This window comes from Capnocytophaga sp. H4358 (genome assembly GCF_002302515.1).
Lineage (GTDB): Bacteria > Bacteroidota > Bacteroidia > Flavobacteriales > Flavobacteriaceae > Capnocytophaga > Capnocytophaga canis.
This window is the reverse complement of sequence record NZ_CP022380.1, coordinates 575,515-633,185: the sequence shown is the minus strand read 5'-3', so window position 1 is coordinate 633,185 and position 57,671 is coordinate 575,515. Positions and strand designations below refer to the sequence as shown.

Below are 57,671 nucleotides of genomic sequence, written 5' to 3'. Positions count from 1 at the left end.
AATATGGGACTTATCACCAATAACGAGCGTTATAATCAGGTGATTGATGTGTGGACATCTACTAATGCTCAGTTAACAGAATTGGCTATGAAGCGAATCAGTAGTGATCAACAAGGGTTCAATTCTGTATATATGATGTTGGATTCAGGAGCGAGGGGTTCAAAAGAGCAGATTCGTCAGTTGACAGGTATGCGTGGATTGATGGCAAAACCTAAAAAGTCGACTGTAGGAGGAGGTGAGATTATCGAAAACCCAATCTTGTCGAACTTTAAAGAGGGATTATCAATCTTAGAATACTTTATTTCAACGCACGGAGCTCGTAAAGGTCTTGCCGATACGGCTTTGAAAACAGCGGATGCTGGTTACTTGACCCGTCGTCTGGTGGATGTATCGCAAGATGTAATTATTAATACAGATGATTGTGGTACATTACGAGGAGTCGAAGTTCGTGCTTTGAAGAAAAACGAAGAGGTTGTAGAAACTTTAGGAGAGCGTATTTTAGGACGTGTTTCATTGCACGATGTTTACAATCCATTAACCGAAGAATTGCTTGTTAAAGCAGGAGATGAAATTACTGAAAAAGCTGTAGCTAAGATTACAGAAGCTCCAATTGAAATGGTGGAAGTACGTTCAGCACTTACGTGTGAAGCAAAACATGGAATTTGTGCAAAATGCTACGGACGAAACCTTTCAACAGGTAAAATGGTACAAACGGGAGAGGCTGTTGGAGTTGTTGCTGCACAATCTATCGGTGAGCCAGGTACACAGCTTACGCTTCGAACATTCCACGCAGGGGGTACAGCAGGAAACATCTCTGAGGAGAGCAAGTTAGAAGCTCGTTTCGATGGAGTCGTTGAAATTGATGATTTGCGAACAGTGAAAGGACAAGATTATGAAGGAAATCCAGTGAACGTTGTCATTTCACGTACTTCGGAGTTGAAAGTGGTTGAACCAAAGTCAGGTTTGGTACTACATACTCATAATATTCCATATGGGGCACACATTTTTGTTAAAGACAAGCAAGAAGTTAATAAAGGCGATGTTCTTTGCCAGTGGGATCCATATAATGCCGTGATTATCTCAGAGTTTTCAGGGAAAATTGCTTATGAAGGTATCGAACAAGGGGTCACTTACCAAATCGAAATTGATGAGCAAACAGGATTCCAAGAAAAAGTGATTGTTGAATCAAGAAATAAACGCTTGATTCCAACGTTATTAATTCAAGATAAAGACGGAGAGACCTTCCGTTCCTACACTTTGCCAGTTGGAGCACACTTGATGGTGGACGATGGAAGTAAGATTAAAGAAGGTAAGGTATTGGTGAAAATCCCACGTAGATCAGCAAAATCGGGTGATATTACCGGAGGTTTACCACGTGTTACTGAATTGTTCGAGGCACGTAATCCTTCCAATCCAGCAATCGTTTCGGAAATTGACGGGGTAGTTTCTTTCGGAAAAATAAAACGAGGTAACCGAGAAATTGTTATTGAATCCAAAACAGGTGAAGTTCGCAAATATTTGGTGAAGTTGTCTAACCAAATTTTGGTACAAGAGAATGACTTTGTACGTGCGGGTATGCCTCTTTCTGATGGTTCTGTAACTCCTGATGATATTTTGAATATTAAAGGACCTTCTGCCGTTCAGCAGTATTTAGTAAATGAAGTTCAAGAGGTATATCGTTTGCAAGGGGTGAAAATCAACGATAAACATTTTGAGGTGATTGTACGTCAGATGATGCGTAAGGTTGAAATTCAAGATCCAGGTGACACTCTATTCCTAGAAGGACAATTAGTTCACAAAGATGATTTCATTGAGGAGAACGACAAATTATTCGGACAGAAAATAGTTGAAGATGCGGGAGATTCTGAAAACCTTAAGGCAGGACAAATCGTTTCTTTACGTCAGTTGCGTGATGAAAATTCCTTGCTAAAACGAGCTGATAAAAATTTAGTAGAGGCTCGTGATGTGATTCCCGCAACGGCAACGCCTGTACTACAGGGAATTACAAGAGCTTCGCTACAAACAAAATCGTTCATTTCAGCAGCATCATTCCAAGAAACAACTAAAGTCTTGAATGAAGCAGCAGTAAACGGAAAAGTGGATTTCCTTGACGGATTGAAAGAGAATGTAATCGTTGGGCATAGAATTCCAGCGGGTACAGGTCTGAAACGTTACGAGAAAATTATCGTAGGTTCAAAAGCAGAGGAAGAAGTGGTTGTTGAAAAGAAAAAATCAAGATAGGACAATGAGTAGCATAAACGAAAATGCAGAAAATCAGTTGAGTATTGAATTGGATGAAAAGGTAGCTGATGGGGTTTACTCAAACTTGGCGGTCATCAATCATTCATCGACTGAATTTGTTGTGGATTTTATCAATGTGATGCCAGGAATGCCAAAAGCACGGGTGAAAAGCCGTATTATATTGACTCCACAACATGCCAAACGTTTGTTAAACGCTTTGTCAGAAAATATCCAACGTTTTGAGCAATCACATGGTTCAATTCACGAGAATGAACATCATCCTGTACCTCTTTTCGGATTGAAAGGGGAAGCATAGATAAAATGTAAATAGGCTATTCAAAGAGTATTGGATAGCCTATTTTATTTTTACCACATAGCCTTAAATATGAAGATTGAAGTTTATCTGTTACAGACTAATCCCCCATAAAAAGATTTTGCTACTTTTTAAGGGGGATTATTTAGTATTAGTGCTACTTATCTGATACTAAGTAACTTGATACAAGCCAATGGTTTTGTTGGTCTCCAGTATTGGCGGTAGCAGGAATTACAATTTCGATAGTATGTTTTCCTTTTTTGAGCGTACCAAGTGATACGTTCTCAGGAACTACTGCTGAGCCAGGGCACCAATTGGAGCGTGATAAATCGGATGAAGCTAATCGTTCTTCAACGGCTTTCTTTACGCGTTCGTAGTTTTCGTTATATGCAAAAGCAGTGTCCTTGCGCGTCCATACACCTGATGAAGGATTGAATCTTCTAAAAGCAGCACAATCATCACGCCAAGGAATGAAGTCAATCACTTTTTTACTATTAAAAAAAACAGAATTTTTAATTTTGATGAACTCATCTCCACCGCTATGTCCTCCATGTCCAGTAGTGATGTAGTATAATTCAGCATTTTTTACATCTTTTTTAAGGGTTATGTCATGTTTTAGCGTAGTTTTAGCAAATAAATCGGGAATTTTTTGTCCATTTACATAGTAAATAGTGTTCACCAACGGAGTAACCACTTTTTTTGGTCGTGGTCTACCAGAGTAAGTTAGCGAAACATCTGCCAAATATCCTTTGTCAGTCCACGTGTCGATCCAAATGCCGATGTAAAAAGTGCCCGTTAGGAGAGATTCTAACTGAGAAACGTCCTGTTGCCAAACAACTTTATCTTCCCATTTTGGTACAGATACAGGGCGACCATATTTCATGTTTGGATATTTTTGCTCATCGCTGAAATGTCCCACTCCGAAAGGAGTCATAAATCGGAGAATTTCTACTGGCAGGTCATACGATGAAACTGCTTTGATTCCGTGGTAGTTATTGTCAGTTCCACTTTCATTAGGCAATTGTTTCGAACCCTGAGCCACGTTGATAACGTTAATCAAGTCTTCATTTTTAAAGACGAAACAAGAACCTGATTTGTCCCAAGGATCACCGTTGGAACGAATGGTTATTTCTACAGAAACATCAGTTCCTTTACGATATTCAGGGATGTGTATTTTTTTTACCAGTAAACGTCCGCTTTGCAAACGAATAACATCTGCAGGGGCTTCCCCTTTCTCTGAAAAATTAACCAAGGCATTCTCAAAGACTTTTACAGTCTTTGCATTTTGCCCGAATGAATAAATACTCGAAAATAAAAATAAAGCTACTAATATTTGTTTCATATATCCGTTGTTTTAAATTCTAAAACTACAAAAAATCAATTTACCAAAACTATTTACTTTACGACCACTGTTTTGATATTTGCAAACTCATACATTCCAAAGGAAGAGAGTTCCCTGCCGTAACCAGATTTTTTAATACCTCCGAAAGGTAAATTCGGATCACTAATGAGCATTTCGTTGATGTACACAGCTCCTTCTTCAAATCGATAAGCCTGTGATTTTACGAACTCTGTATTCTTTGAAAAAATAGATACACCTAATCCAAATTCAGACTGATTGCTAAGTTCTACAGCTTCGTCAAAAGTACTGAACGTGGTGATAGCTGCCACAGGTCCAAAAGTTTCTTCTTTAAAAATTGCCATTGATGGAGTCACCTCAGTGATAATTGTAGGTTCATAGAACGCACCTTTACGGTTTCCTCCACAGATAAGTTTTGCTCCTTCTTGAATACTCTCTGTGACCATTTTCTCTAATTCTATAGCCAAATCTTCACGTGCCATTGCTCCAATTTGCGTTGTTGGATCAAATTTATCTCCCGTTTTCAGCGCTTGAATCTTGCTCCTATATTGATTTATAAAAGTTTCAGCGATATTTTTGTCTACCAAAAAACGTTTGGCGGCAATGCAACTCTGTCCTGTATTTTGCATACGAGCCATTACAGCTACCGATGTAGCTAACTCTAAATCAGCATCTTTACACACAATAAAAGCCGCACTTCCGCCCAATTCCAAGACTGATTTTTTGAGATGTTTTCCCGCGTTTTCGGCTACAGCTTTTCCTGCATTTTCGCTTCCTGTGAGTGATACACCCTTAATGTGTGGATGAGCGATAATATCGGCTACGTATCTGCTGTCTAAGAATAAGTTTTTATACAACGGAAAATCAATTTTGTCTGAATTGAAAATCGTTTCCAGTAAATTTGCCGATTTCGGTACATTCGAAGCGTGTTTAATAACAAACAAATTCCCTAAAATCATATTTGGAATTACAAAACGAAACACTTGCCAAAACGGAAAATTCCAAGGCATTACCCCCAATAGAACTCCTATCGGTTCAAAATTTACCCGACTTTCCGACCACTGTGTTTTTACCAATCTTGGAGCAATAAAATTTTCTGCATTGGTGATGTAATAATCACACAAATAGGCACACTTATTTACCTCAGCAATGGCTTGAGTGATTGGTTTGTTCATGTCTTCAGTAATGGCATGTGCGTATAACGATGTGTTGGAGAGCAATTTATCTCGTATTTCCTGAACGATTGTTAGGCGCTTTTTTAAATCAAACTCTTTCCACCGTTTGTAAGATGACTGTAAAGTCTCGATTCTTGAAAAAGCGTTTTCCAAAGTTGTGTGTGTCATTACAAATTTATTTTGTATATTCTTTAATAATTTATTGATTTTCAGTTAATTTATTTTCAAAAGTTAATTCTATGACATAGTCAGGAGCGGTTGGCACCTTCGGAAATTTAAGCCAAATTCCGTCTTTATCCTGCGAGAACTGTATATTTTTTTTGCTATCGAATTCTATTGCTTTTTTTAGTTTATTTCCTGCGTATGGCAAAAATAAAGCTTTATCTTTCCAATCAAGTACGTGAACGTAGAGCGTTTTGTTTCGTTGGGTGGTTACTCCCCAATCGCGTGGTGTTATAACGCCTCCTCGTGTACCCTGAATGGTAGGAGCATATTTTTTCATCCATTCTCCCATTTCTTTAAGACGTTGCACAGCCACAGCAGGGAGCATTCCATCGGGTTGAGGTCCAACATTCATTAGTAAATTTGCATTTTTACCTGCGGCTTTTACCAAATATTGAATGAGTGTTTCAGTCGATTTGTAATTCTGATCGATGATTTTGTATCCCCACATTCCATTCATAGTTTCGCAGGTTTCGAGTGGTAATTTACTGATATCTTGTCCTGAAAGTCCTGCCTTATTTTCTCCGGGGAGGTCTCGTTCAAATATTTGTATGTCTTCACCAGCAAAAGGTACCAGATGATGGTTATTACCGATTAAACAAGCTGGTTGTAGGCTATGGATGAGTTGATATTGCTCATGCAAATTCCAAGTTTCAGGTGTCATACCGTCAGGATAGATGTCTTTATCCCACATTCCATCAAACCAAATGGCTCCAATCTCACCATAATTAGTGAGTAGTTCTGTTAGTTGGTTATTCATAAATTTATGGTAATCTTCCCATTTCCCGTGTGTGGTTCTACCTGTACCTTTACCCGTTCTTCCCAGAGGATAATAGTCGTTGCGTCTCCAATCCAAATGAGAGTAGTACAAATGCAATCGGATTCCTTGCTTTTTACATTCATCGGCAATTTCTTTGATGATGTCGCGTTTGAAAGGTGTGGCTTTCACTATGTTATAGTCACAATATTTTGTGTTGAACATGGAGAACCCATCGTGGTGTCGAGTAGTGATCGTAATATATTTAGCTCCAGAGGCTTTAATCGCTGAGACCCATTCTGCAGCGTTGAACTTAGCAGGGTAAAATCCACCTGCAAGTTTTTCGTATTCTTGCCAATGTAAGTTTTTGTTGTGCATAACCCACTCACCGTCAGCAAGCATTGAGTAAAGCCCCCAATGGATAAATATGCCGAATTTATCGTCCTGAAAATTGCTTCGAGCCTTTAAATTTTCGGCCAATGGTTTGTAATTCGGCTGTGTCCAAACAGACAGGCTACCCATTATTAATGCAACTAAAAGGATATTTTTTGTTTTCATAATATATTTATAATTAGTTGGTTATAAAATTTAATCGTCTAAAAGGTTTTCATCACCATTTGATTTGTTTTTCATATAGGAATACATCAAATATGCTAAGATTACAAGCACCACGAAAGGAAGCATATTCCCGATGAAAATCCCGATGCCGTATTGTTCATCAGGGGCTTCAGCTAGTTTTTGTTTTATGATGTCGATATTATCTTGTTGTTGTAATAGTAATGGTATTCTCATTGATTTTTAAATTTAGAGAGCATTGATTTGGTTTGTTCAGAAAGGACTAATTTCCCAGATATTTCAGCATTTTTCGGTAACTCTTCGAGCCAATGTTCGGTGTGTTGCCATGTGATTCGTTTCATTTCGGTAAGTGCCATAGGATTTGCCTGTAGTAAACGATCTAAGAAGTGACCTAAAGCTTCGTCCATTTCTTTGATATTTTCAAACACTCGTGCGTAAAGTCCTTTTTGTTGAGCCCAGTAGGCATTTTTCCATTGGTCAGGAGCCATAAAAAGCTCATTCAAAGTAGCCTGTCCTGTTTTTCGTAAAATTACGGGAGCAATAACAAAAGGCCCTATCCCAAGTGAAAGTTCTGAAAGTTTGATAGTTGCGGCTTCCGTGGCGAACACATAGTCCATAGCAGCCACAAGCCCGACTCCTCCGCCAACGGTTTTTCCTTGCACCCGACCTATAATCAATTTTTTACATCGGCGTATGGCTAAAAATACGTTTGCGAATCCGTTGAAAAATCGAGTGCCTTCGGTTTCATTATCAATGGTCAAAAGTTCGTCAAAAGAAGCTCCAGCACAAAAAGCTTTGTCACCTTCGCTTTTGACTACAATCAGACTGACATCTTTGTTTTCAGATAATAAATCAAATTCTTTAGCCAAGCGTTCTAATAACTCAAGCGGAAGAGAATTCGCATGAGGATGTCCAAATTCGATGGTTGCTACGCGATTTTCTATTTTAGTGTATAACGAACCGTTTATTCTATTAGTTCCCATAATTTTAATTTTCCCCAAAAGTAAAAAAAAATATCGAAAATAGATTATTTATCCAAAAAAATATTTTACCTTTGCCCCAAAGGGGATGTAGCTCAGTTGGCTAGAGCGTTTGGCTGGCAGCCAAAAGGTCGTGGGTTCGAGCCCCATCTTCTCCACAACAAGCGTTGAAAATCAAGAAAATGTACTAATTAAGGACTAATGCTGGGGCTACTCGGTTTTAGTCTTTGTTTTTTTCTAAAATAAGCAATTAACCTGAATAGGAAAGCGGGAATATCTTAGGCTATTCTCGGATAGTAAAAATATTCAATTATAATCATGAGTAAACTGAAAAAACTATTCAAACATACGTTCGTCTATGGACTGGCTACCGTACTGCCACGTGTTTTAACTCTTCTGTTGACAAATTTTTATACACATAAACTTGAAAAACAAGATTTTGGTATTTATTCGGGGTTGTTCGTATATTTGATTTTAGGGAATGTGTTGCTTTCTTATGGGATGGAAACCGCTTTTTTCCGTTTTGTGAATAAGGAAACCGATAAAAAGAAAGTACAATCTACGGCGCTTACCTCAGTAACAGTTAGTTCTTTTCTGTTTTTAGTAGGAGCTATCCTTTTGCAAAATCATATTGCCGAGTGGTTGAATTACAAGGTAGAGTATATCCGATTGGCGATCTACATATTGGTATTGGATGCGTTGGTTGTAATTCCGTTTGCGTGGCTTCGCAATGAGGGGAAATCGGTGATTTATGCTTTGATTAAGATTGGAAATGTAGTGGTAAATTTACTACTTAATCTGTATTTTTTCTTGGTGTTAAGCAATCATATTGATAAAACAGATGAAGGGGTTGTTTTTATTTTTATGTCTAATTTCATAGCGAGTTTACTTACTTTTTTGGTGCTTCTTCCTCTTTATTTCCGAATTAAATTCAGTTTTTCTGTTGCTTTATGGAAACAGATGATGCGTTATGGCTTCCCTGTACTCATTGCGGGAATCGCTTTTGCTGTAAATGAAGGTTTTGACCGTGTTTTTTTGCGGATGCTTCTTCCCGTTGATACTGCTGATGCTACTATCGGAGTTTATTCCGCGTGTTACAAGATGGGGATGTTTATGACACTTTTTGTAACAGCGTACAAATTAGGTGTTGAACCTTTCTTTTTCAGTAACGCACAAGACAAAAATGCACCAAAGACCTACGCTTTGGTAACGGAATATTTTATTCTCTTTGGAGCTTTCATATTGTTATTTATTACTGTTTTTATAGATGTATTAAAGTATATAATTGTATCAAATTCAGAGTATTGGGAGGCTTTGTGGATAGTTCCTGTCATTTTGTTGGCAAATCTTTGTTTGGGGATTTATCACAGTCTTTCGGTGTGGTACAAGGTCACTGATAGAACCAATTTCGGAGCATATGTATCTGTTTTAGGGATGTTTATTACCGTGATTGTTAATTTCCTGTTGATTCCTTTAATAAGTTACAAAGGTTCGGCATTAGCTACCCTTGCTACCTATTTTGTTATGATGTCGGTATCTTTTTGGGTTGGACAAAAAAAATATCCAATACCCTATAATATTAAAAAAATAGGAGTATATTTGGGATTTAGCATAATGTCTTCATTTATAGTATTCTATGTTTTTGATAAAAACATTTATATAGGGATTGTCTTTTTATTGCTTTATGTTCTATTAGTTGTAAAACAGGAAAAACAGCTAATTAGGCATTTAAAGCGTTGATTTTGTTTTTTAGGTTAGAAAGATGTACATTTGTGACTAAAATATGTTAAAGTAAATATAGGCACCTTTTTATGGAAACACATCCGTTGCGAGCAGCTATTCATTCGGTTGAATCTTTTGGAAATATTGATGGGCCAGGCATACGCTATGTTGTTTTTTTTCAGGGGTGTATGTTGCGTTGTAAGTATTGTCACAATCCTGACACTTGGGAATTGCATAATGACGATGCAAAGATGATGACCACGGATGAATTGGTTAGCGATATTGTTAAGTATAAAACTTTCTTTCAAGCTAGTGGAGGAGGAGTGACTCTCAGTGGTGGTGAGCCTTTATTGCAGTTAGATTTTGTTTTAGAACTTTTTACAAAATTAAAGTCGTTAGGAATAAGTACTTGCGTAGATACCTGTGGTGGGTTTTATGCTAATACCCCGATTATCAATGAAAAAATTCTTAAGTTAATATCTCTTACCGATTTGTTTTTGGTTGACATCAAACATATTGATGATACACAACACCAACGTCTTACCAAACGACATAATAAAAATATTATCACTTTCATTGATTTTTTAAGCCAAAATGGAGCTAAAATGTGGGTTCGCCATGTGTTGGTACCTCAATGGACCGATGATGATGTATACTTGCAAAAACTTCGCGATTATATCGACACTTTACAAGGAGTAGAGCGTGTTGAGGTTCTTCCCTACCACGATATGGCTAAATTCAAATACGATGAATTGGGAATTGATTATCCGTTGAAGGATATTGAGCGTCCGTCGAAAGAGCGCATTGAAAATGCTATTAAAATTTTAGGCGCCAGGTATGATTTGGATTGATTTTCTGCCCACAATTCATCATTCCCACATATCGGATATTTTTCTTCATAGCTAATAAACGTTTTCCTCTAAATTTATATTGAAATCCCAAACAATCTGTTAACTAAAATTTGCATATATTTTTATACTAGGTTGATCAATTTTATATAGGGTTCAAGAATTTTTACGGAGGAAAAACATTTGTATTTTTTAAAAGTGCTGATTTTCAGATAAATGTAATGTTTAAAAAATCACATTAAAATCTTTTTGTTATATTTATGCAGAAAAATAGTTAAAAAAGTTTTTTGTTAACATAAATTTCTTTATTTTTGTAGAGAAGATATTTTAATTACTTAACCAAAAACATGTACAATATGAAAAGAAAGTTTTTAGTAACATTTGTGCTAACGATGGTTTTTTGTTTCCATTGGTTGTATGCACAAAATCGTACGGTTAGTGGTGTAGTTACCGATGAATCAGGGATTCCACTTTCAGGGGTGAGCGTTTTAGTTAAAGGAACAACCCGAGGAGTGTCCACCGATTTTGATGGTAAGTACAACATTCAAGCTCAAGCAGAAGAAATCCTTATTTTCAGTTCCATGGGATTTGTTACGCAAGAGAAAAAAGCTAACGTGACCAAACTCAATGTTATGTTGAAAGAAGACGCTGAAGAGTTGGAAGAGGTTGTTGTAACGGCATTAGGTATCAAACGAAGTGAAAAAGCTCTTGGATATGCTTTACAGGAAATTGACGGAACAAAGTTACTTGAGGCTCGTGATGCTAACGTAACAAATGCTCTTTCAGGGAAAGTATCTGGTTTGCAGATTGTTAAAGGAGCGGGAGGTATGGCTGGTTCTTCAAAAATTGTGTTGAGGGGGCAAAATTCACTCACAGGAGATAATCAGCCACTGATTGTTGTAGATGGTGTGCCAATAGACAATAAAGCTAGTGGAGCTGCCGATATTTGGGGAAATTCCGGAATGGATATGGGGAACGGACTTTCCGATATCAATCCGGAAGACATAGAAAGCCTTACTGTTTTGAAAGGAGCTTCGGCAGCAGCACTTTACGGTTCTCGTGCTGGAAATGGAGTTATTCTGATTACCACCAAATCAGGAAAGGAAAAGAAAGGACTTGGAATTACATTTTCAACGACTCTTGCCACTGAAGATATTTTTGTTAAACCAGCATTGCAAAATGCTTATGCACAAGGGGTTGATAATTTATACGATCCTAAAACAGCTCGAAACTGGGGGCCAAGAATTGAAGGACAGACGGTAACTAATTGGAATAACAAGCAAGTGAAATTGGAGGCGTATGACAATATGAATAATTTCTTTCGTACAGGAATTACAGCCACACAAGCTCTTTCTTTCCAGCAACAAATAAATAAAACTTCGGTATACGGTTCTGTTAACTATATGGATAATACCAGTATGGTGCCTGAAACGGATATGAATCGTACATCAATGGCATTGCGAACTACAACTAATTTAGGAGCAAGTGATCGTTGGAAAGTAGATTTTAAAATCAATTATGTGAACACTCAGGCTCATAATCGTCCAATTCAAGGTTTGAACCAGTCAAATGTATTTAAAACCTTGACCATATTCCCTCGTACATTGGATATTCGTGAATTCAATCCACCGATAGTTAACGGACAACAAGTGTGGTATGATACGCAAACATTGCCCGACGACAACCCTTGGTGGACTCTTAAGTACAATACAAACAACGACGTGCGTAATCGTTATATCAGTTTTGGAGCGGTAACCTACGAATTTACAAATTGGTTACGAGGAGAAGTAAAAGGAGGATTGGACTACTACAACACAAAAATGTATCAACGCAAACATTCGGGAAGTTTATCAGTGCCAAAAAACGGACAATATGCAGAGGCTTCCAAAGAATTTTCTGAAAAGAACCTTAGCTTTCTGTTGATTGCTGAAAAAAGTGATTTACTGAAAGATCTTAACGGAACGTTGACCTTTGGAGGAAATCTAATGTCACAGCATATTTCAGAGATGAATGCTAAATCAGGAGATTTATTGATTCCTAACATATTCTCATTGAACAATGGTAAAGAAAAACCAACTGTAACCTCATTGATTACACAGCGAAAAATGAATTCATTATACGGTTCAGCACAAATCGGATGGAAAAATAGTTTGTATTTGGACGCAACTTTTCGTAACGATTGGTCTTCAACCATGAGTAAAGTAAATCGTTCCTATTTCTATCCGTCTTTGAGTTTTTCTGGGGTGATTTCAGAATTGATAGAGTTACCTGAATGGGTAACATTTGCCAAAGTAAGAGCTTCCTATGCTGAGGTGGGGAACGATTTAGAGCCTTATATGTTGTATAACAGTTACTCAGTTGCGAAAGACTATTGGGGTGTGCCAACAATTTCAACTAATGAAATTTTGTATGACCATTCAGTGCGTAGTGAGTTAGTAAAATCATATGAAGCTGGGCTTGATTTAAGACTTTTTAACAACCGAGTGCGATTAGATGCAGCTGTATATAAGACCAATGCTATGCGTCAATTATTACGTTTACCGATGGATGAAACTAGCGGATATAAATTCAAAATAATCAACGCAGGAAATATTGAAAATAAAGGAGTTGAACTTTCGTTAGGAGTAGGTATTTTACAAAATCCTGAAGGATTAAATTGGGATACAACGGTAAACTTTTCTAAGAATGAAAATCAAATTATCGACCTTTACCCAGGGGTAGCTTCCTATGAATTGCTTACAGTTGATGAGATTATGGTACTTGCTGAAGTAGGTAAAGAATATGGAGCAATTTATGGCTCGGCTATCCGTAGGGTCAATGATGCGAACAGTCCTCACAACGGAAAGATGATTCTTACTGCGGAAGGATTGCCTCAGCGAGATGCTGTAGCATTACATTATCTTGGAAATCAGCAACCTGATTACTTGTTAGGTTTTAGCAATAGTTTCTCATGGAAAGGAATTAATTTAGACTTTCTTGTAGATGCTCGTGTAGGAGGAAAAATGTTCTCTATGACACGTAATTTGCTTACAGGCTATGGAATGGCAGCAGAAACAGCTGTTGATGGTAAGCGAGATTCATTTGTTGTAGAAGGTGTAATAGCCAATAGCTCAGGAGGATATGATGTAAACACAAAACAAGTAACACCTCAACGTTATTGGGGAGCATTGGCCCAAAACAACATCGGAATCACTGAAGCTAACATGTATGATGCTACATCGGTACGTTTAAGAACCCTGTCATTAGGGTATACGTTTGGTAAAAAATACTTGGAAAGCATTGGAATCCAAAATCTCAAGTGTTCCTTCACGGCGAATAATCTTTGGTTGATTCACACTAACATTCCAGGAATTGATCCAGAATCAGTTTCAGGAACAGGCACAAACGTAACAGCATTGGAGTTTGGAGCGCCACCTACAAGCCGTACGTTTACGTTTAATATTACTATCGGACTTTAAAACAATGTGTGTTATGAGAAAATATATATTAAAATTCGCTATTATATCTATAGTTGCACTTTCATCGTACGCTTGTTCGGACTTTGAGGAAATCAACAAAGATCCCAATGCAGCTGATCGCAATTCGGTACTGGTTGAAGGGTTGTTTAATGCTTCGGTCGCTGATGCACAGCTTAGCTGGTGGAATCGGGATATTCTTTTTCACCGTACTTGGCTTTGGGGAGCTCGGTACACGTATCGCCCTATTCACGGGCCACAGGTGTTGCAAGATCAAAATAATTACATGTCAGACTATTGGAATTCTGCTGCAAAATGGATTACCAATGTTAGCCAGGCCATTGAAATAGGAGAGGAACGCATCAGAACAGGAAAGGCAGATGCCAAAACCAATAATTATGTGCAAATGGCAAGAGTTTATCGAGCGTATTTGCTTTCAGAGATTACAGATATGTTTGGCCCCTATCCAGCTCGAAAAGGATTCAAAGGGGAAGTAGCTGAGTATGATAGTGTTGAAGATATTTACGCCTATATAGAAGAGGAACTAAAATTGGCAGTGAGCAAATTTGATGAAAGTACTGAGGCTTCAAATGATGCTTTTGATGCGTTTTACGCAGGGAAAATTGGTGCTTGGAAAAAATATGCCAATTCGTTACGGTTGCGTTGTGCAATGCGTTTTTCAAATGTAGGTACAGTGGGTAAAACTCGTTTTGAAAACATCTTACAAGAAGTAGGAAATATTTCGGGATTCATTATCAATAATGTAGATAATGCTTCCGTTGCACAATCAAGTATTGCTGACTTAGAGGATCCTGCAGGTTCTATCTTTGCCCTTAGCTATATTGGAATGGAAATTACTTCCACATTGACTAACATTTCTTTTGGATTGGGAGGAATTTCAGTTGCAGAAATGGCACAATATCCAGGAACATCTGCCTATGGTTTGCCACAAGAAGCACTAACCAATCATTTACGTTCACCTAATGAATATTTAGGAGTTTATATGCCGGATTATTTGCCAACAAAAACAAATATTCAGTCAGCAGGATATCTGTATGATTATATTCCTAAAGAAATAGATCCTCGTATTTTAGTAAATTATCATATACCTGGGCATCATGATGGATTGGTAAATTTTTATGTACAGCGTGATTTAAATGCTGAAAAGAATAATACTAATTATCAAGAAATTGAACTTCCTGCAGATTCTGGGCAAAAATTCAGTACGAAATACACTTTTTCATCATTCACTTGCGGAGAAAATGCAGGGAAAAATGATTTGATTCTGAGAGGTTTCCGTAGGAATTTAGGTCGTTTGCCGGCTATCGGTAAGCAATATCGTGGAGGAGATTTACGGCGCGTCTATTTCGGATGTTGGGAAACCTACTTTTTATTGGCAGAGGCAGCTCACTACGGATGGGAAACAGGACGTACAGCTAAGGAGTGGTATGAATTAGGTGTAAAAGCTAGTTTTGATTACCACAAAATAGGTCGCTATGCAGATGCTTATTTGGAAAGTGAAAGTTATAATCGTATCGGAACTTCGGTAAAGTTTGACCATACAACTGAAATTACTTCAAAACAGCTGACGCGAAAAATTTACCCATCAGGAACGGAAGAAACCGTGACCTATAATTATCCGAAGGGAGTACATCCAACTAATAACGATGTACTATCTAAGATTATGACACAGAAGTATATCGCTCAGAATCCTTGGCAACCGTTCGAGGCAACCAATGATTACCGCCGAACGGGATTGCCGTTTTTTGAAAATCCGTATTTGGAAGGATTATTGCCATTTATGCCATTCTACACTGATCATTCGGCTGCAGACATTAAAAATGTGTATCGCAGAGTTCGTTATCCAATCAGTTTGAAAACAAAAAACCAAGCTGGTTATGACCGAGCTTTACAATTGTTAGGAGGAGAGGATAAACCCGAAACTCCACTGATTTGGCATAAACGATAGGTATAGCGTTTCATAAGTTGGAAATCACCCCAAGTCGAAAGACATAAGGGTGATTTCTTTTTAAATACGCATAAATATCTAAAATAGAGAAACTAATAGCTAAATCATTAATTATTAATCAAATTCATAAAAAAAGACTTTTATAGATGAGAATTTACTAATTTTTTTGTTTATATGTAAAAGAAAAATAGTACTTTTGCGTTCGGAAAATTTTAAAATATTTTACGATATGGATTGGATAGTAAATCTATTTTCAAATCACGAAAGTGTGGCATATACAGTCATTGTTTACAGTTTTGTGATAGCCTTAGGGGTAGCCTTAGGGAAGGTTCGTATTTGGGGAATTTCATTCGGAATTGCTTGTGTGCTTTTCGCAGGAATTGGAGTGGCTCATTTTGGTTTTACTGTTGATGGACACATCCAGCACTTTATCAAGGAGTTTGGTCTGATTTTGTTCGTTTACACCATTGGGTTGCAGGTTGGTCCAGGTTTTTTTGCTTCTTTTCAACAAGGAGGTTTAAAACTTAATAGTTTAGCAATACTCTCAGTTCTCACATGTGTGCTGACAGTGATAGTGTTGTTTTATGCTACTGATACTAGCATGGCTGATCTTGTGGGGATTATGTCAGGAGCAGTGACTAACACACCAGGTCTGGGGGCCGCTCAACAAGCTATTGTGGACATTTTCAGAGCAGAAGGTCAATCACAAGAGACTATCAACGGAGCATTATCCAACGTTTCTAACGGATACGCAGTGGCATATCCATTTGGAGTATTAGGTATTATTTTAGTGATGATGATTCTCAAGTCAGCCCTGAAAGTGAATTTAGATGCCGAGAAACGACTGAATCAATGGAAAGTTAATAAAAACAACTCAAGTGTTGACAAAGTAGCTGTTCGTGTCGAAAATCCAGTGTTATTTGAAAAACACGTAGCAATTATAAAAGAAACTTTAGGAATGGACTTCGTTATTTCACGCGTTTATCATACAGGTAAAATACATATGGTGGATAAGGATACCATCTTAAAGCAGGGAGATATATTACTTTTGGTGGCGAATCCAAAAGATTTTGATAAATTGTCAACTCTTATAGGAAAGAAAGAAAGTATAGCTCTGTTTGAAGGAGAGGCAAATGACATTGTTTCACGCCGAATGAATGTTACTAACAAACTGGCATATTCGAAAAAATTAGGAGAGATTAACGTACGTGAACAGTATGGCGTAACCGTAAGTCGTGTATATCGTGCGGGGATTGAATTTGTTCCTACCAAAGACACTAAATTACAATTTGGGGATGCTATCACTGTGGTTGGAGATGAAGAGCATATCAAATTGGTTGAAAAAGTATTCGGAAATTCTAAAAAACGTATGCAACATCCACACATAGCGGAGCTTTTTTTTGGTATTGTTCTTGGGGTTATTTTAGGGTCTATTCCGATTGCTATTCCAGGAATGTCGTCGCCTGTGAAGCTTGGTTTGGCAGGAGGGCCACTTATTGTTGCCATTTTAATAAGCCGTTACGGAGGTCGCTTCTCGGTTACACACTATGTGTCGCATAGTGCTAATTTGATGGTTAGAGAGATTGGAATAGTATTGTTTTTAGCCAGTGTAGGCTTAGGAGCAGGGCAAAATTTCATCAAAACCCTATCAGAAGGGGCAGGTTTGCAATGGATGTTGATGGGAGTTGCTATCACTTTGGTGCCACTTATTGTGGTAGCGTTGGTAGCTCGTTTTTACTATAAATTGAACTTTTTAGAAATCTGTGGACTACTATCTGGGTCGCAAACCGATCCTCCTGCTTTGGCATTTGCCCATGACGTAACAGGATCCGATGCTCCAGCGGTTACGTATGCTGCTGTTTATCCACTCACAACCTTTATGCGAATTATGGTAGCACAGCTACTCATAGTGATGTTTTTGTAGTTAATAAATTTTTATAAATTAGACTGTCCTAAGATGTCATTTCCAATCCCCAATAACTTTGAATGAGGGGTTCCTCCTCTTCAGGGATTTGGAATAAAAGTTTTCAAAAAGAAACATACATCTTAGGGCAGTCTCTTTTATTTCCTGAAAAAATATTACTTTTGTACCATAATTTATTTAAAATGGGTATTGTATTTCGCCAATCGTTAAAGAATATTTTAACTACTTATCTGGGTTTCGGATTTGGAGCAGTAAATACCTTATTTTTATTTGTTTACTTCCTTTCGAAAGAAGAATATGGATTGGTTAGCTATATAACTTCCACAGCTACAATACTTTCTCCACTGATTGCTTTTGGAGTACACAACACTTTCATTCGATATTATTTTTCCTATACCGATTCTAAAGAATTATCGAAGTTCAATACAATGTTGTTTGTTTTACCACTTTTGATAATTTTTCCGTTAGGTTTGATAGGTGTTTTTACTTATGAGTATATGGTACAATGGCTTTCAGGTGAAAATGAGGTTGTGAGGGATTACGTCTTTTTGATTTTCATTACAGCCATTGCTATGGGCTATTTCGAGATTTTCTATTCGTGGGCAAGAGTACAACTCAAAACTGTCTTTGGAAATTTTTTGAAAGAGGTTTTTCATCGTATTTGCATTACTTTATTGTTGTTAGGTGTTTATTATAAAGTTTTTGATTTTCACGAATTTGTGTGGGGAGTGTTTGTTGCATATGCACTTCGTACTTTGCTCATGCTCATATCTTCCTTTTCCATAAAGCTACCCACATTTAGCTGGGGGCTTCCGAAAAATAAGCGAGAAATTTTTTATTACAGTCTGTTTATAGTTGTTTCGGGATCGGTAGCAAACCTACTGATGGATATTGATAAGTTTATGATTAATCAATATTTACCCATTTCTGAGATAGCAATTTACAACGTAGCTATATTTACAGCTACAGTTATTGCTATTCCTTATAGATCAATGTATCAGGTGGTTAGTCCTCTTGTAGCTAAGTTTATCAGCACTAATCAGACAGTTGGGTTGCATGAACTTTATAAAAAAAGTACTATTAACATTTATTTGGTAAGTATAATCGTTTTTGTCTTAATTATCGTCAACGCAAACCAATTTTACAATCTACTACCCGATAAAGAATACGCATTAGGAATTAAGGTTTTGGTTTTTATTTCATTAGTAAAACTTTCGGATTCTTTGGTAGGGATTAACAATGCTATCTTATTCAATTCTAAATATTATAGGACAGTCCTTTATCTTGGTATATTGTTGATTATATGTACAATAGTATTAAATATGTGGCTCATTCCATTATATGGGATTGATGGAGCTGGATTATCAACCTTATGTGCTTTTTTGATTTATAACGCTCTGAAAATCAGTTTTGTTTATCGAAAATTTCACTTGTCTCCTTTTTTTAAAGAAACTCAAAGAATAACCATATTCGGAGTTGTATCAACTTTAATTTTCTACTTTTGGGATTTTTCCATTTCACCCTTATCGAATATCGTTTTAAAATCTATAATACTTCTGATTTTCAGTTGTTTTGTTTTGATAAGATACAAACTTTCAGAAGAAGCCATAATCTTGATTAAGCAAATAAGCAGTATGAAAAATCGAAAGAGATGACAAAGCTATTTTTGAATTTCTCGCAGAATATTAATGACCTTATCGACCTCATCTTTGGTGTTATATACTGAAAAAGAGAATCGCAGTGAAGGCATTTTTAGTTGTTCTTCCGATAGAAAAGCCGATAAAACATGAGAGTTTTGTACGCTACCACTTTGACAGGCACTGCCTTTGGAACAGGCTACACCCTTCAAATCCAAAGTAAAAAGTAGGGTTACACCTTTGTCTGCTGAAAAAGGAAAGGCTACGTTTAATATAGTGTACGAGCTACTTTCCATATTTCCCGAATTACCATTGAATTTCGCTTCGGGGAAATACTTACGAACCGATTCTATAAAGTGTTTTTTGATACTTTTAATATGTTCAGTAGAGGTTGTTAAGTTTTTATATGACTCATTTAAAGCGGTTTCCATAGCTACAATGTTATGTAAATTTTCTGTACCACTTCGCATTCCTTTTTCTTGCTCACCACCGAAAATTAATCCTCGTAACGGGATGCCTTTTCGGACGTAAGCAAAACCAATTCCTTTGGTTCCGTGGAATTTATGAGCCGAAGCGGTGATAAAATCTATAGGAAAAGCCTTTAAGTCTAACGGAAAATGTCCAATTGATTGTACTGTATCAGAATGAAAATAAGCGTTGTAAGTTTTGCAGAGTTCTCCCACTTTGGTAATTGGCAACATATTCCCAATCTCATTATTCACATGCATTAAACTTACTAAAACTTTTTGATTTTCAGTTCTTTGTAGTAAATATTCTAAATCGTGTAAATCTACATCTCCTACTTCGGACAACTGAACGTACAGAATGTCGATACCGTATTCTCTTTGTAAATGCTCAACGCAATGTAATACAGCGTGGTGTTCAATTTTTGAAGTAATGATGGTTTTTACCCCCAAATCACGTACTGCACTTCTGAGAATCATGTTGTTAGCTTCTGTACCTCCAGAAGTGAAAATCAACTCAGAAGCATTTACATTTAACCATTTAGCGATGTTTTTCCGTGCGTTTTCAATGAGTGATTTTGCTGAACGTCCCAGACTGTGGGTCGATGACGGATTTCCGTAGTGTGAAGTGAGTGTTTGTTGAATCTTTTCAACTACTTCGGGAAAAGGACGGGTTGTAGAAGCGTTGTCGAAGTAAATCATTTCGGTTGATGTTTCATTCGGAAATAGAATATTTAAAAAGAGACTGTTCCAAAATCCAAGTATTCGTTTAACTAAGGATTATTATTTAACTCAAAGTTATGTGATAAAGTAGTTAAATACAAAAAAACTGACTATAAATAGATGTTTTTTATTAGTTTGATTTATTCCTTTAATCTTAACAATAAAATTCAATTCTGCAACAGTCTCATTTTATAGATTTTCTAAAAATCTAAATAGAGAAATGTTTGTAAAAAATTATTTTTTACGACCGTATTTCATGTTGTATGCCAACATTTTATAGTATAATTTTGCTGCTAAAAACGCCGTTGGTTTTGCCATAGGGCTATCCATAAGTTCTACAATGTCGAAAGCAACAACGTTACATTTCTTGAAAACTTTACGGAGTAATTTTAAGGTTGGATACCATTGTAATCCACCTGGTTCTGGGGTTCCAGTTGAAGGTGCTATGGCAGGGTCAAAAGCATCCAAGTCAATTGTAATGTATACATTTCCAGATACTTTATCTAGTACATCATCAATCCATTTTTTGTTTTTAGCGATTTCGTGAGCAAAGAAAACACGCCCTTTTGGGAGGTATTTTTTTTCTTCAGCGTCCATAGAGCGGATACCCACCTGTACGAGTTTATGTTTTTCGTTTGCTTCAAATACAGCACAAGCATGGTTCGATGTAGACCCGTGAAATTCAGGGCGTAGGTCGGTGTGAGCATCTAACTGTAAAACAGTTAATTTCTCGTACTTCTCACCTACAGCACGAATCGCTCCAATAGATACTGAATGCTCCCCCCCGAAAAGCGTAAACAATTTATCGTCGTGTTTCAGCAATTCTTTAGTTTTTTGATATACAGCTTCGGTCATTGCCTCAGGTGAACTGTTTTCTGATACTTCACCTGCCAGATATACTCCTTGCAGGAAGGGCTCAGAGTCGGTTTCAATGTCATAAAGTTCCATGTTTTCAGAGGCATTCAAGAAAAGCTCAGGCCCTTTATCGGCACCTTTTCCCCACGTGGATGTTCCATCATAAGGAACGGTTACTAACATTACCTTTGAGTTTTCAAAAGTAGCATTTTCATCGGGAATTCCAGCGTATGTTCTACACATAATATATTCTTTTTTAGATGTTTATCGTTGTTATCATATTTTGAGCAACAACTCATACAATATGTTATTGTCTAATGAAAGTTGATATGTCAAAATTTTTGGCAAACTTACGTATTTTTTTTGTTTTATATTTATCTATATGATATTTTTTATATCTTTACAAATTCAATATTAGAAACATCGAGTTATGGATAAAGAAGTACTACAAAAAATATGGAGTGAATTACCTGAAAATGAGCTTATTTCTTATTTAGGCATAGAGCCTGTTGAATTGGGGAAGGATTTTATTACTTTGAAAATGCCCGTAACTTCCAGAGTTACACAAATTGATGGTATTTTACACGGAGGAATCACCTTTGCATTAGCCGAAACCGTTGGCAGTGTGGGAGCTTACGTACTTTATCGAAAGCAAGGAGAAAGTATTCGAGGGATTGAACTAAGTGGTAATCATCTGCGGGCAGGTAAAGTAGGAGATACTATTTTTGCCAAAGCTACCTGCATTCATAATGGAGGAACTTTGCAATTATGGGATATAAAAGCCACCAATCAACATGATAAACTAATTTCTTCATTTAAATTTACTACAATAAAAATATGATTTCCTATTCAGAAATACTAAAAAAAGCTATTTTACTACAAGAATCGGAAGTTCCTTTTGTGATATTTAGACGTCCGAATGAAAAGCAAATAAATTTATACAATCAAATAGATAATCAAGTATATATATTTGAAGATTCATTCGCAAATGAAGGATTTGTCTTGGCTCCTTTTCAGAATATAACACATAAAAAAATACTTTTAAAATCCGAAGAAAAATATGTAGCAAATGTAGAGGATTTTCATTTTCAGTTTTCCGACCGAAAACTTCCCTTTGACGAAGGACAGAAGCAAAATCATATCAAATTAATCAAAAAAGCTGTCCAAACCATGCAAAACAGTGAGCTTCATAAGGTAGTTTTATCACGAAAAATAGCTGCACCTTATCATAAAAATCCTGTGGAAATATTCCAGAAAATGATAGAAAACTATCCTACGGCATTTTGCTACTTATTTTCACATCCAAAAGTGGGGGTGTGGTTGGCAGCAACACCTGAAACCTTGTTGAAATTTTCAGAAAATCAGCTGTATACTATGGCTTTAGCAGGTACACAACCTTTTAAAGAAGGAATAATTACTTGGCAACAGAAAGAACGTGAAGAACAACAAATTGTTACGGATGACATTCTTGATAAAATAAAATTCTATACAGAAAATAAAAAAGTTAGTGAACCAAAAACAGTCAGAGCGGGAGGAGTGGTTCATTTATGTACGCACATTACAGCCGACTTACAAGCCGATAAAAACCCGTTTGATGTGGTTACTCAATTACATCCTACACCTGCTGTTTGTGGGTTTCCGTTTGAGGCAGCACAACGGTTTATATTAGAAAATGAATCGTATGATCGTATTTTTTACACTGGTTATTGCGGAGTAGTTGAGCAGCAGAAATTTGATTTCTACGTAAATCTACGTTGTATGCAACTTGAAGAAAATCAGGCGTATATCTATGTAGGGGGAGGTGTTTTGAAAGAATCTATTCCCGATTCAGAATGGGACGAGACCCAAAATAAAGCACAGACAATGTTCAGGATTTTATAGAACTGTACGAAAAATCGAATTTTTATGATAGCTTCGTAGGTTTGATATTAGGCGTTTACGCCTTATTTTAGAAAGTAGCTATCCGAAATTCGATTTTTCGAACAAATGTGCGACCAGCTTAAGTTTATAGCTGGTCGCTTGTTGTTAAATCTTCATATTTCTGTTTTTGATTTAAATTTCAGAAAGGATCTTCACGAAATCATCAATGATATTGTTTCCTTTGTCTTGGTTGTACCATTTTTGTAGGTTTTCCTTAAACTCAGCATCCAATGCTCCATGTTTTGCCTTGTAATCTTCTACCATTTTTGTTGCCTCAGAAGGTCTGGAACCCCAGTGTGTTAATACGTTGTTTTCTAAATCCAGGACTACCGCTATTGGAATTGCTTTTCCTCCATTGGTTAAAAATAGATTCATCAACTCTTCATTATCATCCCTAAAAACGAGTTTTAGCATGATTTTAGGATTCAATTCTGAAATTTTGTTGATAACAGGAATGATTTGAGCCGCATCGCCACACCAAAATTCAGTTATTACTAACAAGGTTATTTGTTTGTCATAGTTTTTGAAAAACGTAGCCTTTTCTTCTGGGATTACAATTGTTTTGTCCAATCGTTTGTAGCGACTTTCGTTCACTGTGCTGTGTTTTATATACTCTTCGCTCTGGTTGGCACCACTGGTTCGCTTTTCATTGACGTATTGTTGATGTAGGCTTCGATATGTCGGATACGTAATACTGTTTAGTAAACTTTGTTCGATAATTTGTTTTGTATTCATATATACTTATTTTTTTAGAGATTCGTATTTATCAAAAAACCGAATGAGCTATTTTGTCAGTTAAGAACTATGCTTTTTACTTTTGTAAGTTTTATCTATAGAATAGATAAACATACCCATAACTCGTTTGTGAAATTATTGATTTTTAGTTTTACAACTTATAATTTTAGAACTTACTGATTTCTACAAAAATTGCGTAATAGCATAAATCAACACTCCTGCTAATCCACCAACAACTGTGCCATTAATTCTGATAAACTGTAAATCCTTGCCAACCTCTAATTCTAGCTTTCGACTGAGTTCTTTACCCTGCCAATTTCCTACAGTTCGGCTTATAAGTATCCCAACCTCATGACGGTTTTTGAGTATGAATTGATATGCTGTTTTTTGTATTTGTCGGTTGATTTTTTGCTGTAATTCTACGTCGGTATGTAGCTGTAAACTAAGTTTTTGAATATATTTATAGAAGTATTGCTTTAATGTAGAGTCGGTAGTAGGTTTTGCTAAGTCGTTATTGATATAATCTTTTAGGTATTTCCACATTTGTAAAGCGTATTTATCGATAGATTTAGAGTTAATTATTTGACTTTTAATGTTTTCTATCTTTGTTGACCATGCGGAAGATGTTTGAATATCTTTGCTAAATGCGTTTAGTTGGCTGTCAACTTCTTTACGTACGGAATGTTCAGGATCTTTGATGATTTCAGCTACGTAATTTGCCAGTCCTTCGGTTATTTTGTCTGCCAAAATGTCATCAACGAATTTGGGGATAAAAAAAGCACTTTTTGAGGAGACTTTTTCTTGGACTAAGGATTTATTTTCCCAAATATAGGTCTCAATTTTTTGTAATATAAAACTCAATAATTTTTGATGCTCTTTCTCCTCCATAATATAATCTAAAGATTTGCTTATCAATGTTTTTAGCTCTATTTCATGGAGTAGTTCCTTGCTTTTTTGAGTGATAAAATCGGTAGCGTTTTCTTCATCAATCCCATTGACTAACTGTACTATTTTTTCAGATATTTCATTAGTTAATGTATTGATATTTTTTTCTTTACTTAGCCACTCGGCAAGGAAAGGAGTGATTTTCACTTCCTCAACATACGGACGTATACCTTCGGGCTTCAAAAAATTGTCTACTACAAATCCACCCAAGTTGTCACCTATGCTTTTTTTGCGATTTTCAATCAAATTTGTATGCGGGATAGGCAAACCTAATGGTTTGTGAAAAAGTGCTGTAACAGCAAACCAATCAGCCAATGCTCCCACCATCGCAGCTTCGGAAAAGGCTTTTATATATCCGATCAGGGAGGTCTCGGGATATCTTTTCTGTAGGAAGACCATCGTTACATAAAGTACTACCATTATCAAAAATAAGGTAGTTGCCATTCTTTTATGATACCGTAATTTACGTTCTTTATCTTTCATATTTTTTTGAATAGTAATTGGTAAATAATGGCTATTAGCTATAAAATTAAAATAGCGATATCTCTAATTTAAATTTACAGTTATTCTTCGGGTTCGTGTAATTTTCCAACTGATTTTCCGACAATCATTGTCACACAGGCATCACCCGTTACATTGGCAACGGTTCTGAGCATATCCAAAGGGCGATCAACAGCTAAAATCAATGCTAAACCACTTTCTGGGATACCAGCCTGTTCTAAAATGATCACCAACATTGCAATACTGGCTCCTGGCACTCCCGCAGTTCCAATACTTGCCAAAGTAGCAGTGGCAACAATCCCTAACTGAGCCGAGAAACTCAAATCCATTCCAAAAGCCTGAGCGATGAATAATGCCGCAATACCTAAATAAAGACTTGTTCCGTCCATATTCACAGTTGCTCCTAACGGAATAACAAAACTTGCGACCTCTTCATCAACTCCTAATTTCTTTTCAACAGTTTCCATTGTCAGGGGTAATGTAGCGGAACTTGAACTTGTCGAAAATGCTAATAGTTGTACTGGAGCTAAATTTTTAAAGAAAAATTTTGGCGTTTTTTTTGTGAAAGTCCATACCAAAAGGCCGTACACACCCATCATAATGGTCAATCCGATTACTACAGCCAAGGCATAAACTAAGAGAGCGGAAAGCATTTCCGCATTTGGCACCTCTACAATAAGGGACGCAATCAAAGCAAACACCCCGAAAGGAGCTACTTTCATTATTAAATCTATGATTTTTAGTATGATGTCATTCAAGCTGTCGAAAAAAGCCTTGACAGGTTTGGTCTTCTCTTCCGGAATCATTATCATGGCAAATCCAAAAAGCATAGCACAGAAAATGATTTGCAACATGTTGCTATTGTTGGTCGCTGATAGAAAAAGATTGTCAGGTATTAGGTTCTCAATAGGATCCAAGGGACGGGCTTCGCGTTGTTTGTTGTGTGCGACTTCAATACTTGTATTCGCCTGAGTTTGGTACTCTCTTGTGAGTTCAGTGCGAGTTTCTTCAGTTAGCATATCTCCAGGCTTGATGATATTTGCAACCATCAACCCGATGGAAACCGCTAAAACAGTGGTTGATAGGTATAAAATAATAGTTCTCATCCCTATAGAGGAAATTTTTGAAATGTCTTTCAAATCAGCAATACCTTTGATCAGAGAAGCTAATATTAATGGTAAAGCTATAATTTTCAATGATTTGATAAACATATTTCCGAAGGGTTTTACAAAATCTAAAACGGCATCTTTTCCCCATGAAAATTGCAACATGAGTAGCCCGAGTAATCCTCCTGCAACCATTCCGATGAAAATTTGCCAATGTAACGCGAGTTTCTTTTTATCTTTCATATACGTATGTTGTTGAAAATAAAGTGATTTGATGTTGTTTTCATTGATATACAAACAAGGCTAAGAAAACCTCAATATATAACAAAGTATTAATAATCGTGCAAGATATGAATTTTTTACAAAACTCAAGTGATTCTGATGAAAAATATAAAATTATTTTTTGTTGTGAGGGTATTGGCTATATCACCTCAAAAAGTTTACCAGGAAACGGACGAACCATTCCTTTCATTTCTAATTGAAATAATAAGGAAGATACTTTGTAAATAGGAAGTTGACAGTCTATAGCTATCGAATCCAATAATTGCTTTCCGTTGTTTTTCAAGTGATTATGTATTTTTTCTTCCTCGGGAGTTAAAGAAACGAATAATTCTTGTTGAATGGTTTTGGCTTTAGGTTTATCCCAATTTAGGTGATATAATAAATCTTGAGCAGAGAGTAAAATTCGAGCTTTTTCATTGCGTATCAGCATATTGCATCCCAAGCTATAAGGGTCGGAAGCTCTTCCAGGAACGGCAAAGACCTCGCGGTTATATGAAAAAGCAATGTCTGCAGTAACTAAACTTCCACCTTTGATTCAGGAGTATCCCATAATCTGTGTAAGTTGAAAAGTTATTCTGAAATTTTTTGAGCCCTTAAAAGCTCAAAAAAAATTTCGGAAATAACTTTTTAACTATTTTTGACCCATAATTTAAACAGATATGATTAACAAGGAAGAATTGCTCAACAGCAAAGAATTTTACAAGTCATTTAAGACTGCTGAGGACTTGACAGGTTTCTTTAAAGAGCTCCACAAAAAAGCGGTGGAACATATGCTCAATGCCGAACTCGACGTTCACTTGGACAACGAAAAACACGACAAAACTAAAGATGGAAATTATCGTAACGGACACACTTCCAAGAAGATAAAAACTTCCTTTGGCGAAGAACAAATCCAAGTTCCTAGGGATAGAGACGGTAGTTTTAACCCAATGTTAGTCCCTAAACGCAAGAACGTTATCGATGGTTTGGAAAACATCATCGTATCGTTCTATGCCAAAGGAATGAGCGTGAGCGACATCGAAGAACAAATCCAAGAAATGTACGGCTTTGAAGTATCAACTTCCACAATATCAAGGATTACCAATGCGGTTACCAATGAAATGGTCGCTTGGCAGAACCGCCCGTTGGACGAGCTGTATCTGATTGTTTGGATGGACGGCATCGTTTTTAAAGTTCGTGAGAACTCAAAAGTTGTCAACAAAACCATTTACCTTGCTGTGGGCTTGAATCGAGAGGGAAAAAAGGAAGTTTTAGGAATGTGGCTCGGAAAGAATGAAAGTTCCGCCTTTTGGATGAGCGTTCTCACTGATTTAAAGGCTCGTGGAGTGGAAGATATTCTCATTACTGCCACCGATAATTTAAACGGATTTACGCAAACCATTCGCACGGTTTTTCCCCAATCACAAACGCAAATATGTGTGGTTCATCAGATTAGGAATGCTTGTAAGTATGTGGTTTACAAAGACAGAAAAGAATTTACAGCCGATATGAAACACATCTATACTGCCCCTAACAAGGAAGCTGCCAAGGTTGCTTTGGAAGATTTTGCCCAAAAATGGGAGTCAAAATACGGCTATGCTATCAAATCTTGGTATGACAATTGGGACGAATTGACCGTATTTTTCGATTTTCCGTTAGAGATAAGAAAAATTATTTACACAACCAATCTTATTGAGAATCTGAATGGTAAGATTCGGAAATACACCAAAAACAAGCTGTCTTTCCCAACAGACGAAGCTGTGCAAAAGTCCGTTTTCTTGGCTTTGAGAGAAGCTACCAAAAAGTGGAGTATGCCTATCCAAAATTGGGGGATTGTCTTGAACCAATTTATGCTTATATTTGCACAAAGACTCAAACTATAAAAACTTAACCCCAACTTTTTAACTTACACACTTAGAGGGATAGTGTCTTTGATTCCCGATTCAATTACGATAGTAGCCTCTGATAAACCTGCAATAATCCGATTACGGCTTAGAAAATTCTTTCGATCGAATTTACTATCAATACCAAAATCAGTAATGAATCCGCCATTAGCTTCCATTTCTGCCATATATTTAGCATGTTGATTAGGGTAGATAGTATTCAATCCATGAGCTAAGCAAGCGATTGTCTGTAAATTGTGCTTCATAGCCGTTTTATGAGCCAGAATGTCTACGCCATAGGCGTATCCACTAACAATAACTATGTCTAAATCAGATAGTTCTTCAATTAGTTTTTCACAAAAAGCAATTCCATACGGAGTTATATTCCGAGTTCCAACAATGCTTAAAATACGTTTATTAGCCAGATTTATGTTTCCACGTTGGTAGAATATAATCGGGCTATCAACGCATTGTTTCAATAGAGTAGGGTAGTCAGTGTCGTTGTAGTGACAAACTTTGATGTTATTTTTCAGGATAAATTCAAGCTCAGTTTCTGCCTGACGTAGATAGTCAGCAGAGGAGGAAAAATTTTGTAAGAGTTTTTCTCCAATACCGCTAACACGCTCCAAATGATGTTTTTTGATTGAAAATATAGCTTTGGCACTTCCAAAGTGAGCAAGTAGTTTTTTAGCTGTAATGTCGCCTACCATCGGAATTTTTTTCAAAGCTATCGTGTATAATAATTCTTCTTCCTGCATGTTTTTGTTTTTTTAAGCTGTAAGCTATACGCTATATGCTATATGCTATATGCTAACCCCTGATATTATTAACGACTGACCTAAACATACGTTAAATTCAATTTAAATCGCAGTTTTATCAATTCTTGAGCGTTGGAAATCGTTTTGAAACAGCGTTTTAGTTTTGTCTTTTCTTCTTTATTTAAATTTTTGATATTCAGGTATCTACCGCTGTCATCATTTTTTAATCCACTTTTTATACGGAATTTAAGTAAGGCTTTGGCAGCATAGGCACAGGCTAGGAATATTTCTTTATTTTGAGGTTCAAGTTCGGCTAATTTTTCAAAACGTTCAGCAGTGTTAGTTATATTTTTGATTTTGTGTGACAAAGCTAACAATCGTGCAATGTCGCTAATGGTAGTTAAAGCTCTGGCCTTCAGATCGAATTGATCCTTGTATTTTCCATCGTGTTCTACGATAAAATTTCTAAAAAATCCTAATGGAGAAGGGTTTTCCAAAGCACTTTTTGCTAACAATGCCATAAATCGTTCATTGGTTTGTGTAAATTCGAACACTTTATCACTTAATTTATTCACTAATGTAGCCTCTCCAAAGCTAAACGACATATCATAAAAAATTGAAAACATTAGTAAATCAGCATCGTTCGCATTTGATACCCATGATTTGAATTGTTCTTCCCATTTTGATAAACTCAAACACCAGTTCGGATTTTTTGCCATCATATTTGCAGGACAATAGTCATAACCAATCTTGTTTAACATAGTATTTATCTTATTTGCTAATTGCAAAAAATAGGTTTGAGTCTGTTCATAGTGTTCCTCAGTAACATCTTCAAAGACAATGGCATTGTCCTGATCGGTGATCAGAAACTGCTCTTTTCGTGCTAAACTCCCTAAACTAACCCATGCAAAACGTACGGGTGGAGGTGTCGGCATACGTTTGATACACAATTCAATAGCTTTTGAAGTAATTGCCTCGAACAACTGATGAAACAAATCGGTGATCAATCCCAAAGGTATGTTTTGGATTACGTATCCCTTTAATAAATTAATGGATTGTTGGCGGATACTTTTCAGGTGCTTTGACTTTTTGGAGCGTTTCACCGCTTTCATCAACTCAGGGATGCTATCTCCTTTAACAGTTTCGATGTCGTGCTGAGTCATGATACCAATCGTAGGAGTATTATTTGTACCGTCTTCGGTGATAATCAGATGATTAATGTTATTTTTTATCATCTCGAATTGAGCTTTTGCGATAGTCATCTGTTTGGGATAGGTACGCACTGGACTGCTCATTACCTGTGAAACTTGCATGTCCAATGAAAAATAACTGGTAGCAATTTGCTTTCGCAAATCTTTGTCCGTAACAATTCCCAAGGGTTTTTTGTCAGCATCCACAATTACGATGCTACTCACCCTTTTTTCGGTCATCAAGGTTGCTATTTGTTGTATAGATTCTTCGGGACTGGCTTTGACCACTTTTTTGACGTAAACAGCTGGTTGAAGTTCAAAAAAATCCTTTTGAAGCATGTTTCTATCAAAATTCTGATATAAATACTTCGTATGATCTATCGAATATGGGTTCCGAGTTTTTGAAGCGAATATTTCGATCAGATACAATCCGATTTTAGTATCTTTCTCAATCAGAGGTCTGAAATCCTTGGATGGGATGCCATAAATAATAGATTCTTCTTGAGCAATAGCGCTCATTTGATAAGGTGTGTTCGTAATTATGGGACGTACCCCAAAAACATCACCTTCATCACAGATATCGACCATCTCAAAATTGTCATTCACTGTTTGTCGCATTTCAATGGCACCTTCTTTTACGATATAAAAATAATCGTGTGGATGGTCTTGCTCATTGAATACTATTTTCCCTTTTTCCAAATAAATAATGGTAACCTCTTTGGATAAATTAAGTAAGTTTTCTTGATCAATAATATCAAAGGGAGGGAATTTTTTTAGAAAATCATTAACTCTATTGGCGATTGTATTTTTCATTCGGAGAGATCATGTCAGGTTTTCGCTGAGTTTTTTTTATTTCAAAACTTTGTCAAAATATAGGCTATTTGACAAAGTTTTGATTTTTTTATTCTAATCTTGTAGCCAAACATTCAAAGTGTAACTGTCTTGTTTTCATTTAGAAAGAATCCATTACGGTTTCATGCTTCGTGTATGTGTGAGATTAAAAACTATTTTATCTTTACTCGTAAGATGAAGGAATCAGACTTTTAAGATTTCAGATTCTTTAACGGCTAAAACTTCATCTACTTTTTTGATATATTTATCCGTTAGTTTTTGTACCCTTTCCTCAGCATCTTTTTTGATATCTTCTGAAGTCTCTACTTTTTTGATTTCTTTGTTAGCTTCCTGACGGGCGTTGCGTACACTAATTTTAGCATCTTCGCTTTCTCCTTTAGCTTGTTTTACCAAATCTTTACGGCGTTCCTCGGTTAAAGGAGGTACGCTAATGATTACATAATCACCGTTATTCATAGGGTTAAAACCTAAGTTAGCAACCAAAATTGCCTTTTCAATAGGCTGAATCATACTTTTTTCCCACGGTTGGATAGTAATCGTACGAGAATCGGGTGTGCTTACGTTAGCTACTTGGCTTAGAGGAGTTTGTGAACCGTAGTAATCTACAAAAACGCTCCCTAACATTTGTGGACTTGCTTTTCCTGCACGAATATTTACTAAAGCTTTTTCTAAATGAGCTAAGGCATTTTGCATTGCTTCTTCAGTACTTTCTAGAATAATGTTAATTTCTTCGTTCATATTTATAATATAAAAAATTGTTTGTTTTTTTAAGTGTTTTATTTTCTATCAATTCCGATTTTTATGGCTCTGACAAAGAGAAGTTACTTCACATCAACTGTGGTACCCACATTTTCGCCAGTTACAACCTTCATCAAATTTCCTTTTTTGTTCATGTCGAAAACAATAATCGGTAGATTGTTTTCTTGGCTCAGTGTGAAAGCAGTCATATCCATCACCTTCAGACCTTTATCCATCACATCATCGAATGTAATACGTTCAAATTTGGTTGCGGTTGAATCTTTCTCTGGGTCGGCAGTGTAAATTCCGTCCACCCGAGTACCTTTCAAAATCACATCAGCATTGATTTCAATAGCACGAAGTACTGCTGCTGAGTCGGTTGTGAAATAAGGATTTCCTGTACCCGCACCAAAAATTACGACACGTCCTTTTTCCAAGTGGCGAACCGCACGGCGTTTGATAAAAGGTTCCGCAATAGCTTCCATTTTAATAGCCGTTTGCAAACGCGTATAAATACCCTCATCTTCCAAAGCACTCTGCAATGCCAACGAATTGATTACTGTTGCAAGCATTCCCATATAATCTCCTTGAACTCTGTCCATTCCATTACTTGCTCCAGCAACACCTCTAAAAATGTTTCCGCCACCTATCACAATAGCAACTTCAACGCCTTCTTTCACAACTTGCTTGATTTCAGAAGCATACTCTTTTAAACGGGCAGGGTCAATGCCATACTGACGGCTTCCCATCAGAGCTTCGCCACTTAATTTCAATAATATTCTTTTGTATTTCATAAAATATATATTTTTCAAAATAATAGTGATTAATTTGCTCCCAGTTTTCAATTGCCCATTGAATAACGCAAAACAAACCTGCAGGAAACAAATAAAACGATTTTTATTCACTTACGTTGCCTACCGTTGTTGGAAAATTTGGTGTATACACCTGTATTTTAAATGTTTATGTAGATCGAAAATCGAAAATAATCTTGTAAGAACTACTTCGTATATCGACGATACATTAAATAATCCACAAATATATACATTTTATAAATAAAATAAAAAAACCTGTTTTATTTTTTTGTATCAATTTTTTATATTACTTTTGAAACCTGAATCATGCAGTAAATGTTTATTTATGAAATATAGCTTTTGGTTTTTATATCTATCGCTTACGTTGGTAACAGCCTGTGGAGGTGGTGGAGCTAATTTAACAGAAGAGGAAAAAGAAAAAATAAAACAAGCTAAGTTGGATTCCATTGCCGATCTTAGACTTGCTGAGATTGATATGAATGAGGTTGATACATATCCTATTTTTAAAGGATTATGCTCAGAATCAGCGTCTAAGGAGGAACAAAAACAGTGCTTTGTACAACATTTTTCTAAGTTTTTGCAAGAACGATTGGAAAACGAAAAAATAGAGGTTACCGAACCTATTTTGGATACTATATTTGTAAATATTAAAATTGATAACAACGGAAAGGCTGTGCTGGAAAATACTGAAGCCAAAGCGAAAACGAAAGAGTTATTGCCTACTCTTGATGAAGATTTAGCAGATAACTTAGATGAGATTGCAACTATAAATCCTATTCAACCCGCTACAAAACACGGAGTTAGTATTAGTGTACAGTTTCGAGTTCCAATTGTGATGAATGTAAAGTAGGAGATGATTCTTTACATAAGAATTCTAAATCTTACAGGGATTTTTTGAACCAGTTCTTTTTTCTTTTGAGCAATTGCACTTTGATAATTTCTTCTTCAAGTAATAAAAGGTGCAGTTTAAAGTCTGTGTGAAATAAACAATAGAAATTTGTGGAAAAAATCATTTTAGGAATAGATCCTGGCACAACCATTATGGGTTTTGGTATTATCAAAGTTGAAAATCAGCAGATGGAGTTGTTGCAGGTCAATGAGTTACATCTTCAAAAATATGATAATCACTATATCAAACTTCGTGTAATTTTCGACAGAACCATAGAACTTATCGACACGTATCATCCTGATGAATTAGCAATTGAAGCCCCTTTCTTTGGTAAAAATGTCCAATCAATGCTCAAATTAGGTCGAGCTCAAGGAGTAGCAATGGCAGCTGGGCTTTCTCGGCAACTACCTATAACCGAGTATGAACCTAAAAAAGTTAAAATGGCAATCACAGGAAACGGAAATGCTTCTAAGGAACAAGTTGCAAAAATGTTGCAACAGCTACTGAAAATAAAAGAATTACCCAAATATTTTGATGCTACTGACGGACTCGCTGTCGCTGTATGTCACTTTTTTAATAACGGTAAAGTAACTACCCAAAAATCATACAATAGTTGGGCAGCTTTTGTAAAACAAAATGAGAACCGCATCCGATAAAAATAGCAATTTTGCATAGCATTTACATACATATTCCCTTTTGCAAACAGGCATGCCATTACTGTGATTTTCATTTTTCCACGACTCTGAAACGCAGAAGTGAGATGGTAGACTCTTTGTGTAAGGAGTTGATAATTAGAAAAAAAGAAGCTGAAAATTCCGTTATTCAGACCATTTACTTTGGTGGTGGAACTCCCAGTATTCTCTCCGATCAAGAGTTGGAACGTATTCTACAAACCGTTTTTGAAAATTATTGTGTTAGTGATGATGCAGAGATTACCATAGAAGCGAATCCCGACGATTTTTTTAAAGATGGAAAGACCCCCGAACAGCGTTTATGTGTATTTAAATCTCTTAAAATTAATCGATTGAGCGTTGGTGTGCAGTCGTTTTTTGAGGAAGATTTACGCATGATGAACCGAGCTCACTCTACAGAGCAAGTTCACAGATTGCTTTCGGAAGCACCGAATTTTTTTGATAATATTACTCTTGATTTGATTTATGGAATTCCTAATATGAGTGATGAGCGTTGGCTACAAAATCTCGAAAAGGCTTTGTCTTACAATGTTCCACACATATCAGCCTACGCACTGACAGTAGAACCACAAACGGCATTGCATAAATTTATCGCAATAGGGAAAATAACCCAAGTTGATGATAATCAGTCGTTATCCCATTTTCAAAAGATGATTGAAGTTTTGATAAAGGCAGGTTTTGTGCACTACGAATTTTCAAATTTTGGCAAAGAAGGATATTTTAGTAGAAACAATACGGCTTATTGGTTTGGGAAAAAATATATGGGAATTGGGCCATCGGCACATAGTTTTAATGGAAGTGAACGCAGTTGGAACATCGCTCACAATATTAAATACATACAGGCGATTGCAAAGGGTGAACTTCCTGCTGAAAAAGAGGTGCTTTCGCAAAACGACCGATATAATGAATTGATAATCACTCGTATACGTACAATGATTGGTATTTCAATCACTGAAGTGAAGCAAGAGTTTGGGAAAAAATATTATACCTATTTATTGCAACAAGCCCAAAGACATTTTGCTGAGGCTACCTTATGTTTGGAAGGTGATTATCTTCGGGTCACTCCAAAAGGAAAATTTCTATCCGATGGTATAGCATCTGATTTATTTATGGTAGAGTAGTTTTGGCTTTTAAACGATGTCTAAAAATTAAATTTAAGAGGATAAGGTTGTTTTACTCGCGTATAAATGGTTGATTTTTAATCTTTTTCTTCAGTAAAAAATATGAGTGTTAAGATGTTTTACTACTTTTGGTGAAGTTGCAAATTTTCTCGTTGTTTATTTTCGGAAGCAATTACCCTTATTTTTTGTTTAGGAAAGATAATCAATTAGTTATAAGTTAAAAATAAAACGTATTTTTTTTTGGATTTGGTCTAAAATTTTGTTTGTTCATTGAGTAGGAAAAACAATTCGAAATAATAGGAAAATCAAAAAAAAAGAACGAAATTTGTAGCAACTAACAAATCTAACAACACGTATGCGTAAAATTTATTTTTTATTGTCACTGGGAGTGCTTGTAAGTTGCAACAACGCTCCTAAAAAACAGGTTGTCAATGAAGTACATCCTGAAGAAACAAAATCTGAATTATTAAAAACAGCTGAAACGTTCTTCAAATCCGTTAGCTCTGTTCCTAAACCAGAAATTTCGGAAGAAAAAATCGCTTTAGGTAAGAAGCTGTATTTCGATACACGCTTATCAAAGGAAGGGAACATCAGTTGTAATTCTTGCCACAATTTAGAAACTTTTGGTGTGGATAACTTGGCATTTTCACCAGGGGATACCAAAGAGCTTGGAGGTAGAAACTCGCCTACAGTATTTCACGCCAGTCTACACGCGATGCAGTTTTGGGATGGAAGGGCAAAAGATGTGGAGGAACAAGCTGAAGGGCCTATTCTAAACCCTGTGGAGCACAATATCCCTAATGCAGAATTTTTAGAAAATAGATTGCGAAAGGTAGCCGAATACCAGACGTTGTTTAAAAAAGTGTATCCTGACCAAGAACAACCAATCACGTTTAAAAATATAGCTAATGCTATTGGGGCATTTGAGCGTACGCTAAATCCTGTATCACGATTCGATAAGTTCTTGGATGGCGACGAACATGCTTTAACTCAGCAAGAGAAAGACGGGCTTCAAGCTTTTGTAGATAATAGTTGTATTACGTGTCATTCAGGGGTAGCCATTGGAGGACAAATGTTCCAAAAATTCGGATTGTTTGGGGATTACTGGGAGCATACCAAAAGTAAAAAAGTTGATGCGGGATTGTTTGACTTGAATAAAAACGAAGGAGAAAAATACTTCTTTAAAGTTCCAGGATTGCGAAACATAGAAAAAACAGCTCCGTATTTCCACGATGGATCGGTAGAAAAATTAGAAGATGCTGTAAGGATAATGGCAAAACTGCAATCAGATAAAGAGCTGACAGATAAGCAAGTGGATGATATAGTAGCTTTTTTGAAAACTCTTACGGCCGATATTGACGATACGCAGAAAAGATTGTAACAAATAAGGAAATCCGATAGACTTCAGTTAACAAATAGTAGAATCGTTTAACCCCCATTTGAATTATTTTGAGATGATTTTGAAAGGTTTGGTGATAACAGACCGATAATCAATAAAATAATTCAAGTGGGGGTTAGGTTATTACTATGCTTCTATTCGTACAAAGATTTAATTTATAAAGTTTTAGCCCGTTTTTTTTTAGCTCTACATACTCTAGGAGTAGTGTCTGAAAAAATGAATATCTTGACTACCTAACCAATTTTTTATACTTAATACGTGTTGGGGTAACTTCTTTTCCAAGGCGTTTACGTTTGTTTTCCTCATATTCAGAGAAACTTCCTTCAAAGAAATATACCTGTGAATCGCCTTCGAAAGCTAAGATATGCGTACAAATTCTATCTAAGAACCAACGGTCGTGCGAGATGACTACTGCACAACCTGCGAAGTTTTCCAAACCTTCCTCCAAAGCACGTAATGTATTAACATCTAAGTCATTAGTAGGCTCATCAAGTAAAAGTACGTTTCCTTCTTCTTTTAAGGTCATTGCCAAATGCAAACGGTTGCGTTCTCCACCTGAAAGCGTAGCTACTTTTTTGTTTTGCTCACTTCCACTGAAATTAAATCGACTGAGGTAGGCACGGGAGTTAACTTGCCGTCCGCCCATCATAATAAGGTCTTGTCCATCAGAAAAATTTTCCCAAATGGATTTTTCAGGGTCAATATTCTTATGGGATTGGTCAACATAAGCAATTTTTACTGTATCACCCACTATAAATTCTCCTGAATCAGGAGTTTCTTCACCCATAATCATTCTGAAAATTGTGGATTTTCCTGCTCCGTTAGGACCAATTACTCCAACAATCCCAGCTTGTGGAAGCACAAAATTAAGGTTATCATACAAAAGTTTATCCCCGAAGGCTTTAGCAACTCCTTTTGCTTCAATGACATTAGTGCCTAAACGAGGTCCGTTCGGAATGTAGATTTCGAGTTTTTCTTCTAGTTGCTTTTGGTCCTCGTTGAGTAATCGGTCATAATTTTGCAAACGGGCTTTCTGCTTGGCTTGTCGTCCTTTAGCTCCTTGTCGTACCCATTCCAACTCACGTTCCAATACTTTTTGGCGTTTGGATTCTGTTTTTTGCTCTTGTGCCAAACGTTTTGCTTTTTGGTCAAGCCATGATGAATAGTTTCCTTTCCACGGAATGCCTTCACCTCGGTCAAGTTCCAAGATCCAACCTGCTACATTGTCCAAGAAATAACGGTCGTGCGTTACGGCGATGACCGTTCCTGCATATTGTTGTAGGTGTTGTTCTAGCCAAAGTACCGATTCGGCATCAAGGTGGTTAGTAGGCTCGTCAAGTAACAGAACATCAGGTTGTTGTAACAATAAACGACATAACGCCACACGACGACGTTCTCCTCCCGAAAGCACTTTTATAGGAGTGTCAGGGTCAGGCGTACGAAGGGCATCCATTGCCACTTCTAATTTGTTATCGATTTCCCAACCACCACAAGCGTCGATTTTATCTTGTAGTTCAGCTTGTTTGTCCATCAATTTTTGCATTTTGTCAGGGTCGGAGTAAACCTCTTCCAAGCCAAACATATCATTGATTTTGTTAAACTCGTCCAAAATGGCAATTACATCGGCAGCTCCCTCGCGAACCACTTCAATCACGGTTTTGTTTTCATCTAATTGTGGTTCTTGTTCCAAATATCCAACCGTGTAACCTGGGGCAAACACTACTTCGCCTTGATGGTTTTTATCAACACCTGCTATAATCTTTAAAAGAGATGATTTTCCCGAACCATTCAATCCTAAAATACCGATTTTAGCTCCGTAAAAAAAACTTAAATAGATGTCTTTAAGCACCTGTTTATTAGTCGAAGCGTACGTTTTGCTTACCTTCGACATTGAAAAAATTACTTTCTTATCGTCTGACATTTTATGTTATTTTAAACTTAGAATATGATACTATATTAAGGTTATTTGTTGCAAAGGTAGTATATTTTTTCGTTGAAGCAAATAGAACTACTCAGGTAGAATATTATTCTCAAAAAAATTTGAATATTACCGATGAGAATCGTATTTTTGTCATCTATATTTTAAAAATTTATGTATCTATGAAATGGGAAGGCAGACGGCAAAGTGGGAATGTCGAAGACCGTAGAGGCTCAGGAGCAGGTAAAAAGGTCATCGCAGGAGGAGGTATTTTAGGTATCATTATTCTGCTTCTGCAGGTTTTTGGAGGCGAAACAGGACAAACAATAGCCCCTATGTTAGAACAATTTAACCAAAGCCAACAAGTGCAACAAGCAGATGCAAATGTGGAACTTACGCCAGAACAAAAACAAATTGGAGCTTTTGCGGCAACGGTTTTGGCAGATACGGAAGATGTTTGGGATAAGATATTTAAAGAAAATAGTTTAGGTGAATATCAAAAACCAACTTTGGTGTTGTTTACCGATGTTGTTGAGTCTGCTTGTGGAAGAGCAACGGCTTCTGTAGGGCCTTTTTACTGTCCTGCGGATTACAAGATTTATATGGATATGAGTTTTTTTGAGGAGTTACGTACACGATTTGGAGCGAAAGGAGGCGATTTTGCTATCGCCTACGTAATGGCTCATGAGGTAGGGCACCATATACAAACTTTGCTTGGTACGTCTAAAAAAGTACGACAAGCACAGCAAGGGAAAAGCCAAGCTTATGCTAATAAACTGTCTGTAGCTCAAGAACTTCAAGCTGATTTTTACGCAGGAGTATGGGCTCATCACAATCGGAAATATTTAGAGGAAGGCGATATTGAAGAGGCGATGAGTGCTGCCCATGCCGTAGGAGATGATGCTATTCAGAAACGTGTTCGTGGGCATGTGGAGCCTGATTCTTTTACACATGGCACCTCTGAACAGCGTGTGAAATGGTTTATGAAGGGATACAATACGGGAGATATCCGTCAAGGAAACACCTTTGATGAAATAAATTAGTTTTTTGTATTTACTTACCAAAAGGATTTTGTTTTGTCAAAATTAGGTGAGTAATCTTTAAAACATAATCGAAAAGAAGTAAAGTAAGACATAATAAATAAATTTTCAAAAAAAGTAACTTATGGGAAAAGGATTTTTTAATGTACCAAAGGCTGTAAATGAGCCTGTAAAATCATATGCAAAAGGAACGCCTGAACGTGATGCTGTTTTAAAAGCATACAAAGAGCTTTGGAACAGTCAGGCAGATGTTCCACTATACATCGGTTCGGAGGAAATAAGAACTGGAAACACTAAAAACATGACCGCTCCTCACGATCATCAACATGTGGTAGGAAAGTATCATTTAGCTGAAAAACAACATGTTGAAAAAGCGATCAAAACAGCTTTGGAGGCTCGTAAAAAATGGGCTGCCATGCCGTGGGAAGAACGTGCGGCTATTTTCTTAAAAGCGGCAGAACTCATTGCAGGGCCTTACAGAGCAAAGATGAATGCCGCTACCATGATTGCTCAGTCTAAAACCATTCATCAAGCGGAAATTGACTCGGCTTGTGAATTGATTGACTTTTTGCGTTTCAATGTAGAGTTTATGGCAAATATCTACAATGACCAACCAATTTCTTCTGAAGGTATTTGGAATCGTGTGGAATACAGACCTTTGGAAGGGTTTATTTATGCTGTAACTCCGTTTAATTTCACTGCAATTTCAGGAAATTTACCAGCGAGTGCCGCTCTGATGGGCAACGTAGTAGTATGGAAACCGAGTAATGCACAGGTATTTTCAGCTAACGTAATTATGGAAGTTTTTAAAGAAGCGGGACTTCCTGACGGAGTTATCAATTTCATCAACGGAGATGCAGCGATGATTACAGAAACTTTATTGGCAAGTCCTGATTTTGCGGGAATCCACTTCACAGGTTCTACAGGTGTTTTCCAAGATATCTGGAGAAAAATAGGTACGAATATTCACAATTACAAAACTTACCCGAAAATTGTAGGAGAAACAGGAGGTAAAGATTTTATCGTAGCTCATCCTTCAGCTATCTCAAAACAAGTGGCAACGGCAATCACTCGTGGAGCTTTTGAATACCAAGGACAAAAATGTAGTGCTGCTTCACGTGTATATCTGCCAAAATCAAAAGCTACTGAAATCCTTAATTTTGTAAAAGAAGATGTACTTTCGTTCAAAATGGGTTCACCCGAAAATATGGAAAACTTTATTACAGCTGTTATCCACGAAAGTTCTTTTAATAAATTAGCAAAATATATCGATCAAGCTAAACAAGATTCTGATGCAGAGGTGTTTGTAGGTGGAAATTATGATAAATCGAAGGGGTATTTCATTGAGCCAACAGTAATCGTAACTACCAATCCTAAATATACAACTATGGAAACTGAACTTTTCGGTCCTGTGGTTACGGTATATGTTTATGAGGATGAAAAATGGACAGAAACCCTCAAATTGGTAGATGAAACATCCGAGTACGCATTAACAGGAGCTGTGTTTTCACAAGATAGATACGCTTTAAATGAGGCAATTAAAGCTTTAGAAGATGCGGCAGGAAACTTCTACATTAACGACAAGCCAACGGGAGCTGTGGTAGGGCAACAGCCTTTTGGTGGAGCAAGAGCTTCTGGAACAAACGATAAAGCTGGTTCAGCTCAAAATCTATTGCGTTGGGTATCACCGCGATTGATTAAAGAAACATTTGTTCCGCCAGTGGATTACAGATATCCTTTTTTAGGATAGCGTTTTAGTTTACCACATAAATACGCCATTTTGGTAGAATTATTAAGAATGGTTACGCTCCTGCTTAATCAAAAAGCATGGAAACGATTTTTTTAGACCTTTTTAAATAACTATTTCTGTCGTAATTGTGTATTTATGTGGTTAAAGTATAAATGTGTTTTTTCGTTAATATTTAATGTGTTACTTACTCAAAAATAATATATCACAATGAAAAAAAATCATCTGTTGACAACAGCTTTGGTACTTGCCTTAGTAAGTTGTGATGACTCCAAAAAACAGACAATTCCTATGGAAGAAAATCCTTTGTTGGTGGAGAGTAAATTAGAATATTTTGCTCCCGACTTTTCGAAAATTAAAGATAAACACTTTCGTCCTGCCTTGTTAAAAGGTATGGAATTGCAGGTCGAACGTGTTGAAAAAATCGCTAATAGTACCGAAGCACCTACTTTTGAAAACACCATTATCGCTTTGGAGCAAAGTGGTCAGGAACTCAGTAGAGCTCGACGTGTGTTTTCCGCATTAGCATCGGCTCACACCAACGATACCATTAAAGCTATTCAAAAAGATTTATCAGCAAAATTCGCAGCACATTCCGATGCTATATTCCTGAATGATAATTTATTCCAGCGTATTAAGGAGTTGCATGGAAAACGTGAATCACTAAATTTGGATGCTGAATCTAAGAAGTTACTTGAGTATTACTATGAAAATTTTGAAATTTCAGGGGCTAATTTGTCAAAAGAAAGCAAAGAAATTTTGAAACAATACAATGCTGAGTTGGCTTCGCTACAAACTGAATTCAATCAAACTTTGTTAGAAGGAAATTTAGCATCAGCTCAAACCTTTGACAACAAAGATGCTTTGGATGGATTAAGTAATGAAACTTTAGAAAGCATTGCAAACGACGGGAAATGGAAAGTACCTACTTTTAACACTACCCAACAGCCGTCTCTTGTTGATTTGAAAAACCGAGCAACTCGTAGACAAATCTTTGAAGCTGCTTGGAGCAGAACCGATGGAGGAAAGCATAATACTAATGAAATTGTTAAAAAAATAGCTGTTTTACGAGCTAAAAAAGCAAATTTGTTAGGGTTCAAAAACTACGCAGAATGGTCGTTACAGCAAACCATGGTCAAAACTCCTGAAAATATATATCAGTTTTTCAAAGATTTAGTACCGGCTTCGGTAGGTAAAGTGAAAGACGAAGCTAAAGAGATTCAAGCTCAGATTAAGGCTACTGGCGGAGATTTTGTTTTAACACCCTACGACTGGAATTTTTATGCTGAGCAAGTCCGTAAAGCAAAATATGATTTGGATGAAAATGAACTAAAACCCTATTTTGAATTAAAAAATGCATTAGAAAAAGGAGTTTTCTATGCTGCTGAGCGTCTGTATGGGATTAAATTCAAAGAGCGTAAGGACATCCCCGTATATCATCCAGATGTACTTGTTTATGAGCTATTTGAGGAAGATGGCTCCAAATTGGGATTGTTCTATGGTGATTTCTTTGCACGAGAGAGCAAACGAGGCGGTGCATGGATGGGCAACTTTGTAGAACAGTCGAAATTATTGGGTAAAAAACCTGTGATTTACAATGTTTGTAACTATCCGAAACCTGCTGACGGACTTCCTGCATTGCTTACTTTCGATGAATTGACGACTCTGTACCATGAATTTGGACATGCTCTCCACGGATTTTTTGCTAATCAGCAATATGCATCGCTTTCAGGAACTGCTGTAGCTCGTGATTTTGTAGAGCTACCTTCGCAATTCCATGAGAACTGGGCTTTGCATCCTGAAATTTTAAGTAACTATGCAGTTCATTATGAAACTAAACAGCCAATTCCACAAGCATTAGTTGATAAGATAATGAAAGCCAGTACTTTCAATCAAGGATATTCTTTTACTGAAGTGTTGGCAGCCGCTAATTTAGATTTGCAATGGCATACCATTTCAGCGGATACTCATATTGAAGATGTAACTGCTTTTGAAATAGAAGCATTGAAAAAAACAGGTTTGTTTCTCAATGAAGTACCTCCTCGCTATCGTTCATCTTATTTTGCTCATATTTTTGGTGGAGGATATGGAGCTGGTTACTATTCATATCAATGGACAGAGATGTTACACCATGATGCGTACATGTGGTTTCTCGAAAATGGAGGCTTAACCCGTTCTAACGGGCAACGTTTTAGAGATATGATTCTTTCTCGAGGGAATACCTTAGACTACGAAAAAATGTATTTAGATTTTAGAGGAAAACAACCTTCTATTGAGCCTATGTTAAAGGCAAGAGGATTCAAGAAATAGGTTGTAGTTTTAAATAATTAAGTAATGAGTATCAAAATCCAAGTTTCAAGTATAGATTTAATCCTTACTTGTAGCTTGGGTTTTGTTCCCTTTATTATGACCACATAAATTATTTTTTAAATTTAATCACATAACTTTATAAACAATGTTAATTCGTTATTGTGCAATTATTTTTGGCTGTTTGGCGTTGGGTGAGTTGGTAGTCTATTTGACCGACATTCCCTTTCCTTCGAGCATTATCGGAATGCTTCTGCTCACGCTTTTCTTGCATTTGGGATGGGTAAAAATTCATTGGGTTAAAGCTATTTCAGACCTTTTATTAGCAAACTTAGGATTGTTTTTTGTACCTCCCAGTGTCGCTATTTTGGTTTATTTCGATCTTATCCGCAATAGTTTTTGGCCAATCACTATTGCAGTTGTTGTTAGTACATTGATTGTTATTGTCGGCACAGGACATGTATATCAATTTTTGAGAAAAAAAATTAAGCAACAATGAAAAACTTCTTAGAAAATCCATTATGGTTGTTAGCCCTCACTTTTGCTATCTATTACGGTGGGCAAATGTTACAAAGGAAATATAGAAGTCCACTGTTGAGTCCAGTAGTCATTACGGTTTCGGTGTTGATAGGTTATTTGTTAGTCTTTAATATTTCGTATGAAACTTATTCAGCGTCGGGCGGTTTTATCGAATTTTGGTTAAAACCTTCAATTGTAGCTTTGGGCGTTCCTTTGTACTTACAAACTTCAAAAATCAAAAAGCAATTAGTGCCATTACTGATTTCTCAATTGGTAGGCAGTGTGTTGGGTTTGCTTTCTGTTTGTTTTTTTGCTAAAATTTTAGGAGCTGATAAAGAGGTTATTTTATCGTTAGCTCCAAAATCAGTAACGACTCCTATTGCCATAGAGGTATCACATACGCTCGGAGGAATTCCAGCTTTGACCGTAGCTTCTGTAATCATTACAGGGATTTTAGGCAGTCTTTTTGGATTTAAAATTTTGCAGTGGTTTGGTGTTAAAAGTCCAATGGGGCGAGGCATAGCCTTAGGGACGGCTTCCCATGGACTGGGAGTTATGGCAGCTTTTGATGTTAGTGAAAAACACGCTACGTATGCCAGTTTGGGTATGATTTTCAACGGGATTTTTACAGCAATATTGGCATATCCTATTATTTTACTTATTGAACCTTGGTTATAGTTTTGATATTCAATATTTTAATTCTTTTTTTTCAAGACTCTTCTCTTTAATTCCTGTTTTACATTCAGTTTATTTGGAATTTTATTATTTTATTTCGTTAAGTATTTTTTTTGTTTAACTTTTCGTTTTTTTATTTCTTTTTGTTTTCGAATTTAGAGGCTTCTATACTATTGTGTTATAGCATGTTAAAATTTAATGATGTGTTTTTTTAAGCCTGTTTTGTTAATGATATATTAAAAAAATAGCATGAAAATTTTTATATTCTCAAAAAAAGATGTAATTTTGTGCTATTATTAACAAACAGAGTGATTTTATGAAAGTAAAAATTTTAACATTGTTTATCTTTGTGTTAGGCTGGTGTTCCAGTTCGTTATTAGCACAAACTGTATCAGTAAAAGGAGTCGTTACTGATGAAAATAAAATTCCGTTAGCGGGAGTGAGTGTTTCAGTCAAAAATACTTCTCGTGGAGTTTCCACAGACTTCGATGGAAACTATGAAATCAAAGTCAATTCGGGTGATGTTTTGGTTTTTAGTTCCTTAGGTTTTACCTCTCAAGAGAAGATTGTGACAGGGGGGGTAAAGATTTGATAATCAACGTTTTACTAAAAGAAGAGGCAGAGCAATTGGAAGAAGTGGTGGTTACGGCCTTGGGTATCAAGCGACAAGAAAAAAGTTTGTCGTATGCTACACAAACTGTTTCAGGTAAGGAATTGACGGATGTCCCTTCGAGCAACGTTTTGAACACTTTGGCAGGAAAAACGGCAGGTATGTCTGTTTCAGGTTCAGGTTCAGGAGTAGGTAGCTCTGTAAAAATAGTGTTGCGTGGTAATCGTTCTATTCAAGGGAACAACCAACCTCTTTACGTAGTGGATGGAACGCCTATTAGCAGTGGAGCTTTTTCAGGTTCTGCTATTGGTGATGGCTACGGCGGAGGTATTGATACCGGAGACGGTATGGCAGGTATTAACCCAGAAGATATTGAGAGTATCAACGTTTTAAAAGGTGCTACAGCTGCGGCCTTGTACGGTAGTCAAGCAGCTAACGGTGTAATTTTGATTACCACTAAAAGAGGTAATTCTGAAAAGATAGCAGTGTCAGTTACTTCTTCTGTTCAAGCAGACGTTCCTTATTTGACTTATAAATTCCAAGATCGTTATACAATGGGAGTTGATGGTGTGAGTCAATCATCAATGGATGCTTGGGGAGCGCCACGTACCAATCAAGATTTGAGCAATGATTTTGTGAAAAATTTCTTCAACACAGGATTCATGTCACAAAATGGGGTTTCTGTTAGCGGAGGGAATAAAGTGACTAAAAATTTTCTTTCCTATCAAAATACTACCGCAACAGGTATTATGCCTAATAATACGTTCGATAAACATAATTTGAGTTTGCGTTCTACAACTTCTCTTTTTGATGATTTTATTGAAGTAGACGGAAGTGTTGCACTTACGCATCAAGATACAGGAAATGCACCTGCTGCTCCAGGACAGTATTTTAACCCTATCTTAGGATTATATCTTTTCCCTGCAGGAACAACAGCATTTAATTCATACAGAGATGTTTATGAAGTGCCTGATCCTTCACGGAATGGCTTAATGACCATGAACTGGGCAAACCAAATCGATGTTTATAAAAACCCATACTGGTTAATCAATCGTCATAATTATTCATACAACGTAGAGAAAGCGATTGTAAAATTAAATACTAAATTTAATTTTACAAGTTGGTTAAATCTTCAATTGCGAGGAAGTTATGATAAAACAGCTACTTTAGGAGAACGAAAAGTACATGCAGGAATGACTACCCTAACAGGAAAAGGAGGTCGTTATGATCATAAAACCCAAAATTATGCTTTGATGTACGCGGACGCTCTTTTGACTGCAAACAAATCATATGAAAAATTCTCAATAAGTGCCACATTAGGGACAAGTATTTCTGATACAAAAGAGACTACTAATGAAATCCAAATTCACAACTTGGCAATAGCAAATCTTTTTGACTTGAGAAACTACATTGGAATAGAAGGAGGTTCCGATAATAAGAGAACACATAGACAATTGCAATCTGTATTCGGAACCGTGTCATTAGGTTATAATGAAATGCTTTATTTAGATGTGACAGGACGTAATGACTGGTCTTCTACTTTACCTGCCAACAATAGAAGCTATTTCTATCCATCAGTAGGTACATCTTTCGTTTTTACAGAAATGTTGGACCAAAATGAAGCAAAACCAGAGTGGCTTGATTTCGGTAAACTTCGTTTCTCTTGGACACAAGTAGGTAACGATATGCCATGGGGATTAACAGAGCCTTATGACAAATTGCAAAAAGGAGGGGTTATCGAAGCTAATACCGTGAAACCTTTCGATGATTTAAAACCAGAACGCTCTAATTCTCTTGAGGCAGGGGTCAATCTAAGATTTTTGGGTGGACGCTTTACTTTTGATGCCGCTGTATATAAAACAGTTACTGAAAATCAGTACTTTAAGGTAGATAACACCTCTGGTTCGGGGTATTCACAATACTACATCAATGCTGGAGAAGTTGAAAATAAAGGATTTGAACTTACTTTAGGTTTCACTCCAATCAAAACAAATGATTTCCAATGGAATGGGTATTTAAACTATTCAACCAACAAAAATACTGTACTTTCATTGCCATCTCAATATTTGGATAAAGGATTTGAAATATCGTCTGTTGGTTATAGATTCCGTCTTAAAGAAGGAGAGGAATGGGGACGTATGTACGAAAAACGTCTTAAACGAGACAATCAAGGAAATATTCTTCTTACGCAGACTATCGAAAATGGTGTAGATAAAGGAATTCAATTGCAACAAAGCGATGATTTTGAGTATATCGGAAACGTTAATCCAAAATTCTTGATAGGATTTAAAAATGAGTTTTCATATAAAAACTTTTCATTAGGATTGTTAATTGATGGACGTTTTGGAGGAAATGTCATTTCATCAACACAAAACATCCTTGACCGTTTCGGACGTAGCCAACGTTCAGCAGAAGCTCGTGATAACGGAGGTATTCCTTTAACAGGAACACTTGTAACTACAACAAAAGTAACAGGAAGCCCAGACGTAGTAACACAAACAGCTTTCAATCAAAAAATAGACGCTCAAACTTACTACAAAGTAGCACCTGCGGGAGAAACTTCAGTTTATTCAGCAACTAATGTTCGTTTAAGAGAGCTTTCACTGTCTTACACTCTTCCAAAATCACTTGTAGAACGTATCAAATACGTAGAAAGTGTTAGATTGTCTCTTATAGGACGTAATTTAGGTTTCTTCTACAACGAAGCTCCTTACGACCCTGAAATTACACTATCAACAAGTAGTAACGGATTGTCTAATGCAGACTTATTCAGTATGCCTGCTTCACGAAGTATAGGATTTAGCATGAATATTAACTTTTAATTAGAAACACTATGAAAAAATATATAATATCCGTAAAATCATTGGTATTTGTAGCTTTAGCAACTACATTAGGAGGTTGTACAGATAAGTTTGAAGAGTACAACAGAGATGAGTATGCTTTGACGGAAGAAATAAAAAAGATAGATTGGATACACTTAAAGGCTTTCTTCCCCCAAATGGAACAGTCTATTTACTATAATAACAGTAAAGGAAACTGGGAATTCCAAATAGCACAAAACTTAAATGCTGATATGTTCAGTGGTTATTTAACACCTCCTACACCCTTTAACAATGATAAGAATAATATCAACTACCATATGATGGAGGGATGGAATCAGTTTGCTTTTGGTATGTATAATAATAACATCATGAAGCCTTGGTTCAATGTGAAGGCTGAGACCTTGGATAAGAAAGAGTCGTTGAACGTATATGCCATCTCATTGATTCTCAAAGTGGCAGGTATGCATAAGTCAACAGACCTTTACGGGCCGATTCCATATTCAAAATATGGTTTGGGAGGAACCACGACTCCTTATGATTCACAAGAGGCAATCTACAACCAATTTTTCACTGAATTGGATGAAGCCGTTTCTTATTTGGAAGCTCACTTAGCAGGACCAAATAAAGATGTGAATAGTTTGGGTGATTCGGATTTGATTTACGGAGGTGTACACACAAAATGGCTCAAATGGGCGAACTCTTTGCGTTTGCGTCTTGCAATGAGGGTGTCAAAAGTTAATCCTTCATTAGCACAAAAAGAGGCTGAAAAAGCAATTAACAATGCGTATGGAGTTTTTACAACGAATGCAGATAATGTCTTGGTTCCTACAACAGACATAGGACATCCACTTATCGTTGTTGCTAATGCCTATGGAGATTCACGTATGAGTGCTGATATGGAATCTATTTTAACAGGATTGAAAGACCCTCGTTTGTCCGAATATTTTTCAAAAGCTACTGATAAAGACCAAAACGTGAATGGAAAATATAAAGGTATTCGTCAAGGTATCAATATGAAAGCTAAAGATTTACGTTCAGGTTATTCCACTTTGGGAGCTCGTTTCGATATGTCAAAAAGAAACATCACTCCTATTACCTTAATGACCGCTGCGGAAGTGTATTTTTTACGTGCAGAAGGAGTTCTAAGAGGTTGGAACATGGGAGATACGGCTGAAAATCTTTATAAGAAAGGTATTGAACTTTCCATTGAACAATGGGGCGTTTCTGGAGCAAATGCTTATATTGAAAACGATACAAACAAACCAGCGGATTATACAGATCCTAAAGAAAAATTGTATGATAAACCTGCTGTTTCAACTGTAACTGTAAAATGGGATGAGAGTGCTTCCAACGAAGAAAAATTGGAGAAAATTATCACTCAAAAATGGATTGCTATGTTCCCTGACGGAGCAGAAGCTTGGGCTGAATTCCGTAGAACGGGTTATCCAAAACTTTTCCCTATTGAGGTGAATAATAGTGGTGGTGAAATTGACTCTAACGTTATGATTCGTCGTTTGCGTTTTCCTGAAAATGAACGCACAGGAACTAATAAAGAAGAAGTGGCCAAAGCAGTTCAGTTCTTGAAAGGAAAAGACTCTCCTGGTACACGTTTGTGGTGGGATACAGGAACTCCTAATTTTTAAGTGATGTAATTATAATTCAATAATTGGCTGTCTGAGAAATTAGGCAGCCTTTTTATTTCTAAAACCTTTGTTTTTGTTGGAAAATAGTGTATTTTTGTTCGTTTCCAAAATGATTTTTTATGATAAACAAGTTTCAATTATGCTTAGTGCTACTCTTTTTGCATTGCAGTAGTGCCATTTTTTCGCAAGAAAATAAGAAAACAGCCACACAATTTCATCAAACTACTATTTTTGATACACAAAGTTTAGAAAAACTACCACAACTTCATGAAGGCTTAGCAGGAACCTATTTTGGTAAACATGCCTCATACTTCATTTTAGCTGGAGGGTCTCACTTTCCTACTGAAAAACCTTGGCAAGGAGGGAAAAAGCAATTTTCAAAAACAGTTTTTGTATTTCAGGTTGAATCAGATGGTAATTTAACCTCTATTTATCAAGCCGAAGACCTCCCCGAAGCCATTGCAGAAGGAGCATATGTCACTATTTCAGATGGTTTGCTTTGTCTTGGAGGACAAACTTCCGAAGGATTGTCGTCCAAAGTTTTTTCTATTTCATATAACAACGGGAAAATAATCCTAAAACATTATGCCGATTTGCCAATCCCTGTAAAAAGTGCTGTAGCTGAGGTTGTTGGAAATAGTGTTTATCTTTTAGGAGGGCAAACTGCTGATAACGGTTCGTTAAACCAATTCTTGAGATTAGATTTACAAAAAACAGACGCAACATGGGAAACTTTACCTGCTTATCCTCAAAAAGTATCAGGAGCAGCTATGGTAGCACAACAGAATGGTACAGAAATCGCTTTATTTGCTTTTGGAGGAAGAAATCAAAATGGGAGAAATCTTACAGAATTTTACCATCAGGCATATACTTTTAAACCTTCTTTAAACAAGTGGTTTCCAATTAAAGATATTCAAAAAAATAAAGAAGTTTTACCATTGGCCGTTGCGAATGCTTCAAAAATTGGAGCGTCGAGTATTTTACTTTTTGGAGGTGACACAGGAGTTATTTTTAATCAAGTGGAACAAGCTATTTATGATGAAAATATAGAACTTCGTAATCAACTTTGGAAAGCCCACAAGGGTTTTGAAACTGACGTTTTGGTCTATAACACCATTACCGATGAGTGGTTTAATTTAGGTAGTACAGATAAAGCGGTTGCTGTAGCTTCTGTTTTTTATGATGCTCAAAAACAGGAACTTTATGTTGCGGGAGGAGAGCAGAAACCAGGAATTCGTTCACCTTATATTACCAAACTATCGTTCTCCAAGGATAGTGAGTTTGGCTGGTTAAACTACGCCGTTTTAGCATTGTATTTGATCGGCATGTTAATGTTAGGATTTTTCTTCATGAAAAATAATAAAAATACGGATGATTACTTCAAAGGTGGAGGACGCATTCCGTGGTGGGCTGCTGGGATTAGTATTTTCGCTACGATGCTCAGTGCCATTACTTTCATCTCGATTCCTGCGAAAACCTATGCTACTGACTGGCGTATGTTAATGTTTAATATGACCATTATTTTGGCAGTACCTTTCATTATTCGCTTTTTTTTACCTTTCTTTTTGAGATTTAAATTGGATACAGCTTATGAATATTTGGAAAAACGTTTCAATCGACCAGTTCGCTGGGTGGCTTCAGCACTGTTTAGTTTTTTCATGATCAGTCGTATTGCTATTGTATTGTTTTTACCATCTTTAGCTCTTAATGCAGTAACAGGGTTCAATATTTATTATGCTATTTTGATGATGAGTATTGTAACAATTATCTATTCCACCAGTGGCGGTATGGAGGCTGTGGTTTGGGGCGATGTGATCCAAGGGTTTATATTGGTAGGAGGAGCTATAGTTGCTTTTATTGTGATGGTAGTAGGTATTGATGGTGGGTTTGGTGAATTTTGGAATACAACTGTTACTTTCAATAAATTAGACACGTTTGATTTTCGATTTGATTTCTCACAGCCTGTATTTTGGGTAGTTGTTTTCGGAGGCCTTGCAAACACTTTAATATCTTATACCAGTGACCAATCGGTGGTACAGCGTTACATGTCTACTGTTAATGAAAAGGCGACGGCAAAAAGCATATGGCTTAATGGAATTGTGAGTGTTCCCGTGAGTATATTGTTTTTCTTGCTTGGAACAGGTTTGTTTGCATTCTACAAATCGAACCCGGAGCAGATGTCGATTACTGACCCAAATATTGACTCTATTTTTCCTCAGTTTATTGTTTCTCAGATGCCTGTTGGAATGTCGGGATTGTTAATAGCTTCGATTTTTGCAGCAGCGATGAGTACGCTTTCTTCCAATATAAATTCGGTTTCAGCTGTCATTACGTCTGATTTTTACAAAACAATTTTTAAAAATACTTCATTTAAAGGGCAGATGAATGTAGCTCGTTGGTCAGGAGTCGTTATTGGTTTGTTAGGGACAGCAATGGCAATTGTGTTAGCTACTTGGAATATTGCTTCGTTGTGGGATCAGTTCAATACCTTTTTAGGGTTGTTGACCAGTGGTTTGGGAGCGTTGTTTATTTTAGGAATTTTCTTTCCAAGAGTTAATGGTACCGTAGCTCTCATTGGACTCATCTCTGGAGTTTTGATTCTCTACGGAGTCAAATCATACACCAGTCTTTCGTTTCTTCTTTATGGGCTTATAGGAATGGTATCGTCTATCATTGTAGCGTTTATTCTCAGTATGTTAATTCCGAATAAGAAAGAAGTAAATGGTATTACATGGAAATACAGAAATAAGTAGTACGAAATTTGTTGCTGTTTTTGTTAAAACCAATATAGACTGACCTAAATTTAGGTTAGCCTATATTGGTTTCTTCCATTCTTTGTTATTATCTCCTTAAAGAACGTATATTCGTTAAAAAGTCAGAAAATTCATTAGCCGTTCTTCGGAATTGAAACATATCATACAATTGGTAGTAAAGTTCTCTGTCAATTACATAATCATATGCCTCTTTGGCCAAAATTAGCCGATTGTCATCAAAACTTAATCTCTTCATCAATTCTCCAACTTGAGCTGTTGTAAATGACGAATTTCCGTTTTCCATACGGAAGAATTTTAATTTATCTTTATCAAACATTTGTTGTTCAAACATTCTTAAAAAGTAGTTGAAATCCAAGGTGTTATTTCGTCTTCCGTAAGAATGATTCCAAACATCGTTCCATCGTCTGCCATAATGTATTTCCCTTACATTGTTTAAGTTAACTTCTTCCAAAAGGAATAAACCTCGACGAGAGAAAAAGTCTAAGACCATGCGCGTATTGTCGCGAGGAGTGATGGTTACACGATATACCAACCGTCTGCCGTAGTATATGCTAAGTTCTTGATTAACAGCAGGTACATCAAAAAAACGGAACATACCATTACTGTTAGTGATTTCTTGTTCACCCAACTGCAGAGTGAAACGCCCCGATTCTGGGATGCGTATAAAAACTTCCGCATACCCTAAATCGTATGTCATTTCCCATCGATAACTCAGGTTTGAGGGTATGTATCTATCAGTAGCTTCACTTCTTCGGTTTTCATTCTGTAACCAGCGACCAGCTGAACCGATTTCCTGTCCTTTTACCACAAAAGGAAGAAGGATTATAGTGGCATAAAAAATCTTTCTCATGATGATTCTTTTTTTATACGCCATCTAAATTCGTGCCAAAATGAGCCTAAAGTTTTTTCATTCCCTCAATCGTTTGCATTGGATTCGATGAGTTAAAAACAAAACTACCTGCTACTAAAGCATCTGCACCAGCGTCCATTAATTGACGAGCATTTTTGTTGGTTACGCCACCGTCCACTTCAATCAGCGCTTTTGATTTGTTTCTGAGTATGAGTTCTTTTAATTGATAAATCTTCTTATAGGTGTTTTCAATGAATGATTGTCCGCCAAATCCGGGGTTTACACTCATAATTAGTACTAAATCAACTTCTTGGATAATGTCTTCCAGAACATTGACAGGTGTGTGTGGATTCAACGCCACTCCCGCTTTCATTCCTTCATTCTTAATAGCTTGGACACTGCGGTGTAAATGTGTACATGCTTCGTAATGAACTGTTAAAATATGACTTCCTAACTTCTTAAATGTTGAGATGTATCTGTCAGGATCAACAATCATCAAATGCACGTCTAAAGGTTTGGTAGCGTGTTTATTAATAGCTTCAAGTACAGGCATTCCGTAAGAAATATTTGGAACAAAAACGCCGTCCATAATGTCGATATGGAACCAATCCGCTAAACTTTGATTGACCATTTCAACATCTCGTTGTAAATTGCCAAAATCGGCTGCTAAAATTGAAGGTGCTAAAATCATTTTTGGTAACTAAATTAATTTTGGGGCTAAAATACAATATAAAAACATATCGACATCTCTTTTTTAAAATTTTTAGCATTTTATTCGCGTGATTTCTTTACGAATTGTGGGAGTAAAGTTTTTTTGTTTCATGTAATAGATACTTGTGAAAATGCCAAAAATCTTAGATTCAAAAAATGTTAATATGTAATAAAACTAAAAATAAACGTTCTAAATTACAATGTAATTCTATATGTATGAAAATCAAAACTTTAAATGATTATTGACGCGTTGTTTTTTTATATATTATCAAAAGTGAAATAGTTAAATAAAAATTATATCGAAAAAAAAGGGTAGATTTTCTATAAAACTCATATATTTGCACTTTGTCATTAATGTATGTATAAGTATCTATGTAGTTTGTTAGCTTTCTTAGGGATTCAGTTAATGAATGCTCAGGGACACGAAATAGGTGTTTTTTTAGGAGGCAGTAACCCTATTAGCGATGTAGGTAGGACTTACTATGTGTTTCCCAATAAGTTGGCTTATGGAGGTATATATAAATGGAATTTTCATGACCGAGTATCGTTGCGTTTTCAAGTAACCAAAACAAATTTGAGAGCCAATGATATACAGTCTGATATTGCTGCGAAGGTTAAAAGACAGTTTGCTTTTTCCAATAATTTGACGGAGACTATGTTAGGATTGGAATATAACTTCTTCAAATTCAATATGGATAATTTGTTGGAGATGCCAATGACTCCTTATTTTTTTACAGGTGCATCTTATGTTGATGTAGACGAATTATATTTTCAGAATCTAACCACACGTCCGTTAGAAGCACAAAAAATGCCTAATAGGCATCGTGCTTGGGCGATTCCTGTGGTAATGGGCTTTAAAATGAAAATAGCAATTCGATGGATTTTAGCCGCTGAAATTGGTACTCGCTTTACGTTTACCAATAATTTGGATGGAAGTCTTCCATCAGGAGGTAATTTGTCATTTGGAAATAAAACAAGCAACGACTGGTATACTTTTTCTGGGTTTACACTAACGTACACATTCGGTAGAAAACCTTGCTATTGCAGAGAATAACAAAATGGAAAATAAGCAAATCATAAATTATCCAAAACACTTAGCCATTATTATGGATGGTAATGGGCGTTGGGCGAAAAAGAAAGGTATGATGCGTATTTTTGGTCATCAAAATGCGGTCGATGCCGTTCGTGATTCAGTGGAATATTGTGTTGAACATCGAATAGAATTTCTGACGCTATATGCATTTTCAACTGAAAATTGGAATCGTCCGAAAGAAGAGATCAATGGTTTGATGGAGTTGTTAGTCAAGTTTTTGAAAAAAGAATTTGAAAAATTGAATAAAAATAATGTCCGTCTGAACGCCATTGGGAATTTAGACCGTTTTCCTACCAAAGTCAAAGAAGAATTATTAACCACTATTGCTAAGTTGGAACATAACACAGGTTTGACACTCACTTTAGCTTTAGGCTATGGTTCGCGCGAGGAGTTGCAGACTGCCATAAAAAACATAGCAAGCGATGTGAAAAAAGGTGCCATTTTGGTTGAAAATATTGATGAGAAAACAATTCAGAAATATCTCTACACACATGATTTGCCTGATGTAGATTTACTTATAAGAACCAGTGGAGAATGTCGTATAAGTAACTTTTTGCTATGGCAAATTGCGTATGCAGAACTGTATTTTACCGATGTCCTTTGGCCAGATTTTTCAAAAAAACATCTGAACGAGGCCGTTTTAAATTATCAACAGAGAGAGAGAAGATTTGGAAAAACAAGTGAACAACTTTAATATGTCGTTAAAAAAATATATATTCATAGCACTGTCAGCTATCGTTGGGTTAGTAAACGCACAAGAAGAAGAGCGTTTGACGTTGAAAGAAGGGAAAAAATATATTATCGGAGGTGTCGAAGTGATTGGTTCACAGCGGTATAATCCTCAGACTATTTTAGTGTCCTCGGGGTTGAAAGTAGGGGAGGAAATAGTTATCCCTAGCGAGAAATTCAGTGCAATTATCCATAAATTATGGGGATATAAATTATTTAGTGATATTGATATCTATATCCAACGTGTGGAAGGTGATAAGGCTTTTTTAGAGTTGGTAATCAAGGAAATACCATCTTTAGTTACAGCTAAGGTTACGGGAGTACGAACCAAAAAAGGCGAAACTTTGTTGGAAGATGCTAAAATCAAACCAGGAGTTAAAGTGACCGAAAGTTTAATTGCTGATACTAAAAACTACATTATTACCAAGTATAGAAAGGAGGGATATTTTGATACTAAGGTGACTATTGATACCAAGGTTGATACCACTGATGCTAACGGAGTGAATATGCTCATCCATGTTGACAGAGGGAACAAGGTGAAAATAGCAAACGTTAATTTTGAAGGAAATGAAAAATTCTCGGATGCAACTCTCCGAAGAAAAATGAAAAAAACAAAACAACGCTTATTTGGACGCTTTTGGAAACGCTCTAAATACGTAGCTAAGGAATACGATCAAGATTTGGTGTCGCTTATTGATTTCTATAAAGAAAACGGATATCGTGATGCACGAATCACCAAGGATACCGTCGGATACGATGCTGATGGAAAACTTCAAGTAAATATTGCATTGGAAGAAGGTCGTAGATATTATTTTGGAGATATTCGTTTTCTCGGAAACTCAATTTATAGTGATCACGCTTTACATCAGGTTTTAGGTGTAAAAAAAGGAGATGTTTATAATGGAGTGGTGCTAAAAAAACGGGTTAGAGATAATTCAAAACCTGATTCTGATGATATTTACAATTTATATCAAAACAGCGGTTATCTGTTTGCTGATGTTTTTCCAGTCGAAACTTCTGTAGTAAATGACACCATTGATTTTGAGCTAAGAATTAAAGAGGGTAAACCCGCTTATTTTGACAAGGTAACCATCAAAGGTAACTTAAGAACCAACGATCACGTAGTTTATCGAGAACTTCGTACGCGTCCGGGCTACTTATATAACAAAGATGCTGTTATCCGAACTGTAAGAGAATTAGGTCAATTGGG

At 36.5% G+C, this 57,671-nt stretch carries 43 protein-coding genes, 1 tRNA gene and 2 pseudogenes (2 of these 46 only partly in view); 28 read left to right on the top strand and 18 right to left on the bottom strand.

All coding sequences use genetic code 11. The features are described 5' to 3' along the window. Both rpoC and CGC49_RS02675 read left to right on the top strand, forming a co-directional pair. On the top strand, positions 1-2,241 hold the 3' portion of the coding sequence (rpoC, locus tag CGC49_RS02680; protein ID WP_095911784.1) for a DNA-directed RNA polymerase subunit beta'. Its footprint begins 2,052 nt before the window's first position; the window shows 2,241 of its 4,293 coding nt (coding positions 2,053-4,293); its start codon lies beyond the left edge, outside the window; it ends in the stop codon at positions 2,239-2,241. Positions 2,242-2,245: 4 nt separating this feature from the next. Further along, positions 2,246-2,557: a DUF3467 domain-containing protein gene (locus tag CGC49_RS02675; protein ID WP_042009077.1), complete on the top strand. Its 312-nt coding sequence runs from the start codon at positions 2,246-2,248 to the stop codon at positions 2,555-2,557. 154 nt (positions 2,558-2,711) lie between these two features. On the opposite strand, the gene CGC49_RS02670 is transcribed toward CGC49_RS02675, so the two are convergent. Genes CGC49_RS02670 through CGC49_RS02650 form a run of 5 tightly spaced genes read right to left on the bottom strand, consistent with a single transcriptional unit; the run spans position 2,712 to position 7,627 of the window. Further along, positions 2,712-3,896 (bottom strand): PNGase F N-terminal domain-containing protein, encoded by a 1,185-nt coding sequence (locus tag CGC49_RS02670; protein ID WP_042009074.1) that lies wholly within the window; start codon positions 3,894-3,896, stop codon positions 2,712-2,714. A 53-nt stretch (positions 3,897-3,949) separates the two neighbouring features. Continuing rightward, positions 3,950-5,257, bottom strand: coding sequence for an NAD-dependent succinate-semialdehyde dehydrogenase (locus tag CGC49_RS02665; protein ID WP_095911783.1), 1,308 nt, complete (start codon positions 5,255-5,257; stop codon positions 3,950-3,952). Positions 5,258-5,288: 31 nt separating this feature from the next. Then, entirely contained in the window at positions 5,289-6,626 is a 1,338-nt protein-coding gene (locus CGC49_RS02660; RefSeq protein ID WP_095911782.1) for an alpha-L-fucosidase, read from the bottom strand. A gap of 30 nt (positions 6,627-6,656) precedes the next feature. Next, complete coding sequence (locus tag CGC49_RS02655) at positions 6,657-6,860, bottom strand: hypothetical protein (RefSeq protein ID WP_095911781.1); 204 nt, start codon at positions 6,858-6,860, stop codon at positions 6,657-6,659. Beyond that, on the bottom strand, positions 6,857-7,627 hold the full coding sequence (locus CGC49_RS02650) for an enoyl-CoA hydratase/isomerase family protein (RefSeq protein WP_095911780.1): 771 nt from the start codon (positions 7,625-7,627) through the stop codon (positions 6,857-6,859). Before CGC49_RS02650 ends, CGC49_RS02655 begins: the two co-directional genes overlap by 4 nt. 81 nt (positions 7,628-7,708) lie before the next feature. Here CGC49_RS02650 and CGC49_RS02645 point away from each other — a divergent pair. From CGC49_RS02645 to CGC49_RS02615, 7 genes are all read left to right on the top strand, one after another. Beyond that, positions 7,709-7,782: transfer RNA gene (locus tag CGC49_RS02645), tRNA-Ala, on the top strand. A gap of 160 nt (positions 7,783-7,942) precedes the next feature. Then, a complete protein-coding gene (locus tag CGC49_RS02640) occupies positions 7,943-9,364 on the top strand; it encodes a lipopolysaccharide biosynthesis protein (protein ID WP_095911779.1) in 1,422 nt (473 codons plus the stop codon). Between the two features lie 71 nt (positions 9,365-9,435). Next, positions 9,436-10,197 (top strand): pyruvate formate-lyase-activating protein, encoded by a 762-nt coding sequence (pflA, locus tag CGC49_RS02635; RefSeq protein ID WP_042342838.1) that lies wholly within the window; start codon positions 9,436-9,438, stop codon positions 10,195-10,197. A 353-nt stretch (positions 10,198-10,550) separates the two neighbouring features. Beyond that, the gene (locus CGC49_RS02630; RefSeq protein WP_095912671.1) at positions 10,551-13,652 is read left to right on the top strand and encodes a SusC/RagA family TonB-linked outer membrane protein; all 3,102 of its coding nucleotides are present in this window, start codon (positions 10,551-10,553) and stop codon (positions 13,650-13,652) included. 13 nt (positions 13,653-13,665) lie between these two features. Beyond that, positions 13,666-15,618, top strand: coding sequence for a SusD/RagB family nutrient-binding outer membrane lipoprotein (locus CGC49_RS02625; RefSeq protein ID WP_198540633.1), 1,953 nt, complete (start codon positions 13,666-13,668; stop codon positions 15,616-15,618). Positions 15,619-15,847: 229 nt separating this feature from the next. Next, positions 15,848-17,542, top strand: coding sequence for a putative transporter (locus CGC49_RS02620; RefSeq protein WP_042342843.1), 1,695 nt, complete (start codon positions 15,848-15,850; stop codon positions 17,540-17,542). 182 nt (positions 17,543-17,724) lie between these two features. Further along, positions 17,725-19,197, top strand: coding sequence for a lipopolysaccharide biosynthesis protein (locus tag CGC49_RS02615; protein WP_095912670.1), 1,473 nt, complete (start codon positions 17,725-17,727; stop codon positions 19,195-19,197). A 5-nt stretch (positions 19,198-19,202) separates the two neighbouring features. Here the strand turns inward: CGC49_RS02615 and CGC49_RS02610 are convergent, their stop codons facing one another. After that, positions 19,203-20,345 carry a cysteine desulfurase family protein gene (locus CGC49_RS02610; protein WP_042342844.1) on the bottom strand — a complete coding sequence of 381 codons (1,143 nt, stop codon included), beginning with the start codon at positions 20,343-20,345 and terminating at the stop codon, positions 19,203-19,205. Positions 20,346-20,600: 255 nt separating this feature from the next. Then, entirely contained in the window at positions 20,601-21,464 is an 864-nt protein-coding gene (gene speB, locus CGC49_RS02605; RefSeq protein WP_042345634.1) for an agmatinase, read from the bottom strand. A gap of 187 nt (positions 21,465-21,651) precedes the next feature. On the opposite strand from speB, the gene CGC49_RS02600 reads away from it, so the two are divergent. After that, positions 21,652-22,062, top strand: coding sequence for a PaaI family thioesterase (locus CGC49_RS02600; protein WP_042008692.1), 411 nt, complete (start codon positions 21,652-21,654; stop codon positions 22,060-22,062). Continuing rightward, a complete protein-coding gene (locus CGC49_RS02595; protein ID WP_042342849.1) occupies positions 22,059-23,102 on the top strand; it encodes an isochorismate synthase in 1,044 nt (347 codons plus the stop codon). Before CGC49_RS02600 ends, CGC49_RS02595 begins: the two co-directional genes overlap by 4 nt. Before the next feature lie 171 nt (positions 23,103-23,273). Here the strand turns inward: CGC49_RS02595 and CGC49_RS02590 are convergent, their stop codons facing one another. From CGC49_RS02590 to CGC49_RS02575, 4 genes and pseudogenes are all read right to left on the bottom strand, one after another. Next, positions 23,274-23,876, bottom strand: a complete 603-nt coding sequence (locus CGC49_RS02590) for a thioredoxin family protein (RefSeq protein WP_042008694.1) — start codon at positions 23,874-23,876, stop codon at positions 23,274-23,276. Positions 23,877-24,059: 183 nt separating this feature from the next. Beyond that, complete coding sequence (locus tag CGC49_RS02585; protein ID WP_042342851.1) at positions 24,060-25,304, bottom strand: DUF445 domain-containing protein; 1,245 nt, start codon at positions 25,302-25,304, stop codon at positions 24,060-24,062. Between the two features lie 80 nt (positions 25,305-25,384). Then, positions 25,385-26,671, bottom strand: a complete 1,287-nt coding sequence (locus tag CGC49_RS02580; RefSeq protein WP_042008698.1) for a dicarboxylate/amino acid:cation symporter — start codon at positions 26,669-26,671, stop codon at positions 25,385-25,387. Positions 26,672-26,849: 178 nt separating this feature from the next. Then, positions 26,850-27,245: pseudogene (locus CGC49_RS02575) on the bottom strand (DNA-processing protein DprA); the annotation flags it as partial. Positions 27,246-27,369: 124 nt separating this feature from the next. Between CGC49_RS02575 and CGC49_RS02570 the strand changes: the two are divergent. Next, positions 27,370-28,572, top strand: coding sequence for an IS256 family transposase (locus CGC49_RS02570; RefSeq protein ID WP_095893597.1), 1,203 nt, complete (start codon positions 27,370-27,372; stop codon positions 28,570-28,572). Positions 28,573-28,619: 47 nt separating this feature from the next. Here CGC49_RS02570 and CGC49_RS02565 read toward each other — a convergent pair. The 4 genes and pseudogenes from CGC49_RS02565 to pyrH all read right to left on the bottom strand — a co-directional run. Continuing rightward, positions 28,620-29,330 (bottom strand): annotated as a pseudogene (locus CGC49_RS02565) (DNA-processing protein DprA); the annotation flags it as partial. A gap of 80 nt (positions 29,331-29,410) precedes the next feature. After that, on the bottom strand, positions 29,411-31,333 hold the full coding sequence (locus tag CGC49_RS02560) for a DUF294 nucleotidyltransferase-like domain-containing protein (protein WP_042342857.1): 1,923 nt from the start codon (positions 31,331-31,333) through the stop codon (positions 29,411-29,413). 222 nt (positions 31,334-31,555) lie between these two features. Next, positions 31,556-32,110: a ribosome recycling factor gene (gene frr / locus CGC49_RS02555; RefSeq protein ID WP_042008706.1), complete on the bottom strand. Its 555-nt coding sequence runs from the start codon at positions 32,108-32,110 to the stop codon at positions 31,556-31,558. Between the two features lie 83 nt (positions 32,111-32,193). After that, the gene (gene pyrH / locus CGC49_RS02550; RefSeq protein WP_042008709.1) at positions 32,194-32,904 is read right to left on the bottom strand and encodes a UMP kinase; all 711 of its coding nucleotides are present in this window, start codon (positions 32,902-32,904) and stop codon (positions 32,194-32,196) included. A gap of 343 nt (positions 32,905-33,247) precedes the next feature. Here pyrH and CGC49_RS02545 point away from each other — a divergent pair, with 343 nt between their 5' ends. The 4 genes from CGC49_RS02545 to CGC49_RS02530 all read left to right on the top strand — a co-directional run bounded on the left by CGC49_RS02545 (position 33,248) and on the right by CGC49_RS02530 (position 37,005). Next, positions 33,248-33,772, top strand: coding sequence for a hypothetical protein (locus CGC49_RS02545; protein ID WP_042008711.1), 525 nt, complete (start codon positions 33,248-33,250; stop codon positions 33,770-33,772). Between the two features lie 149 nt (positions 33,773-33,921). Then, a complete protein-coding gene (gene ruvC / locus CGC49_RS02540; RefSeq protein WP_082021472.1) occupies positions 33,922-34,467 on the top strand; it encodes a crossover junction endodeoxyribonuclease RuvC in 546 nt (181 codons plus the stop codon). Between the two features lie 11 nt (positions 34,468-34,478). Then, positions 34,479-35,624 (top strand): radical SAM family heme chaperone HemW, encoded by a 1,146-nt coding sequence (gene hemW / locus CGC49_RS02535; protein WP_095911776.1) that lies wholly within the window; start codon positions 34,479-34,481, stop codon positions 35,622-35,624. A 355-nt stretch (positions 35,625-35,979) separates the two neighbouring features. Further along, positions 35,980-37,005: a cytochrome-c peroxidase gene (locus CGC49_RS02530; RefSeq protein WP_095893347.1), complete on the top strand. Its 1,026-nt coding sequence runs from the start codon at positions 35,980-35,982 to the stop codon at positions 37,003-37,005. Between the two features lie 247 nt (positions 37,006-37,252). On the opposite strand, the gene ettA is transcribed toward CGC49_RS02530, so the two are convergent. Further along, a complete protein-coding gene (ettA, locus tag CGC49_RS02525) occupies positions 37,253-38,944 on the bottom strand; it encodes an energy-dependent translational throttle protein EttA (RefSeq protein WP_042008721.1) in 1,692 nt (563 codons plus the stop codon). Positions 38,945-39,123: 179 nt separating this feature from the next. Between ettA and CGC49_RS02520 the strand changes: the two genes are divergently transcribed. From CGC49_RS02520 to CGC49_RS02480, 9 genes are all read left to right on the top strand, one after another. Continuing rightward, positions 39,124-39,984: a neutral zinc metallopeptidase gene (locus tag CGC49_RS02520; protein ID WP_042008726.1), complete on the top strand. Its 861-nt coding sequence runs from the start codon at positions 39,124-39,126 to the stop codon at positions 39,982-39,984. A 121-nt stretch (positions 39,985-40,105) separates the two neighbouring features. Continuing rightward, entirely contained in the window at positions 40,106-41,731 is a 1,626-nt protein-coding gene (pruA, locus tag CGC49_RS02515) for an L-glutamate gamma-semialdehyde dehydrogenase (RefSeq protein ID WP_042342866.1), read from the top strand. Between the two features lie 207 nt (positions 41,732-41,938). Continuing rightward, positions 41,939-44,038: a M3 family metallopeptidase gene (locus CGC49_RS02510; RefSeq protein WP_095893345.1), complete on the top strand. Its 2,100-nt coding sequence runs from the start codon at positions 41,939-41,941 to the stop codon at positions 44,036-44,038. A 145-nt stretch (positions 44,039-44,183) separates the two neighbouring features. Further along, positions 44,184-44,534, top strand: coding sequence for a CidA/LrgA family protein (locus CGC49_RS02505; RefSeq protein WP_042008733.1), 351 nt, complete (start codon positions 44,184-44,186; stop codon positions 44,532-44,534). Beyond that, on the top strand, positions 44,531-45,232 hold the full coding sequence (locus tag CGC49_RS02500; protein WP_042008736.1) for an LrgB family protein: 702 nt from the start codon (positions 44,531-44,533) through the stop codon (positions 45,230-45,232). Before CGC49_RS02505 ends, CGC49_RS02500 begins: the two co-directional genes overlap by 4 nt. A 313-nt stretch (positions 45,233-45,545) precedes the next feature. After that, on the top strand, positions 45,546-45,821 hold the full coding sequence (locus CGC49_RS02495) for a carboxypeptidase-like regulatory domain-containing protein (protein WP_095911775.1): 276 nt from the start codon (positions 45,546-45,548) through the stop codon (positions 45,819-45,821). Next, complete coding sequence (locus tag CGC49_RS02490; RefSeq protein WP_095911774.1) at positions 45,818-48,661, top strand: SusC/RagA family TonB-linked outer membrane protein; 2,844 nt, start codon at positions 45,818-45,820, stop codon at positions 48,659-48,661. Before CGC49_RS02495 ends, CGC49_RS02490 begins: the two co-directional genes overlap by 4 nt. Positions 48,662-48,672: 11 nt before the next feature. Continuing rightward, on the top strand, positions 48,673-50,304 hold the full coding sequence (locus tag CGC49_RS02485) for a RagB/SusD family nutrient uptake outer membrane protein (protein ID WP_095911773.1): 1,632 nt from the start codon (positions 48,673-48,675) through the stop codon (positions 50,302-50,304). Between the two features lie 119 nt (positions 50,305-50,423). Further along, entirely contained in the window at positions 50,424-53,057 is a 2,634-nt protein-coding gene (locus CGC49_RS02480; protein ID WP_095911772.1) for a sodium/solute symporter, read from the top strand. 88 nt (positions 53,058-53,145) lie between these two features. On the opposite strand, the gene CGC49_RS02475 is transcribed toward CGC49_RS02480, so the two are convergent. Next, positions 53,146-53,928 carry a DUF4476 domain-containing protein gene (locus CGC49_RS02475; protein WP_095912669.1) on the bottom strand — a complete coding sequence of 261 codons (783 nt, stop codon included), beginning with the start codon at positions 53,926-53,928 and terminating at the stop codon, positions 53,146-53,148. 46 nt (positions 53,929-53,974) lie between these two features. Next, entirely contained in the window at positions 53,975-54,619 is a 645-nt protein-coding gene (gene rpe / locus CGC49_RS02470) for a ribulose-phosphate 3-epimerase (RefSeq protein ID WP_042008744.1), read from the bottom strand. 378 nt (positions 54,620-54,997) lie between these two features. On the opposite strand from rpe, the gene CGC49_RS02465 reads away from it, so the two are divergent. The 3 genes in view from CGC49_RS02465 to CGC49_RS02455 are tightly spaced (at most 4 nt apart) and all read left to right on the top strand, a layout consistent with a single transcriptional unit that may run on beyond the window. Then, positions 54,998-55,693, top strand: coding sequence for a DUF6089 family protein (locus CGC49_RS02465; RefSeq protein WP_095893341.1), 696 nt, complete (start codon positions 54,998-55,000; stop codon positions 55,691-55,693). A gap of 4 nt (positions 55,694-55,697) precedes the next feature. Next, entirely contained in the window at positions 55,698-56,426 is a 729-nt protein-coding gene (locus tag CGC49_RS02460; RefSeq protein ID WP_042008751.1) for an isoprenyl transferase, read from the top strand. A 1-nt stretch (position 56,427) separates the two neighbouring features. Beyond that, positions 56,428-57,671: the beginning of an outer membrane protein assembly factor gene (locus tag CGC49_RS02455; RefSeq protein WP_095912668.1), read on the top strand. It continues 1,300 nt past the right edge of the window; 1,244 of the gene's 2,544 nt are visible here — the first part of the coding sequence; it begins with the start codon at positions 56,428-56,430; the stop codon falls past the right edge of the window.

Bases quoted from the DNA above. Each gene is read 5' to 3' on its own strand.
- CGC49_RS02460 (WP_042008751.1), top strand. From the start codon at position 55,698: ATGGAAAATAAGCAAATCATAAATTATCCAAAACACTTAGCCATTATT.
- CGC49_RS02560 (WP_042342857.1), bottom strand. From the start codon at position 31,333: ATGAAAAATACAATCGCCAATAGAGTTAATGATTTTCTAAAAAAATTC.
- CGC49_RS02510 (WP_095893345.1), top strand. From the start codon at position 41,939: ATGAAAAAAAATCATCTGTTGACAACAGCTTTGGTACTTGCCTTAGTA.
- CGC49_RS02610 (WP_042342844.1), bottom strand. From the start codon at position 20,345: ATGATTTACTTCGACAACGCTTCTACAACCCGTCCTTTTCCCGAAGTA.
- CGC49_RS02505 (WP_042008733.1), top strand. From the start codon at position 44,184: ATGTTAATTCGTTATTGTGCAATTATTTTTGGCTGTTTGGCGTTGGGT.
- pflA (WP_042342838.1), top strand. From the start codon at position 9,436: ATGGAAACACATCCGTTGCGAGCAGCTATTCATTCGGTTGAATCTTTT.
- CGC49_RS02590 (WP_042008694.1), bottom strand. From the start codon at position 23,876: ATGAATACAAAACAAATTATCGAACAAAGTTTACTAAACAGTATTACG.
- pruA (WP_042342866.1), top strand. From the start codon at position 40,106: ATGGGAAAAGGATTTTTTAATGTACCAAAGGCTGTAAATGAGCCTGTA.
- CGC49_RS02585 (WP_042342851.1), bottom strand. From the start codon at position 25,304: ATGAAAGATAAAGAACGTAAATTACGGTATCATAAAAGAATGGCAACT.
- CGC49_RS02625 (WP_198540633.1), top strand. From the start codon at position 13,666: ATGAGAAAATATATATTAAAATTCGCTATTATATCTATAGTTGCACTT.
- CGC49_RS02640 (WP_095911779.1), top strand. From the start codon at position 7,943: ATGAGTAAACTGAAAAAACTATTCAAACATACGTTCGTCTATGGACTG.
- CGC49_RS02475 (WP_095912669.1), bottom strand. From the start codon at position 53,928: ATGAGAAAGATTTTTTATGCCACTATAATCCTTCTTCCTTTTGTGGTA.
- CGC49_RS02675 (WP_042009077.1), top strand. From the start codon at position 2,246: ATGAGTAGCATAAACGAAAATGCAGAAAATCAGTTGAGTATTGAATTG.
- rpe (WP_042008744.1), bottom strand. From the start codon at position 54,619: ATGATTTTAGCACCTTCAATTTTAGCAGCCGATTTTGGCAATTTACAA.
- frr (WP_042008706.1), bottom strand. From the start codon at position 32,110: ATGAACGAAGAAATTAACATTATTCTAGAAAGTACTGAAGAAGCAATG.
- CGC49_RS02630 (WP_095912671.1), top strand. From the start codon at position 10,551: ATGAAAAGAAAGTTTTTAGTAACATTTGTGCTAACGATGGTTTTTTGT.
- speB (WP_042345634.1), bottom strand. From the start codon at position 21,464: ATGTGTAGAACATACGCTGGAATTCCCGATGAAAATGCTACTTTTGAA.
- CGC49_RS02655 (WP_095911781.1), bottom strand. From the start codon at position 6,860: ATGAGAATACCATTACTATTACAACAACAAGATAATATCGACATCATA.
- ettA (WP_042008721.1), bottom strand. From the start codon at position 38,944: ATGTCAGACGATAAGAAAGTAATTTTTTCAATGTCGAAGGTAAGCAAA.
- CGC49_RS02615 (WP_095912670.1), top strand. From the start codon at position 17,725: ATGGGTATTGTATTTCGCCAATCGTTAAAGAATATTTTAACTACTTAT.
- CGC49_RS02500 (WP_042008736.1), top strand. From the start codon at position 44,531: ATGAAAAACTTCTTAGAAAATCCATTATGGTTGTTAGCCCTCACTTTT.
- CGC49_RS02530 (WP_095893347.1), top strand. From the start codon at position 35,980: ATGCGTAAAATTTATTTTTTATTGTCACTGGGAGTGCTTGTAAGTTGC.
- CGC49_RS02495 (WP_095911775.1), top strand. From the start codon at position 45,546: ATGAAAGTAAAAATTTTAACATTGTTTATCTTTGTGTTAGGCTGGTGT.
- CGC49_RS02620 (WP_042342843.1), top strand. From the start codon at position 15,848: ATGGATTGGATAGTAAATCTATTTTCAAATCACGAAAGTGTGGCATAT.
- CGC49_RS02485 (WP_095911773.1), top strand. From the start codon at position 48,673: ATGAAAAAATATATAATATCCGTAAAATCATTGGTATTTGTAGCTTTA.
- CGC49_RS02660 (WP_095911782.1), bottom strand. From the start codon at position 6,626: ATGAAAACAAAAAATATCCTTTTAGTTGCATTAATAATGGGTAGCCTG.
- CGC49_RS02520 (WP_042008726.1), top strand. From the start codon at position 39,124: ATGAAATGGGAAGGCAGACGGCAAAGTGGGAATGTCGAAGACCGTAGA.
- CGC49_RS02650 (WP_095911780.1), bottom strand. From the start codon at position 7,627: ATGGGAACTAATAGAATAAACGGTTCGTTATACACTAAAATAGAAAAT.
- CGC49_RS02665 (WP_095911783.1), bottom strand. From the start codon at position 5,257: ATGACACACACAACTTTGGAAAACGCTTTTTCAAGAATCGAGACTTTA.
- CGC49_RS02480 (WP_095911772.1), top strand. From the start codon at position 50,424: ATGATAAACAAGTTTCAATTATGCTTAGTGCTACTCTTTTTGCATTGC.
- CGC49_RS02465 (WP_095893341.1), top strand. From the start codon at position 54,998: ATGTATAAGTATCTATGTAGTTTGTTAGCTTTCTTAGGGATTCAGTTA.
- CGC49_RS02595 (WP_042342849.1), top strand. From the start codon at position 22,059: ATGATTTCCTATTCAGAAATACTAAAAAAAGCTATTTTACTACAAGAA.
- CGC49_RS02600 (WP_042008692.1), top strand. From the start codon at position 21,652: ATGGATAAAGAAGTACTACAAAAAATATGGAGTGAATTACCTGAAAAT.
- CGC49_RS02545 (WP_042008711.1), top strand. From the start codon at position 33,248: ATGAAATATAGCTTTTGGTTTTTATATCTATCGCTTACGTTGGTAACA.
- CGC49_RS02580 (WP_042008698.1), bottom strand. From the start codon at position 26,671: ATGAAAGATAAAAAGAAACTCGCGTTACATTGGCAAATTTTCATCGGA.
- CGC49_RS02570 (WP_095893597.1), top strand. From the start codon at position 27,370: ATGATTAACAAGGAAGAATTGCTCAACAGCAAAGAATTTTACAAGTCA.
- pyrH (WP_042008709.1), bottom strand. From the start codon at position 32,904: ATGAAATACAAAAGAATATTATTGAAATTAAGTGGCGAAGCTCTGATG.
- CGC49_RS02670 (WP_042009074.1), bottom strand. From the start codon at position 3,896: ATGAAACAAATATTAGTAGCTTTATTTTTATTTTCGAGTATTTATTCA.